This is a genomic window from Desulfurococcus sp. (genome assembly GCA_026626905.1).
Taxonomy (GTDB): Archaea; Thermoproteota; Thermoprotei_A; order Sulfolobales; family Desulfurococcaceae; genus Desulfurococcus.
In genome coordinates this window covers 1-57,671 of the sequence record JAPNUX010000005.1, presented here as the reverse complement: position 1 = coordinate 57,671, position 57,671 = coordinate 1, and the positions used below count along the sequence as shown (strand labels likewise).

At 47.3% G+C, this 57,671-nt stretch carries 62 protein-coding genes and 4 tRNA genes; 42 read left to right on the top strand and 24 right to left on the bottom strand.

Features of this window, described 5'->3' with window-relative positions:
• Nucleotides 1-13 precede the first annotated feature (13 nt).
• Together bgaS and OWQ48_04920 are read left to right on the top strand one after the other, a co-directional pair.
• The gene (bgaS, locus tag OWQ48_04925; protein MCY0868551.1) at nucleotides 14-1,573 is read left to right on the top strand and encodes a beta-galactosidase BgaS; all 1,560 of its coding nucleotides are present in this window, start codon (nucleotides 14-16) and stop codon (nucleotides 1,571-1,573) included.
• A 117-nt stretch (nucleotides 1,574-1,690) separates the two neighbouring features.
• Entirely contained in the window at nucleotides 1,691-1,900 is a 210-nt protein-coding gene (locus OWQ48_04920) for a hypothetical protein (protein MCY0868550.1), read from the top strand.
• Here the strand turns inward: OWQ48_04920 and OWQ48_04915 are convergent.
• From OWQ48_04915 to OWQ48_04900, 4 genes are read right to left on the bottom strand one after another with little or no spacing between them, the layout of a single operon-like run.
• A complete protein-coding gene (locus tag OWQ48_04915; protein MCY0868549.1) occupies nucleotides 1,897-2,667 on the bottom strand; it encodes a HesA/MoeB/ThiF family protein in 771 nt (256 codons plus the stop codon). The genes OWQ48_04920 and OWQ48_04915 overlap by 4 nt on opposite strands.
• Nucleotide 2,668: 1 nt before the next feature.
• The gene (locus tag OWQ48_04910) at nucleotides 2,669-2,869 is read right to left on the bottom strand and encodes a hypothetical protein (GenBank protein ID MCY0868548.1); all 201 of its coding nucleotides are present in this window, start codon (nucleotides 2,867-2,869) and stop codon (nucleotides 2,669-2,671) included.
• Nucleotides 2,856-3,692, bottom strand: coding sequence for a 50S ribosome-binding GTPase (locus OWQ48_04905; GenBank protein MCY0868547.1), 837 nt, complete (start codon nucleotides 3,690-3,692; stop codon nucleotides 2,856-2,858). Before OWQ48_04905 ends, OWQ48_04910 begins: the two co-directional genes overlap by 14 nt.
• Nucleotides 3,685-4,266 (bottom strand): adenylate kinase family protein, encoded by a 582-nt coding sequence (locus OWQ48_04900; GenBank protein ID MCY0868546.1) that lies wholly within the window; start codon nucleotides 4,264-4,266, stop codon nucleotides 3,685-3,687. Before OWQ48_04900 ends, OWQ48_04905 begins: the two co-directional genes overlap by 8 nt.
• Nucleotides 4,267-4,447: 181 nt before the next feature.
• Between OWQ48_04900 and OWQ48_04895 the strand changes: the two genes are divergently transcribed.
• Complete coding sequence (locus OWQ48_04895) at nucleotides 4,448-6,145, top strand: radical SAM protein (GenBank protein ID MCY0868545.1); 1,698 nt, start codon at nucleotides 4,448-4,450, stop codon at nucleotides 6,143-6,145.
• A 20-nt stretch (nucleotides 6,146-6,165) separates the two neighbouring features.
• Here the strand turns inward: OWQ48_04895 and OWQ48_04890 are convergent, their stop codons facing one another.
• Nucleotides 6,166-6,774, bottom strand: a complete 609-nt coding sequence (locus OWQ48_04890; GenBank protein ID MCY0868544.1) for an alanine:cation symporter family protein — start codon at nucleotides 6,772-6,774, stop codon at nucleotides 6,166-6,168.
• Complete coding sequence (locus tag OWQ48_04885; GenBank protein MCY0868543.1) at nucleotides 6,728-7,567, bottom strand: alanine:cation symporter family protein; 840 nt, start codon at nucleotides 7,565-7,567, stop codon at nucleotides 6,728-6,730. The genes OWQ48_04890 and OWQ48_04885 overlap by 47 nt, the downstream gene beginning before the upstream one ends.
• 81 nt (nucleotides 7,568-7,648) lie before the next feature.
• Between OWQ48_04885 and OWQ48_04880 the strand changes: the two genes are divergently transcribed.
• Both OWQ48_04880 and OWQ48_04875 read left to right on the top strand, forming a co-directional pair.
• Nucleotides 7,649-7,858, top strand: a complete 210-nt coding sequence (locus OWQ48_04880) for a hypothetical protein (protein ID MCY0868542.1) — start codon at nucleotides 7,649-7,651, stop codon at nucleotides 7,856-7,858.
• A gap of 12 nt (nucleotides 7,859-7,870) precedes the next feature.
• Complete coding sequence (locus OWQ48_04875; GenBank protein MCY0868541.1) at nucleotides 7,871-9,238, top strand: aspartate aminotransferase family protein; 1,368 nt, start codon at nucleotides 7,871-7,873, stop codon at nucleotides 9,236-9,238.
• Here OWQ48_04875 and OWQ48_04870 read toward each other — a convergent pair.
• Nucleotides 9,236-9,308 (bottom strand) — tRNA-Gln (locus OWQ48_04870). The two genes, OWQ48_04875 and OWQ48_04870, sit on opposite strands and share 3 nt — an antisense overlap.
• 99 nt (nucleotides 9,309-9,407) lie before the next feature.
• On the opposite strand from OWQ48_04870, the gene OWQ48_04865 reads away from it, so the two are divergent.
• Nucleotides 9,408-9,481, top strand: a tRNA-Lys gene (locus OWQ48_04865).
• Between the two features lie 33 nt (nucleotides 9,482-9,514).
• On the opposite strand, the gene OWQ48_04860 is transcribed toward OWQ48_04865, so the two are convergent.
• From OWQ48_04860 to OWQ48_04850, 3 genes are all read right to left on the bottom strand, one after another.
• On the bottom strand, nucleotides 9,515-11,428 hold the full coding sequence (locus OWQ48_04860; protein MCY0868540.1) for a phosphoenolpyruvate carboxykinase (GTP): 1,914 nt from the start codon (nucleotides 11,426-11,428) through the stop codon (nucleotides 9,515-9,517).
• 123 nt (nucleotides 11,429-11,551) lie between these two features.
• Entirely contained in the window at nucleotides 11,552-12,148 is a 597-nt protein-coding gene (locus OWQ48_04855) for a DUF99 family protein (protein ID MCY0868539.1), read from the bottom strand.
• 5 nt (nucleotides 12,149-12,153) lie between these two features.
• Nucleotides 12,154-13,341, bottom strand: a complete 1,188-nt coding sequence (locus OWQ48_04850; GenBank protein ID MCY0868538.1) for an orc1/cdc6 family replication initiation protein — start codon at nucleotides 13,339-13,341, stop codon at nucleotides 12,154-12,156.
• A gap of 185 nt (nucleotides 13,342-13,526) precedes the next feature.
• Here OWQ48_04850 and OWQ48_04845 point away from each other — a divergent pair.
• The 11 genes from OWQ48_04845 to rpsJ all read left to right on the top strand — a co-directional run bounded on the left by OWQ48_04845 (nucleotide 13,527) and on the right by rpsJ (nucleotide 25,092).
• Nucleotides 13,527-13,600: transfer RNA gene (locus OWQ48_04845), tRNA-Ala, on the top strand.
• Nucleotides 13,601-13,730: 130 nt separating this feature from the next.
• Entirely contained in the window at nucleotides 13,731-13,994 is a 264-nt protein-coding gene (locus OWQ48_04840; GenBank protein MCY0868537.1) for a DNA-directed RNA polymerase subunit H, read from the top strand.
• A 3-nt stretch (nucleotides 13,995-13,997) separates the two neighbouring features.
• Nucleotides 13,998-17,501: a DNA-directed RNA polymerase subunit B gene (locus OWQ48_04835; protein MCY0868536.1), complete on the top strand. Its 3,504-nt coding sequence runs from the start codon at nucleotides 13,998-14,000 to the stop codon at nucleotides 17,499-17,501.
• Complete coding sequence (locus tag OWQ48_04830; GenBank protein ID MCY0868535.1) at nucleotides 17,494-20,148, top strand: DNA-directed RNA polymerase subunit A'; 2,655 nt, start codon at nucleotides 17,494-17,496, stop codon at nucleotides 20,146-20,148. Before OWQ48_04835 ends, OWQ48_04830 begins: the two co-directional genes overlap by 8 nt.
• Before the next feature lies 1 nt (nucleotide 20,149).
• Entirely contained in the window at nucleotides 20,150-21,370 is a 1,221-nt protein-coding gene (gene rpoA2, locus OWQ48_04825) for a DNA-directed RNA polymerase subunit A'' (GenBank protein ID MCY0868534.1), read from the top strand.
• Nucleotides 21,367-21,690 carry a 50S ribosomal protein L30e gene (locus OWQ48_04820; GenBank protein ID MCY0868533.1) on the top strand — a complete coding sequence of 108 codons (324 nt, stop codon included), beginning with the start codon at nucleotides 21,367-21,369 and terminating at the stop codon, nucleotides 21,688-21,690. The genes rpoA2 and OWQ48_04820 overlap by 4 nt, the downstream gene beginning before the upstream one ends.
• A complete protein-coding gene (locus tag OWQ48_04815; protein ID MCY0868532.1) occupies nucleotides 21,687-22,133 on the top strand; it encodes a NusA-like transcription termination signal-binding factor in 447 nt (148 codons plus the stop codon). Before OWQ48_04820 ends, OWQ48_04815 begins: the two co-directional genes overlap by 4 nt.
• A gap of 15 nt (nucleotides 22,134-22,148) precedes the next feature.
• On the top strand, nucleotides 22,149-22,595 hold the full coding sequence (locus OWQ48_04810) for a 30S ribosomal protein S12 (protein ID MCY0868531.1): 447 nt from the start codon (nucleotides 22,149-22,151) through the stop codon (nucleotides 22,593-22,595).
• Nucleotides 22,596-22,609: 14 nt separating this feature from the next.
• Nucleotides 22,610-23,200, top strand: coding sequence for a 30S ribosomal protein S7 (locus OWQ48_04805; GenBank protein MCY0868530.1), 591 nt, complete (start codon nucleotides 22,610-22,612; stop codon nucleotides 23,198-23,200).
• Between the two features lie 184 nt (nucleotides 23,201-23,384).
• Nucleotides 23,385-24,704, top strand: coding sequence for a translation elongation factor EF-1 subunit alpha (tuf, locus tag OWQ48_04800; GenBank protein ID MCY0868529.1), 1,320 nt, complete (start codon nucleotides 23,385-23,387; stop codon nucleotides 24,702-24,704).
• Between the two features lie 76 nt (nucleotides 24,705-24,780).
• Nucleotides 24,781-25,092 carry a 30S ribosomal protein S10 gene (rpsJ, locus tag OWQ48_04795; protein MCY0868528.1) on the top strand — a complete coding sequence of 104 codons (312 nt, stop codon included), beginning with the start codon at nucleotides 24,781-24,783 and terminating at the stop codon, nucleotides 25,090-25,092.
• Between the two features lie 153 nt (nucleotides 25,093-25,245).
• On the opposite strand, the gene OWQ48_04790 is transcribed toward rpsJ, so the two are convergent.
• Nucleotides 25,246-25,329, bottom strand: a tRNA-Ser gene (locus tag OWQ48_04790).
• Nucleotides 25,330-25,490: 161 nt separating this feature from the next.
• Between OWQ48_04790 and OWQ48_04785 the strand changes: the two genes are divergently transcribed.
• The 14 genes from OWQ48_04785 (at nucleotide 25,491) to rpl7ae (ending at nucleotide 34,705) form a co-directional block, all read left to right on the top strand.
• The gene (locus tag OWQ48_04785; protein MCY0868527.1) at nucleotides 25,491-25,967 is read left to right on the top strand and encodes a 30S ribosomal protein S13; all 477 of its coding nucleotides are present in this window, start codon (nucleotides 25,491-25,493) and stop codon (nucleotides 25,965-25,967) included.
• Between the two features lie 11 nt (nucleotides 25,968-25,978).
• Nucleotides 25,979-26,485 (top strand): 30S ribosomal protein S4, encoded by a 507-nt coding sequence (locus tag OWQ48_04780; protein ID MCY0868526.1) that lies wholly within the window; start codon nucleotides 25,979-25,981, stop codon nucleotides 26,483-26,485.
• A gap of 7 nt (nucleotides 26,486-26,492) precedes the next feature.
• A complete protein-coding gene (locus OWQ48_04775) occupies nucleotides 26,493-26,894 on the top strand; it encodes a 30S ribosomal protein S11 (protein MCY0868525.1) in 402 nt (133 codons plus the stop codon).
• A 21-nt stretch (nucleotides 26,895-26,915) separates the two neighbouring features.
• The gene (locus tag OWQ48_04770; GenBank protein MCY0868524.1) at nucleotides 26,916-27,758 is read left to right on the top strand and encodes a DNA-directed RNA polymerase subunit D; all 843 of its coding nucleotides are present in this window, start codon (nucleotides 26,916-26,918) and stop codon (nucleotides 27,756-27,758) included.
• A complete protein-coding gene (locus OWQ48_04765; protein ID MCY0868523.1) occupies nucleotides 27,755-28,123 on the top strand; it encodes a 50S ribosomal protein L18e in 369 nt (122 codons plus the stop codon). Before OWQ48_04770 ends, OWQ48_04765 begins: the two co-directional genes overlap by 4 nt.
• Nucleotides 28,124-28,129: 6 nt before the next feature.
• Nucleotides 28,130-28,582: a 50S ribosomal protein L13 gene (locus OWQ48_04760; protein MCY0868522.1), complete on the top strand. Its 453-nt coding sequence runs from the start codon at nucleotides 28,130-28,132 to the stop codon at nucleotides 28,580-28,582.
• Entirely contained in the window at nucleotides 28,579-29,001 is a 423-nt protein-coding gene (locus tag OWQ48_04755) for a 30S ribosomal protein S9 (protein ID MCY0868521.1), read from the top strand. The genes OWQ48_04760 and OWQ48_04755 overlap by 4 nt, the downstream gene beginning before the upstream one ends.
• Nucleotides 29,002-29,012: 11 nt before the next feature.
• Nucleotides 29,013-29,213: a DNA-directed RNA polymerase subunit N gene (locus tag OWQ48_04750; GenBank protein ID MCY0868520.1), complete on the top strand. Its 201-nt coding sequence runs from the start codon at nucleotides 29,013-29,015 to the stop codon at nucleotides 29,211-29,213.
• An 11-nt stretch (nucleotides 29,214-29,224) separates the two neighbouring features.
• The gene (gene rpsB / locus OWQ48_04745; GenBank protein ID MCY0868519.1) at nucleotides 29,225-29,884 is read left to right on the top strand and encodes a 30S ribosomal protein S2; all 660 of its coding nucleotides are present in this window, start codon (nucleotides 29,225-29,227) and stop codon (nucleotides 29,882-29,884) included.
• A 125-nt stretch (nucleotides 29,885-30,009) separates the two neighbouring features.
• The gene (gene amrB / locus OWQ48_04740; GenBank protein MCY0868518.1) at nucleotides 30,010-30,864 is read left to right on the top strand and encodes an AmmeMemoRadiSam system protein B; all 855 of its coding nucleotides are present in this window, start codon (nucleotides 30,010-30,012) and stop codon (nucleotides 30,862-30,864) included.
• Nucleotides 30,865-30,877: 13 nt separating this feature from the next.
• Nucleotides 30,878-31,996, top strand: a complete 1,119-nt coding sequence (gene fni, locus OWQ48_04735; GenBank protein ID MCY0868517.1) for a type 2 isopentenyl-diphosphate Delta-isomerase — start codon at nucleotides 30,878-30,880, stop codon at nucleotides 31,994-31,996.
• The gene (locus OWQ48_04730) at nucleotides 31,993-32,493 is read left to right on the top strand and encodes a DUF2118 domain-containing protein (protein MCY0868516.1); all 501 of its coding nucleotides are present in this window, start codon (nucleotides 31,993-31,995) and stop codon (nucleotides 32,491-32,493) included. The genes fni and OWQ48_04730 overlap by 4 nt, the downstream gene beginning before the upstream one ends.
• Entirely contained in the window at nucleotides 32,441-34,210 is a 1,770-nt protein-coding gene (locus OWQ48_04725) for a glutamate--tRNA ligase (protein ID MCY0868515.1), read from the top strand. Before OWQ48_04730 ends, OWQ48_04725 begins: the two co-directional genes overlap by 53 nt.
• A gap of 111 nt (nucleotides 34,211-34,321) precedes the next feature.
• Entirely contained in the window at nucleotides 34,322-34,705 is a 384-nt protein-coding gene (gene rpl7ae / locus OWQ48_04720) for a 50S ribosomal protein L7Ae (protein ID MCY0868514.1), read from the top strand.
• 21 nt (nucleotides 34,706-34,726) lie between these two features.
• Here rpl7ae and OWQ48_04715 read toward each other — a convergent pair whose 3' ends face one another.
• On the bottom strand, nucleotides 34,727-34,999 hold the full coding sequence (locus tag OWQ48_04715; protein MCY0868513.1) for a 30S ribosomal protein S28e: 273 nt from the start codon (nucleotides 34,997-34,999) through the stop codon (nucleotides 34,727-34,729).
• A 104-nt stretch (nucleotides 35,000-35,103) separates the two neighbouring features.
• On the opposite strand from OWQ48_04715, the gene OWQ48_04710 reads away from it, so the two are divergent.
• The gene (locus tag OWQ48_04710) at nucleotides 35,104-35,289 is read left to right on the top strand and encodes a 50S ribosomal protein L24e (protein MCY0868512.1); all 186 of its coding nucleotides are present in this window, start codon (nucleotides 35,104-35,106) and stop codon (nucleotides 35,287-35,289) included.
• Nucleotides 35,290-35,293: 4 nt separating this feature from the next.
• Here the strand turns inward: OWQ48_04710 and infB are convergent, their stop codons facing one another.
• Nucleotides 35,294-37,102, bottom strand: a complete 1,809-nt coding sequence (infB, locus tag OWQ48_04705) for a translation initiation factor IF-2 (GenBank protein MCY0868511.1) — start codon at nucleotides 37,100-37,102, stop codon at nucleotides 35,294-35,296.
• A gap of 223 nt (nucleotides 37,103-37,325) precedes the next feature.
• Between infB and OWQ48_04700 the strand changes: the two genes are divergently transcribed.
• The 4 genes from OWQ48_04700 (at nucleotide 37,326) to OWQ48_04685 (ending at nucleotide 41,281) form a co-directional block, all read left to right on the top strand.
• Entirely contained in the window at nucleotides 37,326-37,976 is a 651-nt protein-coding gene (locus OWQ48_04700) for a 30S ribosomal protein S6e (GenBank protein ID MCY0868510.1), read from the top strand.
• Nucleotides 37,977-38,072: 96 nt separating this feature from the next.
• Entirely contained in the window at nucleotides 38,073-39,326 is a 1,254-nt protein-coding gene (locus OWQ48_04695; GenBank protein ID MCY0868509.1) for a translation initiation factor IF-2 subunit gamma, read from the top strand.
• On the top strand, nucleotides 39,313-39,735 hold the full coding sequence (locus tag OWQ48_04690; GenBank protein ID MCY0868508.1) for a 30S processome protein Utp24: 423 nt from the start codon (nucleotides 39,313-39,315) through the stop codon (nucleotides 39,733-39,735). The genes OWQ48_04695 and OWQ48_04690 overlap by 14 nt, the downstream gene beginning before the upstream one ends.
• 157 nt (nucleotides 39,736-39,892) lie before the next feature.
• Complete coding sequence (locus OWQ48_04685) at nucleotides 39,893-41,281, top strand: alpha-glucosidase/alpha-galactosidase (protein MCY0868507.1); 1,389 nt, start codon at nucleotides 39,893-39,895, stop codon at nucleotides 41,279-41,281.
• A 15-nt stretch (nucleotides 41,282-41,296) separates the two neighbouring features.
• Here OWQ48_04685 and glmS read toward each other — a convergent pair whose 3' ends face one another.
• The gene (gene glmS, locus OWQ48_04680) at nucleotides 41,297-43,129 is read right to left on the bottom strand and encodes a glutamine--fructose-6-phosphate transaminase (isomerizing) (GenBank protein MCY0868506.1); all 1,833 of its coding nucleotides are present in this window, start codon (nucleotides 43,127-43,129) and stop codon (nucleotides 41,297-41,299) included.
• Between the two features lie 58 nt (nucleotides 43,130-43,187).
• Here glmS and pyrH point away from each other — a divergent pair, with 58 nt between their 5' ends.
• Nucleotides 43,188-43,862: a UMP kinase gene (gene pyrH, locus OWQ48_04675; protein MCY0868505.1), complete on the top strand. Its 675-nt coding sequence runs from the start codon at nucleotides 43,188-43,190 to the stop codon at nucleotides 43,860-43,862.
• A gap of 35 nt (nucleotides 43,863-43,897) precedes the next feature.
• Here pyrH and OWQ48_04670 read toward each other — a convergent pair whose 3' ends face one another.
• The 10 genes from OWQ48_04670 to OWQ48_04625 are packed head-to-tail and all read right to left on the bottom strand — an operon-like array spanning nucleotide 43,898 to nucleotide 51,165.
• Nucleotides 43,898-44,053: a hypothetical protein gene (locus tag OWQ48_04670; protein MCY0868504.1), complete on the bottom strand. Its 156-nt coding sequence runs from the start codon at nucleotides 44,051-44,053 to the stop codon at nucleotides 43,898-43,900.
• 3 nt (nucleotides 44,054-44,056) lie between these two features.
• A complete protein-coding gene (locus OWQ48_04665) occupies nucleotides 44,057-44,845 on the bottom strand; it encodes an SDR family oxidoreductase (GenBank protein ID MCY0868503.1) in 789 nt (262 codons plus the stop codon).
• A gap of 55 nt (nucleotides 44,846-44,900) precedes the next feature.
• Entirely contained in the window at nucleotides 44,901-45,620 is a 720-nt protein-coding gene (locus tag OWQ48_04660; GenBank protein MCY0868502.1) for an RNA methyltransferase, read from the bottom strand.
• Nucleotides 45,601-46,125: a methyltransferase gene (locus tag OWQ48_04655; protein ID MCY0868501.1), complete on the bottom strand. Its 525-nt coding sequence runs from the start codon at nucleotides 46,123-46,125 to the stop codon at nucleotides 45,601-45,603. Before OWQ48_04655 ends, OWQ48_04660 begins: the two co-directional genes overlap by 20 nt.
• A gap of 47 nt (nucleotides 46,126-46,172) precedes the next feature.
• Entirely contained in the window at nucleotides 46,173-47,015 is an 843-nt protein-coding gene (gene rsmA / locus OWQ48_04650; protein MCY0868500.1) for a 16S rRNA (adenine(1518)-N(6)/adenine(1519)-N(6))-dimethyltransferase RsmA, read from the bottom strand.
• On the bottom strand, nucleotides 46,999-47,637 hold the full coding sequence (locus tag OWQ48_04645) for a DUF655 domain-containing protein (protein MCY0868499.1): 639 nt from the start codon (nucleotides 47,635-47,637) through the stop codon (nucleotides 46,999-47,001). Before OWQ48_04645 ends, rsmA begins: the two co-directional genes overlap by 17 nt.
• A gap of 29 nt (nucleotides 47,638-47,666) precedes the next feature.
• Complete coding sequence (locus OWQ48_04640; GenBank protein MCY0868498.1) at nucleotides 47,667-48,035, bottom strand: RNA polymerase Rpb4; 369 nt, start codon at nucleotides 48,033-48,035, stop codon at nucleotides 47,667-47,669.
• A gap of 54 nt (nucleotides 48,036-48,089) precedes the next feature.
• Nucleotides 48,090-48,422, bottom strand: coding sequence for a 50S ribosomal protein L21e (locus OWQ48_04635; protein ID MCY0868497.1), 333 nt, complete (start codon nucleotides 48,420-48,422; stop codon nucleotides 48,090-48,092).
• A 50-nt stretch (nucleotides 48,423-48,472) separates the two neighbouring features.
• Entirely contained in the window at nucleotides 48,473-49,804 is a 1,332-nt protein-coding gene (locus tag OWQ48_04630) for a tRNA pseudouridine(54/55) synthase Pus10 (protein ID MCY0868496.1), read from the bottom strand.
• A 20-nt stretch (nucleotides 49,805-49,824) separates the two neighbouring features.
• Complete coding sequence (locus tag OWQ48_04625) at nucleotides 49,825-51,165, bottom strand: signal recognition particle protein Srp54 (protein ID MCY0868495.1); 1,341 nt, start codon at nucleotides 51,163-51,165, stop codon at nucleotides 49,825-49,827.
• A 181-nt stretch (nucleotides 51,166-51,346) separates the two neighbouring features.
• On the opposite strand from OWQ48_04625, the gene OWQ48_04620 reads away from it, so the two are divergent.
• The 5 genes from OWQ48_04620 to OWQ48_04600 form a co-directional block, all read left to right on the top strand.
• Nucleotides 51,347-52,732: a BMP family ABC transporter substrate-binding protein gene (locus OWQ48_04620; protein MCY0868494.1), complete on the top strand. Its 1,386-nt coding sequence runs from the start codon at nucleotides 51,347-51,349 to the stop codon at nucleotides 52,730-52,732.
• A 15-nt stretch (nucleotides 52,733-52,747) separates the two neighbouring features.
• The gene (locus OWQ48_04615) at nucleotides 52,748-54,319 is read left to right on the top strand and encodes an ATP-binding cassette domain-containing protein (GenBank protein ID MCY0868493.1); all 1,572 of its coding nucleotides are present in this window, start codon (nucleotides 52,748-52,750) and stop codon (nucleotides 54,317-54,319) included.
• 2 nt (nucleotides 54,320-54,321) lie between these two features.
• The gene (locus OWQ48_04610; protein ID MCY0868492.1) at nucleotides 54,322-55,443 is read left to right on the top strand and encodes an ABC transporter permease; all 1,122 of its coding nucleotides are present in this window, start codon (nucleotides 54,322-54,324) and stop codon (nucleotides 55,441-55,443) included.
• A gap of 5 nt (nucleotides 55,444-55,448) precedes the next feature.
• The gene (locus tag OWQ48_04605) at nucleotides 55,449-56,378 is read left to right on the top strand and encodes an ABC transporter permease (protein ID MCY0868491.1); all 930 of its coding nucleotides are present in this window, start codon (nucleotides 55,449-55,451) and stop codon (nucleotides 56,376-56,378) included.
• 166 nt (nucleotides 56,379-56,544) lie between these two features.
• On the top strand, nucleotides 56,545-57,671 hold a 1,127-nt coding region (locus tag OWQ48_04600), incomplete at its 3' end, for a hypothetical protein (protein MCY0868490.1).

Sequence of the window (57,671 nt, the reverse complement as noted above, 5' to 3'; positions counted from 1 at the left end):
GGGGTGAATACTATTGGGTAAGCCAGCCTCATCAGTGAGTATAGAGTTTCCTGAAGGATTCAAGTGGGGTGTATCACAGTCAGGCTTCCAGTTCGAGATGGGTGACCTCCGCCGAAGATTCGTGGATACTAATACCGACTGGTGGCACTGGGTGAGAGACCCGTATAACATAAGTAGCAGGCTTGTAAGCGGTGATTTACCTGAGGATGGAGTCGATTATTTCGAGTTGTATAGGAGTGACCACGAGATAGCTCGAGGCCTCGGCTTAAACGCTTACAGGATTGGAGTAGAATGGAGTAGAATTTTCCCTCATCCCACATGGACTATCGAAGCCGGCGTGGAATACGATAGCCACGGCCTTGTAAAGAATGTTAAGATTACAGAAGATACTCTGAGAGAGCTTGATGAAATAGCTAATCATGACGCCTTAGAACTCTACCGTGACATCATATTAGACCTTAGAAGACAAGGGTTCAAAGTCGTAGTTAATCTTCTCCACTTTACTCTCCCATTCTGGCTTCACAACCCCCTTAAGGCCAGGGCGTCGAGACTAGAGAAGGGCCCGCTGGGATATCTGGATCCACGTTTCCCCGTGGAGTTCGCAAAGTATGCTGCCTACATAGCATGGAAGCTAGGAGACATCGTAGACATGTGGTCAACTATAACTGAGCCATTAGTCCCCATCGAGCTCGGATATTTATGGATTAATGCTGGATGGCCTCCAGGCGTGGAGGCCCCCCACGTGATCCCTAAGGCGGTATCAAATCTAATCATAGCTCATGCACTAGCATACGAGATGGTGAAGAAGTTTGATGGTGTGAGAGCTGACCCTGACTCCAGTGAGGCAGCTCAAGTAGGCGTAATCTACAATATTATCCCAGCCTATGCTCTCGATGAGGAGAGTAAACTAGCAGCAGAACACTACTCGTACCTTCACAACGAGGTCTTCCTCAATGCTATCACCACGGGGAAGCTAGATTTAAATCTTGATCAGAGCTCAATAGTAAAGCCTCCATTGTTAGGCGGGAAGTTAGATTGGATAGGAGTAAACTACTATACAAGAAATGTAGTAAAACGTGTTGAACCCATGTATGGAAATAAGCTCATGGACTTCGCTAGTATACCCGGGTACGGGTATTCTTGTACTCCTAACGGTGTCTCAAAAGCTGGGAGATGGTGTAGTGACTTCGGCTGGGAGTTCTACCCTGAGGGATTAGAGGATGCAGTACGGTTAGCTGAAAGATATTCTCCAAGCGTATACATAACGGAGAACGGGGTTGCAGACTCACGTGACGTATACCGTCCAGCAGTAATCGTAAACCACTTGTACGTTCTACATAAACTGATAGAGGAGGGAGTGGGTGTTAAAGGCTACTTCCACTGGGCTTTAGTTGACAACTACGAGTGGGCCCAGGGCTTTAAGCAGAGATTCGGCTTGTACGAGGTTAACTTGAAGACTAAGGAGCGGATTCCCAGGGAGTCTTCTATAATATATAAATCCATAGCTGAATCAAACAGTATACCCAGAGAGCACTTGAAACATCTAATAGAGCTCAAGCTGGAGAAAGCTTAATTAGAGTAGAGCACATACCACTTAATCACTGAATACACGGTAATTTTCTCCTTAAACCTTCATGAGCTAGCTTTTCGCCGTATTGAAGCTTAATTGTATTGTTAAAGGTGATTTGTGATGGTTAAGGTTAAGCTAATACCTAAGGGTGTTGAATTAGATATTAATGGAGGAGAGTTGACTCTAAAGGAGATTATAGAGGTTCTTAGAAGCGAGCTAACAGGTAGCGACATCATGGTTATCGTGAATGATAGAGTAGCTGATTCATGGGATCTACGTGTTAAGAGTAGCGATAGAGTGGTTGTCGTCGAGGAGTTTCTAGGAGGCTAGGGTTTCACGATACCTCTGAATGGTTCACCACAGTACTTTAATACCTCTGCTTTAACGTTCTCATCTACTTTTAACTCGATTACCTCTAGCGAGGGGTTTCTCGCATTGAATAAGAGCATTTTGTTGGCTAGCGGCCTACCGTAGCCGAGCACAAGCTTGAAGACCTCGTTTACTTCAAGGAGCCCTAGGATGCCGGGTACCTGGGGTAGGACTACAACTCCCCCTCTCCCCTCGTCTCTCACCCCTCTGAACAAGTAGCGCAGGCATGGTGTCTCCCCGGGTATTACCACTGTGAGCTGACCGTAGTATTCTCCGACACCTGCGTGAACTAATGGCTTACCGTGCATCCATGCAGCCTCGTCTAGCAGGAAGCGGGTGTTCCAGTTGTCTAAGGCGTCAACAATCAAGTCTACTCTCGGTACTAGCCTGCTAAGCAGCTCTCTAGTTATGGTTTCGTGAACCGGCTCTAAGGCTACCCCAGGGTTCAGCTTAGCGAGCTTCTCGTAGGCTGCTTGTACTTTCGGTTTACCGATATCGCTTGAATCATAGAGTATTTGTCTTTGGAGGTTACTTAACTCTACTACACCGTCATCGATGAATACTATTCTCCCGACTCCAGCTGCAGTAAGATAGTAGAGTACTGTGGAGGCCAGCCCGCCGGCTCCTGCCACAAGCACGCTGGTATTCTTGAGCTTCAATTGTCCATCTACTCCTATAATGGGTAGCTGCCTGCTGTATCTCTCCAGTTCATCCTGGCTGAGGCTCAACTCAGCCACCTGATTTAACAGGGTATACTAGAACTTCTTCTCCATCTCCTACTACATCATCCTCGGTTAATGGAATACCACTCCTTAGAACGATGTGCTCTGATATAGAGAACCCTAGTTTCTCGAGTAGCTCTGAAACCCTCACGCTGGATGCATCTACGTGGATAGGGTGTTCTCTACCCGCTACTCTAACTACTATCAACGTGCTCCCCTGCCCCCCTATTAATCCATGAGGGCCTTATATAGAAGGGTATTACTCCATCATGGTAGCCTCTTATAACAGCTCTAGCAGCCTCCTCAATTAAAGGCTCTTTTGTAGTCTTGTAGACCCAGCCGCGCTTTAATGCTATCTCCTCGAGTATTCTAAGGGGCTCTCTAGATTTAACACCATAAGCTTTCTCGAAGGCATCGGGATGATACTTTAAGATCCTCTCGACTAGCATAACTGCCGGGGGGACTGGATCCTCCAGCTTCTCGGGCGGGTAGCCTCTGATCACTGCTTCAAGCATCCCGCCTTCAACGGGGATTACGCCAGGGGAGTCTAGTATCATTATATTCTTGTCGATCCTGTAGAGCTGGAAGTGCCTTGTATACCCTGGGCTTCCCGGGTAGGGGCTTGTGGGGGCTGAATGCCTTCCTTTTAATCCATTGATGATCGAGGACTTACCGACCTTAGGGAATCCTGCTACAGCGACTACTGTGGGTAGTGAGGGAGCAACTCTACGTATAGTCCTCCTGAGGACTAGTGTACCCATATGTCTTGCTGCAGCCATGTAGACTGTAGTGTACCCTCTCTCCTCAAAGTACTCCTTCCACTCTTCTGCAACGCTCCTAGGAACTAGGTCGGCTTTATTGAGTACTAGTATTAACTTCTTCCCGAGCTTGTAGACCATGGATTCAAGCCTCTTGCTGAAAGTGCTCAATGGGTCTCTTACATCAAGCACCATTAACACGACGTCTACTCTAGAGATCATTCTTTCAAGCTGCCTCCAGGACGCCAGCGTGAAACCTCCCCGGCTACTCATAGTCCTTGAACCTCGAGACTACTTCCACTGGGAGTAGGAGCAGCCAGTCTACTCTTACCCCGGGTTTAACTGCTTCCACGCCACTCATAATCCTTGATATCATTTCAGCAGCTTCTCTCGGCGTGGTATTCGAGGTGTCTACTTCAAATACTTTTTCTTCTCCGAAGGCTTCCACAGCATTATAGGAGACTACGCCTAGTATCTCAGCCATGATGTTCTCGTTAATCTTTCTCCTACTCCAATTCTTTGCTTCAAGCCTTTTCTCGAGTATCAGCGGGTGTGTTCTAAGCACAAACACGTATCTAACGATCTCCGGCTTGAGGATCTCAGGGTAGAGCGTCGACACTATGAGATCACTTTCCGACTTCGAGGCAAGCTCCACTATACTCTGGGATAAAGCATCCTCGTCTACCACATAGCTATTCCTCTCGTAGTCGAAGTCTACTATAAATCCTTTTTCAAGTGCAAAGCTACCTAAGTCTACTACTGGAAGCCCTGTTATCAGTGAGAGCTCTCTAGAAACACTAGTCTTACCTGTACCTGGTGTGCCAGCTATAACTATGAGCATGCCCATTTAGAGTACCCTCCGGTTACCTGGTAGCCTTACACCTGCTATTAATGCACCTGCTTAACCCTAAGGCTTCCTGTAGAGGATACCTTCTCGCTCATGCTAAGGGTAGCTTCAACTAGCTTTGATGCAAGGTGGTACCACAAGGTTTTTAACCATAGTAGCCTATAACACGTTTATAGATTTAATGGTGAGCTCACGTATGGCTCAGTTAAGCTTAGCTAAGAAGCCTGGTGAGATGGCTTATATTCTACCGAAGCTTAAGAGCGGTGAGGAGGTTTTATCTCTTACAACCAGTGTTTGCCCTTACTGCTACCGTGTTCTCCCAGCTATCATAGTTGAGAGGGAGGGTAAAGTCTACATTAGAAGAGTCTGCCCAGAGCACGGTGAGGTAGAAGAAGTATACTATGGTGATGTAGCCTTCTATAAGAGGGTGACGAAGTACAGTGAGGATGGAAGAGGCTCTAGACACATCTACACGCAGGTGAAAACCTACTGCCCATTCAACTGTGGTTTATGCCCTATGCACAAGCAGCACAGCGCTTTAGTAAACCTTGTTGTAACAAACCGCTGTAACCTCTCATGCTGGTACTGCTTCTTCTACTCTGAGGCAGCTGGATACGTCTACGAGCCGACTCTAGAGCAGATTAAAGCCATGGTTAACACCATTAAGAAGCAGGGGGTTACTGTAGCTGTCCAGTTAACTGGAGGCGAGCCAACGCTTAGAGAAGACCTTGTTGATATTGTAAGGCTTCTAAGAGAAGAAGGTGTTAGACACATACAGTTGAATACGAATGGCTTGAAATTCGCTGAGTTATACCTTGAGGATCCGGCTAAAGCCGTCGAGTACGCCAGGCAGTTAAGAGTAAACGGGGTTAACACAGTCTACTTAAGCTTCGACGGTGTATCCCCTGTCACAAACTGGAAGAACCACTGGGAGATACCTTATATTTTCGAGGTATTCAGGAAAGCCGGCATGACTAGTGTTGTCCTAGTTCCAACAGTTATTCGAGGTGTTAACACCCACGAGCTCGGAGCTATAGTGAGGTTTGCAGCCAAGCATATAGACATAGTTAGATCCGTGAACTTCCAGCCGGTTAGTCTAACAGGATACATGAAGAAGCATGAGAGAGAAAAATACAGGGTTACAATACCGGATGTAGTCAAGCTGTTAGAAGAGCAGACGAATGGAGAGGTACCACGGGACGCCTGGTTCCCAATAAACGTTAGTGCTATATTCTCAAGGTTCGTGGAGGGATTCAGCGGTGAATTCAAGTTCGAGATGAGTAATCACCCTATATGCGGTGTTGGAACATACATCTATGTTGAGAAGAGTAGTAGCGGGGTTAAGCTGATACCTGTGACAAGCTTCCTTGATGTAGAAGGCCTCCTCGAGTACCTGAGGGAGAAGTGGGAGGACTTGGTCTCAGGCTCCAGCAGGTATCTTGTAGGCTTGAAGCTACTGTACTCTATCAGGAAGTTCATTGATACAAGCAGGCAGCCTGAAGGCCTCGACTTATACAAGCTGCTATTTAATGTTATTGTTAAGAGGAGCTATGATGCCCTCAGCGAGCTCCACTACAAGCTACTCTTCCTCGGGCAAATGCACTTCATGGACTTATACAACTACGATATACAGAGAGTTCAGAGATGCAACATACACTACTCAACACCCGACGGCAGGCTCATACCTTTCTGCGCCTTCAACATATTCGATGACATCTACCGGGATAAGATAATGAAGGAGTACGGTGTACCCCTAGAGGAGTACTCAGCTAAATACAATCTTCCAAAGGGTGTTGTCACAAGGAAGTACATTAGGGATAGAAGAAAGCTTGAGTCAAGCGAGATATACAAGCAAGCATACGAGGGAATTAAACCATAGGGGTTAAAAGAGCTGGAACCTCATATTTTCCCGCTTCTCAAGAACTCCTTGATCAACCCTACACCTACAGGGGCGAAGTAGGCTACAGCTATAAGGTTCGGGATAGCCATAAATCCATTAGCCATGTCAGCAAAATTCCAGAATACCTCTAGCATTTCTCCAGCAATAGCAGCAGGAACTATTGGTATAACCCACATGACCCTCCACACCCATCTCACAGGCTTCTCAGGCAACCGGAGAGTTTTACTCCAGAAGTAAACCCAGTTGACTTCACCATTCCACCCCCATGTTATTAGCGTAGTGTAAGCGAATAATGCTAGTGCTACGCCAAGCGGTATGGGAGCCCAATCACCATAAACTCTACGGAATGCTTCAGTAACTAGAGCAGCACCAGTTAAATCTGTTCTCTCAATATATGCTCGTGTGGCAATATCCACTAAGCCAGTCATGCTGCATATGACTATTGTATCCATAAAGACCTCGAACATCCCGTAGAGCCCTGCTCTACCGGGGTGGTCCACAGCCATGTACGCGTAGGCGTTGGGGGCGCTGCCTAACCCGACTTCATTTGAAAACAGTCCTCTAGCAAAAACCGCACCTAATAGCCGAGTAAACCACCCAGCCTGCAAGGCCTACGGCAGCTGCTTGTGGTGTGAAAGCGTAGGTAAATATCTCTCTAATTGTTAGTGGGAGATTTTCAGCGTATATCACCAGTGCGATAATACTTACAGCAATATACCAGGTAACCATGAAGGGAACCAGGTAGTTTGATACCTCTGCGATTCTTTTCAAGCCTCCTCGGACGACTAGAGCTGTGAATACTAGCATCAAGATGCCTGCTAGCAGTCTAGCCACCTCGGGAGAGCCCTTATACATTCCAGCAATATACTCGGCGGCGTGAGCTACCGAGTTAGCTTGAACCATGTTTCCAATACCGAATGCAGCAATAAACGTGAATATAGAAAATATTACCGCTAGAGCTGGACCCACCACCGGGATGAGCCTGATGTAGTATGGGGTTCCACCTTCTACCCGTCCCTCAGGGGTGACTCTCTTCGTGTAATTTGCAAGTGTTGCCTCGATAGCTTTAGTCATCATTCCGAGAATAGCGCAGACCCACATCCAGAAGAGTGCTCCAGCACCACCTAAATGTATAGCTGTCGAAACTCCTGCTATATTACCCACGCCAACAGTTGCACCCATCACAGCCCACCAGACGGCGAAGGGCCGTATCTCGCCTTTAGCTCCAGTGCCCTTATACACCATATTTTTGAGGGCTTTTCTAAAATACCTGATCTGGGCAAACCCGCTGAGAACGCTTACTGCTAGCCCTGTTCCAGCAAGAATTATTACTGCAGGTAGCCCCCATACTAGCGCATTAATGTAGTTTATTGTATTTATGATTGTATCTATGATGCTCATATGTGTACCCCCAAAGATTATAATAGTATAGAGAAAATATTTTTCAAATTTTCTTCCATAGTATATTATGGTGTACTAGTTATGAGTGGAGAGAACATCCCACGAACTTCAATTGTATCAATAGTGGTATGGCTACTGTCGATAGGAATACTCATGGGAATCCTCTTACTGCTGGGATTCTCGAGTGGAGTGGAGGAGGTGTTAAGGGATTGGCCTGCGCACATAGCTATAGTAGTAATAGTAGTGGTTCTAGAGGTAGCAGCATTCATTTTCGGAAAGCTCTCAGAGTAGGTGAAGCAAGCTTTGAGCGATCCCGGTAGTACCGCGGGGAGTGCTACACAGCACGTGCTAGACAAGTACTGGAGGTATGTTTCAAGAGGCTTCTTCTTCAAGTACTTCCCCATGGTGGTTGCTAAAGCTAGGAATGCCAGGGTATGGGATTTAGAGGGAAGAGAGTACATTGATTTTCTTTCGAGTGCTGCAGTTTTCAATGTAGGACACAACAACGAGGAGGTTTTGCAGGCTGTTAAATCCCAGCTCGATAAGTTTACACACTATGTTCTCTACCTATATCACGAGCCTGTGGTAGAACTGGCAGAACTCCTCGTTAAGATAACTCCGGGCTCCTTCAGTAAGAAAGTAGTCTTTGAGTTAAGCGGCGGGGGAGCTTGTGATACAGCATTAAAGTCCGCCCTCATATACACACGTAGGCCTCTAATAGTATCATTCAACTACTCGTATCATGGAACTACTGCTCTAGATATAGCTGTAGGAGGCTCATTTCCCCGGGAGATCCGCGAGTTAATGCAGTTCAAGAACGTGTACTTCGCTGAATACCCTGATACCTACAGGTGTATAGGCGGCGTGAGGGATCCAGAGGAGTGCGGCGCCCTCTACTTATCGAGGCTTAAAGAACTCGTTGAAAACCTTGGGGGGTCAAGAATAGCTGCAATAATATTTGAGCCTATACAGGGTGATGGAGGAGTCCTAGTTCCACCAGCTAACTTCATTAGAGGATTAAAGGAGATAGCAGAAAAGCATGGCATCGTGTTAATAGCTGATGAAATACAGAGCGGGATGGGTAGGACTGGAAGATTATTCGCCATTGAACACTACTCTATAGAACCCGATGTAATAGTACTAGGGAAGGCTCTCGGCGGGGGAATGCCTATTTCAGCTGTAGTCGGGAGAAGCGAGATACTTGACTCAGCCCCACCGCAAACCTACGCTTCATCTTTAGCAGCGCATGCATGCTCAGCTGCAGCAGCTATAGCAGTCATCAAGTATATCACTAGAAACAACCTCCATGAGAGAGCACGTAGGCTAGGCGAGCATGCATTAAGAAGGCTCAGCGAGCTGAAAGAGAAGTACGAGCAGGTGGGAGATGTCAGAGGTTTAGGGTTAATGATAGGAGTCGATATAGTAGCAGATAAAGCGAGCAGGAAGCCCGACCGCAAAACAGCACTAAAGATCATCTGGAGAGCATGGGAGAAAGGGCTCATAGTAATGACCTACGGGAAGTATGGTAATGTTCTAAGAATAGCCCCACCGCTAACTATACCGGAGGAGGATCTAGATAAAGGGATAGATATACTCGAAGAGGCCATCAGGGATGTCAGAGACGGCAGAGTCCCGGATGAAGTAGTCGATAGGATGATCGCATGGGAGTAGCCGGGCGGGGATTCGAACCCCGGTCACGGGGGCCAGAGCCCCGCATCCTTGGCCGCTAGACGACCCGGCTATCACAGACATACCTTATCCCCGGAAACGGCTTTTTAAGCTTCCCTCCTTTAGGATATTTTTAAACTCCTGTAAGGCTAATCCATTTGGAGCTAAGCCTGGGCCCGTAGCTCAGCCAGGTAGAGCGGCGGGCTTTTAACCCGTAGGACCCGGGTTCAAATCCCGGCGGGCCCGCTTAAACACCACTCGGTTCTGTGATTCCGAGTGTTAGCGTTTATCCAGCCTTGATGGGGGGATCGTGGAGCCATACTTCTCTAATGCTTCCTTCAGCCTCCGCTTATGCTGCACTAGGGTATCGTGGAATAATCGTGGTGTTTCGGGTATACCAGCGTATATCTTATATATTCTCTCAGCCTTCTCGAGGTGCTTTGCGACTCTTATTGAGAAGAGCTTCTCGTAGAGCTCGAGGGGGAACTCCTTGCCTAGCTCGCTTTTGAATAATCGCTCTAAGTCATCATATAGTGGTATGAATCCTGTGGGGGCTTCTAGAGCTTCAACCTCATTGTTCACTCTGAGCTCCATCCACTTCAACCATACTCTCTTGTCAACCTTCTCTGTAAGATACCTGCCTTTCTCATCTCTCAGGAAGTAGTTGACACTATATATCCTAGGATGCTTCTCTAAGCTGTCCCCGAACCTGAAGTGTAGCTCGATGAAGTCGCCTGGGGATATTGATAGGAAGTCTAGTATCGCGAAGGGGTTGAACTCCATTAAACCTGTTTCGCCGAGAACTGCAGTAGTTCTCTCGGATTCTAGTGAGGCACCCTTTGTAACCACGCCGTGAACCCAGTTGAAGGCCTCCTCTACGGGAACCCATGTATCTGGGTCCCTGCCACCGAAGATCATTCCGCTCACTGGCACCCCGCTTGGATCATCTATCCTTGGATCCACTTTGCTGAGATAGAATATACTAGTGGTGAACCTAGCGTTGGGATGAGACGGCTTAACAGGCCTCCCGTTTTCATCGAGTTTTCCAGGCCACCATTCACCAGCATAGTTTAACCCCCGCTTGGGTTCTTCAGGCTTACCATTCCACCATACGTCTCCATCTACTGTGAGGAGTACATTAGAGAATATGACCTCGGTTTCCCTTGATGTAAGCACCTCGTAGATCTCTGGGTCGTCTACTGGGTTAACACCATCTATAATCCCGAACATCCCTACCTCCGGATTTAATGCTATAGCCTCCCCGTTAACGTTTCTAATGAGTGCTAGGTCATCACCTACAAGAGTATCCATTATGAGTGCTGTTGAAGTCTTCCCGCATCCAGCAGGGAATGCTCCAGTGAAATAAGTGATTCTATCACCCGGCCCCTTCATGCCGGCTATAAACATGTGCTCGCAGAGCCATCCCTCCTTGAACCCCTTGTATACGCAGAGCCTTAACGCCAGCTTCTTCAAGCCTACAGTATTCCCAGCGTACTGAGTGTTCACACTGTAAGTAATGGAGTCCTGGAGGTCTATGTATATCCTCCTCTTTGAAATATTCTTACTCCACCCGTGTTCATCTAGCTCTCCAGTGCTGTGAAGGAACCTCATGTACTCTATGGAGTCCCCCTTCTCCACGAAGACATCGTAGCACACCCTGTACAGTATGTTCTCGCTGTGAGCAACATACGCGGAGTCTGTTACTTGAACACCGTATAGAGTGTAGGGTGAGCCCTTAGGGCCGAAGCAGTAGAAGCCCACGTACATTTCCTTACCGCGCATTATACCGCGGTAGATATCTGCGAGCTCTCTTAGCCCTTCATCCCGATTCTTAGTATTGATCATTGAGATAGCTTTACCTTCTGCTACAAGTATTCTAGTATTCTCTCTATCCCTCGCTAGGTCTCGGATCCCATCGAAGTGGACAGTGTGCATGGGGTTGCGTTTACTCGGTATTTCCTCGCCTTTTTCAACAGCTCTCCGCCTAATGTACTCTATATCCTCGGGTGAACCAGTGTTAACGAATATAGAGCTAGGCTCTAGAAGCTCAGCTACATCTGCCAGCCATTCCAGCAGCCTTTTATCTCTTATCTTAGAGAGTCTCTCGAGGTTCTTCTCGTCGGTGTATCTAGCTAGCCGCTGGAGTATATTACTCGTGGCTTGGCCACCGGGTAGCGTGGCATGAGAGTTCAACTCGAGTCAACCCTCCTGTTGTACTCTGTGGTTAAATCCATTAAACTCCTATGATAGATCCAGCCATTATAATATCCAACTAAACCCTTTTTCAAGCATGGCTGGAATCTTGGCTTGAAGCAGCTAGCATCTAATTAATCCTTGATGCATGAGTCTTGTCAGGGATGAGGCTACTCTACCAGCTATTCTCAGAGGCTCTGGTTCAGGACTGTAGATGCTAGTCCTCCTTAGGATCCTAATAGCTTCCTCCAAGCTTACTCCTACCGGGGCGATCTCTATGGGCCTCCAGGGAGTATCCACTACGGTGAGGCTTTTAGTGTATGATTCTATAACCTTGAATCTCTCCCTCCAGTCATTGAAGTGCTTTACTAGGGCTCTTCTAATTCTCTCAAGGTTTAATGGGTATAGTTGAATAGCTATAACAGGCTTACCTGTCTCCACATTAAGGCTGAAGGGGTCTACGACATCAAAGCCAGCGTAGGTTACTCCGTCTAGGAACACCACGCTACCCTGGAGTTGTCTTGACGCATTGAGTACAGCTTTATAAGCTTGTCCTCCATCCACTGGGATTCTAGCGAGTGTTATTCTTACTACTCTAAAGGAGCTGGTGGCCTCAACGCCAGCTATATATGTATCGCCCCTACTACTCTTGAATTCCGCCGGGAAGAAGCCGTCGTCGAATGCCTCGTAGACGCCTGGCGCGCTATCCTCGAGAATCATTGCCTTCAGGCTACCTCTAAGTCTTTAAGTGTCTCCTTGATTATCTTTCTGACGTCATCTTTAATCCTGATGACTTTCACGACTCCATGTCTCCCCCGGCTGATAGTTTCTGTTAAAACAAGCCCCATCATGTCTAGCTGAGCTATTATCTCGCTTATCCTGCGTGGTGACAGCGGCTCATACTTGAGGTTCTTCATTGCTTTAACGTACTCTGAGTAGACTTCACTTGACGTCACGATGCGGTTGGCTTCAACGAGCTCGAGGATCTTCTTCAACACGATCTTCTGGTGGAATGGTAGTGTTACAACACTCTGGTATATTCTGCCTTCCTCGATCTCTAGTGTAGCTTTTTTAACATGCTCGATTGTTACTCTCTCAGCGCCTTCTCTCTCAGCTATCTCGCCTGAGACTCTAAGGAGGTCTAGTGCTCTTCTTGCATCGCCATGCTCTCTCGCCGCTAGGGCTGCACAGTAGGAGATAACGCCGTCATCCATTACACCTGGATTGAAGGCTAGTTCAGCCCTCTGCTTCAGTATAGTGAATAACTGCTCGGCGTTGTAGGGTGGGAAAACCATCTCGACTTCACCCATGCTTGATCTAACTCTCGGGTCAAGGTTTTCAACGAAGTTTATGTCGTTAGTTATACCTACAAGGATTATCTTCGCTCTCTTCAACTCCTCGTTAGCTCTCACCAACTTGTAGATTAAATCGTCTCCTTCACGCTTAACGTAGTAGTCGACTTCATCCAGAACTATGATGTGTAGGCCGCCCCAGCTTTCAAGAGCATTAATATACCTTCTGTAGACTTCGCTTGTAGCAAGACCTGTGTGGGGTACTCTTAAACCTAGGCTCTGAGCTATACTCGCCATAACCCTGTAGGTTGTATCAAGCTTCCTGGTGTTCACGTAAGCGTAATCCAGCCTCGTGTCCAGTGAGCTGGCCTTCTCCTTCATCCGGCTGACCACGTACTTGGCTACAACGGTTTTACCAGTACCAGTTAACCCGTATATGAGCACGTTGCTCGGTCTAGCTCCTCGCAGAGAGACTAGGAGGTGCTCGGCAAGCCTTCTAATCTCGCTCTCTCTATGTGGTAGGGTATCAGGTATGTAGTCGGGGTGGAGCACCTCCCTGCTCTTAAATATTTTCGAGGATAACCCTCGCTCCTTGATAAGCCTGTCAATTATATCCTCCAAACTCGGCACCCCAAGACGCTTTAAACCCGTGAAGCAGAGAAGCCTCGGCTACCTTCTGGATGAATCACCCTTGAAGCTTAAATACTTCAGAACCATCTGAATCCTCAACAGCCCCCAGCCATCCTACCTGAATACACCTGTAGAAAATCTTTAAAACCTGTAGAGATATCCACTTGAATAGTGGTGGGCCGGTAGCTCAGCCTGGAAGAGCGCTCGGTTGGCATCCGAGAGGACCCGGGTTCAAGTCCCGGCCGGTCCACTCCCCCTTCTCCTATCAGGCTGCCGGTAGTACATGCTTAGAGTGGAATCCCAGCTACATTATTATTTAAAATCGTGTCGACCAATGAGTTTCACTTATGAATAAACCATGGCTACTAGGTGCTGTTTTCATGAGTGAAAGTGAAGTAGACATACTAGAGCATGAACTAGTACCTAAACACGAGGTTCTACCACCCGAGGAAGCCTACAGGATTTTAAAGAAGCTGGGGGTGGAGCCCTGGCAGCTACCCTGGATATCTGTGAATGACCCTGCAGCTAGAGCTGTTGGAGCTAAACCAGGAGATATAATAAGGATTATAAGGAAGAGTCCGACTGCAGGAGTCTTTGTTGCTTACAGGTATGTAGTAGTAGATACATCCGAGCAGGGTGGCTGAGTATTGAAGCGGGAGAGCCAGGTGGTTCTAGACTCAGAGGATCTATGGGTTGTCATGGAGAAGTACTTCGAGGAGATGGGGTTAGTTAGACAGCACTTGGATAGCTATGAGAGGTTCGTGAGAGAGTACCTGCCATCAATCATCGAGGAATTCAAGGAGGTTAAGGTAGGCGGGAAGATCAGTTTAACCATCGAGAAGTACCGTATCGGTGAACCTAGATGGATGAGTATTGAGGGGATTGAAGAGTACAAGACTCCACTGGAGTGCCGTTTAAGGAATCTCACCTATGCTGCTCCAATATATGTTACAGTCCGCGTAGAGGATGAAAGTGGCTACGTGAAGACACAGGAGCTTAAACTCATGGATCTCCCCGTTATGTTGAAGTCTAGTATAGACCCGTTGAGTAAGCTAACTCCCCAGCAGTTAATTGAAATCGGGGAGGATCCAAGGGATCCTGGCGGATACTTCATTATAAATGGTAGCGAGAAGGTTATTGTAGCCCAGGAGGACTTAGCCAGCAACAACATTATTGTAGACGTGATGCCCGAGGAGAGTGCTGCAACACATGTAGCTAAGGTTACAAGCATGGCTAGAGGGAGGAGAAGCCAGCTAGTGATCGAGAGAAGAAAGGATGGAATATTCTACGCTAGCTTCCAGGGGCATAAGTTCCCGGCTTTAGCCTTAATGCTTGCTCTAGGTCTTACAAGTGAAGCTGAGATACTATACGCTACAAGCCTCAACCCTGAGATACACAACTATCTTCTCCCCTCTATAATGCAGATCCAGGAGATACTGCCTAAGCTCGAGATACCTGAAGGAGCCAGCGAAGAAGAGGTTGCAAAGCTGAGAGAAGAATACAAGAGGAGGGTTGTCGAGGAGGCATTAGACTTCATAGCATCTAGATTCATTGTTGGAAGGCCTAGGGAGGAGAGAATCCAGAGGATACTAAGGATACTTGATGAAAGACTACTACCCCATATAGGCACAGAGCCTTCACCAGAGGTTAGGCTTAAGAAGGCGGTATTCATAGGCCAGATGATCTCAAGGATTATTGAGGTATACTTGGGCTACAGGGAGCCTGATGATAAAGACCACTACAGGAATAAGAGGCTTAAGCTGGCAGGCGACATGCTTGCTCTACTCTTAAGGGTATCACTAATGAGCTTCATGAGGGAGTTGAGGGAGGGCCTCGAGAAGCAGCTCGCTAAAACAGGTAAAATAGACCTTAAGATGGTTTTCAAGTCAAGCGTGGTGACGAATAGAGTACTCCACGCTATGGCTACAGGAAACTGGCCGGGCGGGAGGACAGGTATAAGCCAGCTCTTAGATAGAACTAACATGCTTAGCACTCTAAGCCATCTTAGAAGAGTTGTATCCCCTCTAGCTAGAGGCCAGCCTCACTTTGAAGCTAGAGAGCTCCATGGAACCCAGTGGGGTAGAATGTGCCCGTTTGAAACACCCGAGGGAGCTAACATAGGGTTAGTTAAAAACCTCGCGTTGATGGCTAATGTAAGCGTCGGCATCGAGGATAGAGAGGTAGAGGCGCTACTCTACAGGATGGGTGTAAAGCCTGTTGTAACCACGAGTATCGGTGGAAAAACATATAATGGTATAATAGACGCTATACGCGAGAATGTAGCATCGGCTAGTGAGATCAGCGAGAAGCTCTCCGGCTGGAGTAAGGTGTTCTTGAATGGAAGATTAATAGGCTACTGCAGGGATGGAAAGAAACTGGTTAGATCACTCAGGGAGCTCAGGAGGAAAGGTGAGTTAAGTTCTGAAGTCAACGTTGCCTACATCAGCACGGAGCATGTTAACGAAGTAGTAGTGAACACTGATGCAGGCAGGATACGTAGGCCTCTAATAGTTGTCGAGAACGGTGAGCCTAAGCTTAAGAGAGAACATATACAGCTTCTCAGGGAGGGTAAGCTGAAGTTCAGCGATTTAGTTAACCAGGGTATAGTAGAATACCTTGACCCGGATGAAGAAGAGAATGCTTACATAGCATTGAAGCCTGGTGACTTGAATAAGGATCACACGCATCTAGAGATATGGGTTCCAGCGATACTCGGGATTACTGCATCCATCATACCTTACCCGGAGCATAACCAGAGCCCGAGGAACATGTATGAGTCTGCAATGGCTAAGCAGAGCCTGGGTCTCTACGCAGCGAACTTCCAGAGGAGAATGGATACTCGAGGCCATCTTCTCCATTACCCGCAGAAACCTCTTGTTCAGACACGCGTGATGAATACCATAGGGTATAATGAGAGGCCTGCAGGACAGAACATGATTGTAGCAATCCTAGCTTACACGGGCTACAACATGGAGGATGCACTAGTACTCAATAAGAGCAGCGTGGATAGAGGGCTAGCTAGATCCACTTTCTTCAGGCTGTACTCTACTGTAGAGTACAAGTATCCGGGTGGAGTACAAGACGAGATAACAATACCGCCGACGAGTGTGAGAGGCTATAGAGGGCAGAAGGCTTATGAGAAGCTGGAGGAGGATGGAATAGTAGCACCTGAAACCCCTGTAGCAGGAGGCGACGTGCTGATAGGTAAGGTGAGCCCGCCGAGATTCCTCACAGTACAGGAGTACGAGGTTGGCGGCGGGTTAACTAGGCAGGATACTAGCGTTGTAATGAGGCATGAGGAGAAGGGTGTAGTGGATTCAGTCATGGTGACCATGGATTGGGAGGGTAACAGGCTTATAAAAGTAAGAGTAAGAGACCTCAGGATTCCTGAGCTAGGCGATAAATTCGCTTCAAGGCACGGGCAGAAAGGTGTAGTAGGGTTACTACTACCCCAGTACGATATGCCGTTCACGGAAGAAGGCGTGGTACCAGACCTTATAATAAACCCGCATGCATTCCCCAGTAGAATGACTGTCGGGCAGCTGATAGAGAGTATTGCAGGTAAAGCTGCCGCCCTTGAGGGAAGGCTTGTTGATGCAACACCCTTCCATAAGACGCCTCTAGAAGACCTCCAGCTAACTATAAGGAGGTACGGGTATCCTCATACAGGCGAGGAGACAATGTATGATGGGAGGACGGGCGAGATCCTCGATAACCCAGTCTTCATAGGGGTAGTATACTATCAGAAGCTACACCATATGGTTAGCGATAAGATGCATGCGAGAGCTAGAGGTCCAGTCCAGATACTAACCCGGCAGCCAACAGAGGGCCGTGCGAGAGCCGGCGGCTTGAGATGGGGGGAGATGGAGGTTGACTGCCTGGTCGGGCATGGGGCGGCAATGCTCTTAAAGGAGTCTATGACTGATAGAAGCGATACTACAACAATATACGTCTGCGAGCTCTGCGGCTCGATAGGCTGGTACGATAGGAATAAAGGGAGGTATGTATGCCCTATTCATAAGGAGAAGGGTGTTATGAAGCCTATTGAGGTATCCTACGCCTTCAAGCTACTCCTCCAAGAATTAATGAGCCTGGGTATAAGGCCCAGGCTACTCATCGAGGAGATCGTAGGGGGTGGTAGACGTGAGTAGAGTTGTAACTAACAGGATATCTAGAGTGAAGTTTGGAGTACTATCCCCCGACGAGATACGGAGAATGAGTGTAACCCAGATAATCTCGTCTGAAGTATACGATAACGACGGCTCACCAATAGATGGAGGCGTGATGGATAAAAGACTCGGCGCTATAGAGCCAGGTGAAGTATGCCCTATATGCGGTAACACAAGGGATTCATGTCCAGGTCACTTCGGTCACATAGAGCTCGCTAAACCCGTTATTCATGCAGGGTTCTCGAAGCACATACTAATGTACTTGAAGGCTACATGTAGAAACTGCGGGCGGCTGAAGATACCTGAGGAGGAGAGAAGCGAGTATCTCCGCCTGCTAAGGGATCTCGAGGAGCTTGGAGCACCATACCTGATTAGAAGATTCCATGAGTACGTGAGGAGGAAGGCGAGTGCTGTAGAGACGTGCCCTCACTGCGGCGTCAAGCAATATAAAATAAAGTTTGAGAAGCCCCACTCATTCTACGAGGAAACCGAGAGAGGGCTTGAGAAGCTAACACCCAGTGAGATCCGGGGTAGACTGGAGAAAATACCCGACGAGGATGTAAGATTACTCGGCGGTGACCCGGCTGAAGCGAGACCTGAATGGATGGTTCTCACAGTTCTACCAGTACCCCCGAGAAGCGTGAGGCCATCAGTGCTCCTTGAAACCGGTATAAGAAGCGAGGATGATTTAACGCACAAGCTGGTAGACATCGTGAGAATTAATAATAGGCTTAGAGAGCACGTTGAGAGTGGTGCTCCAAGCGCTATAATAGAGGAGGACTGGGAGCTCCTCCAGTACCATGTAACCACATACTTCGATAACGAGGCACCCGGGATCCCTGTCTCCAAGCACCGCAGCGGTAAAGTATTAAAGGGTATTGCTCAGAGGTTAAAGGGTAAGGAAGGCAGGTTTAGGAATAATCTTAGAGGTAAGAGAGTTGACTTCTCAGCTAGAACTGTGATAAGCCCTGACCCAAGCCTCAGTATAGATGAAGTCGGTGTCCCCGAGGAGATAGCTAAGATACTCACCGTGCCTGAGAGAGTCACGCCATGGAACATTGAGGAAATGCGCAGGCTGATACTTAACGGTCCAAGCAAGTGGCCTGGAGCCAACTACATTGTGAGACCTGATGGCAGGAAGATAAGCTTGAAGTTTGTTGATAGGAAGGCTGCAGCCGAGTCACTAGAGCCCGGCTTCATTGTTGAAAGACACTTGATGGATGGAGATATAGTGCTATTCAACAGGCAGCCTTCACTCCACAGGATATCCGTTATGGCTCACGTAGTGAGAGTCCTACCCTACAAGACCCTCAGGTTGAACCCGCTGGTCTGCCCGCCCTACAACGCTGACTTCGATGGAGATGAAATGAACCTCCACGTGCCTCAGAGCGAGGAGGCTAGGGCTGAGGCGAGACTGCTAATGCTTGTGGAGAAGCACATTCTCACGCCGCGCTACGGTGGACCCATAATAGGCGGACTCCAGGACTACATTAGCGGAGCCTACGTGCTTACAAGTAAGACAACTATTCTAAGCAGAGATGACGTCATAGACCTCCTTGCAGTAGCCGGCTACGAGGGCGAGCTGCCGGAGCCAGCTATCCTCAAGCCACGCGAGCTCTGGACGGGTAAGCAGCTGATATCATTATTTCTTCCCAGAGACTTCAACTATAAGAGGGTCTCTAAGATTGGAAGCGCGGCAGCATTTAGGTGTCTTGATGAAGACTGCCCTCACGACAGTCTAGTGATAGTTAGGAACGGGGTTCTACTAGAAGGGGTCCTCGATAAATCAAGTATTGGGAGAGAGGAGCCGGAGAGCCTTATCCACTGGCTTATAAAGGAGTATGGAGAAGACTACGGGAGAATGTTCATGGATAGAGTCTACAAGATGTTCGTGAGAATGGCGGAGAAACACGGGCTTACAATGAGTGTAGCTCATCTCACTCTACCAGAGGATGCAAAGAAGAAGCTAGAGGAGATAATACGCGAGAAGAAGAAGGATGTAGACAAGCTGATAGCCAAGTATAGAAGAGGCGAGCTGCAGGCTAGGCCGGGTAAGACCCTCGAGGAGACGCTTGAAGATGAAATCATCGATACACTTTCAAAGAAGTTGCTGGAAGGAGTTGCTGAGCTGATAACACACTACTTCACCATGGTTAACCCGGTTGTAGTAATGGCTAGAACAGGAGCGAGAGGCAACCTCGTCAACTTAACTCAGATGTCAGGTCTCCTAGGACAGCAGACAGTGCGGGGTAAGCGTTTATCTAGAGGGTACTTGAAGAGAGCATTATCCCACTTTAGGCCAGAGGATCTAGGGCCTGAGGCTAGAGGCTTCATTGAAAGCGGCTTTGTTAAAGGGTTGAGCCCCATTGAAATGTTCTTCCATGCAGCAGCTGGGAGAGAAGGCTTAATAGATACAGCGGTTAGAACAAGCCAGTCCGGCTACATGCAGAGAAGACTGATAAATGCTCTCCAGGACTTAAGAGTCGAGTATGATGGAAGCGTCCGCATGCCGACCGGGGAGGTAGTACAGTTACTCTACGGTGAAGACGGGGTTGACCCGATGAAAAGCGATCACAGCAAGTCAGTTAACGTTGATAGAGTTCTAGAGAAGATACTAGGGGTGTACTAGAATGTCAGGGTTAACCCGCGAGGAGATAAAAGCACTACTCGAAGAGAAGCTGAAGGGGCGCGTCAGCTCGCAGGTATACGAGGAGACTCTCGAGAAACTACTCAGGTTATCCGAGAAGATAGCTATCACGAGAGAGAGTGTTGAGAAGATTATAGAGCATATTATTGAGAGGTATACTGCATCCATGATAGAGCCGGGGGAGGCAGTAGGTACTATAGCAGCCCAGAGTCTGGGTGAACCTTCAACCCAGATGACACTGCGTGTCTTCCACTATGCTGGAGTACGCGAGTTCAATGTGACACTAGGGCTTCCCAGGCTAATAGAGATAGTTGACGCTAGGAAGAAGCCGGAGACCCCTATAACCGAGATATACTTGACTGAAGAGTACAAGAGAAGCGAGGAGAAGGCTAGAGAGATAGCGAGGATCATAGAGGCAACATTCCTTGAGAACGTCACCAGCGAGCTTGACATAGACCTATACGAGGGAGTAGCTATCATCCGATTAGACCCCGAGATGCTGAGAGATAAAGGGTTAACTACAAGCGATGTCATCGAGAAGCTCAGCGCACTCAACGTAGGCGAGGTGCGCGAAGGAGACGAGCCCTTCGAGATAGAGATTGCTCTCAGAGAGGAGTACTTAGACTACAGTAAGCTGGAGAAGCTGAGAAGCCAGCTTCTCAGCACGCAGTTGAAGGGTGTGAAAGGTATAAGAAAAGTAATAATTCAGAGAAGAGGCGATGAATACGTTATAGTAGCAGAGGGAAGCAATCTCGCAGACCTCATGAAGGTGAAAGGAGTGGACTGGAGGAGAATATACACTAATGACATACACGAGATCGAGAAGGTGCTTGGAATAGAAGCAGCACGCCAAGCGATTATAAGAGAAATCAAGGATACCCTTGACAACCAGGGTCTCGACGTGGATATAAGGCATGTAATGCTTCTAGCCGACATGATGACGTGGACAGGGCACGTCAAGCAGATTGGTAGAATGGGGATTGCAGGCGAGAAGCCTAGTGTTCTCGCTAAAGCTACATTCGAGATGACTGTTCAAAAGCTAATAGAGGCTGCAGCCTCCGGGGAGGAGGATAGACTGCAGGGTGTAGCCGAAAACATTATAATAGGGCAAACTATTCCACTAGGTACTGGTGTAGTTCAAGTCTACATGACTCCAAGCCTGCTTAGAGAAAAGTCAGGTGGGAGTAAGGGTGCTGAAACATGAGTGGGCAGACAGACCTGCTTAGAGCTATCAGGATGGCCGCTGAAACAGGCCACATAGAGTACGGGGCGAGAAAAGTCAGAAAGCTAGTACTCCACGGTAAGGCAAAAGCGGTTATAATAGCATTGAACGCTCCAGCCGAGTTGAAGAGGGATATAGAGTACTATGCTAAGCTAAGCGGCATTCCTGTAATAGTATTCCCGGGAACTAGTGTAGAGCTAGGTACATTTCTAGGACGACCCCATAGTATTACTTCAATAGCTGTCATCGAGCCTGGAGGCTCCAACATCCTCGATATAGCTAGGGAGGTGTCGGGTAAGTGAGTAGTGAGAAACCCCAGATCAAGATAACTCCAGAAGAGTTCCGCTACATGGCTTTACTCAACGAGTTAACCGGGGCTGTTGTAAAAGACTGCATTATCGACGAGGAGAACAATCGAGTGATATTCCTGGTGAATCCAGAGGATGTCGGGAAAGCCATAGGCCCTAGAGGATTCTTCGCTCAAAGATTACGTAGACTCCTAAACAAGAACATTGAGGTAGTAGGATATGGTAGCAGCATCGAGGAGCAAGTCAGGTATGCTCTAGCACCAGCTAGAGTTAAAGAGGTGAAGCTAGCAACCAGGCCTGATGGAAGCAGAGTACTATATGTGGCGGTAGAGCCGTCAGATAAAGGCATAGCAATAGGGAGGAATGGGAAGAACGTGCAGAGAGCTAGACTTATTTTAAAAAGGCACTTTAACATAGACTCAGTGGTTATTGCTTAAGCTGGAGGGAGCCTTATGCCGGGGAAGAAAGCTCCAGCCGGGCTATACGCGGCTAGAAAATTGAAAGAGAAGAGGTTGAAGTACCGCTGGAGCCAGAGGAGCTTCAAGCAGAGGATGCTCAGGAAAATAGGTAAGCTCAAGGATCCACTAGAAGGAGCCCCTATGGCTAGAGGCATAGTCCTCGAGAAAGTCGGCATTGAGTCACGTAAACCCAACTCAGCTGTAAGAAAATGTGTTAGAGTACAGCTAGTTAAAAACGGGAAGGTTGTCACAGCATTTGTCCCGCTAGATGGTGGAATAAACTACATTGATGAACACGATGAAGTAATAATAGAAGGTATTGGAGGGCCACTAGGTGGATCCCTTGGAGACATCCCAGGCGTAAGATACAAGGTTATAAGCGTTAATGGAGTATCACTTAAAGCCCTATGGCTCGGCAAGAAGCAGAAGCCTGTTAGGTAGAGAGGGGTAGCTGTATGAGTAGCGTAGAGGAGCTTACAATCAACGAGATAAAATTGTTCAATAAGTGGAGCTATGATTTCATTGAGGTTAGAGATCCAAGCCTGAAGAAGTATCTATGCTTAAGTCCAGTCTACCTCCCGCACACTGGTGGTAGACACGCGCATAGACGATTCGGGAAGGCCATGGTACCCATAGTTGAGAGACTAATAAACAAGGTTATGAGGCCTGGTAGAAACATGGGTAAAAAACACCTCGCCTACAACATTGTGAAGAAGGCTTTCGATTTAATCTACTTGAAGACGGGTGAAAACCCGATTCAAATCTTAGTGAGAGCTATAGAGAATAGTGCTCCTAGAGAGGAGACAACGAGAATAATGTATGGTGGAATAACGTATCATGTCTCAGTTGACGTATCACCATTGAGGAGGATAGACCTCGCTCTTAGGCATCTAACCGAGGGTGCTAGAATGAAGGCTTTCCGTAACCCTATATCCATAGAGGAGGCTCTAGCTGAAGAAATAATCCTAGCTGCACTAAATGACCCGAAGAGCTATGCTATACAGAAGAAGGAAGAAATTGAGAGGATAGCTTTAAGCAGCAGGTAGCCTCCTCAACCACTAGCTCCACAGAGTTTCTCAAGCTTTCAGCCCCTGAGAAAACATCCTCTGTGATTTTCTGTCTTGCTAGGGAAGCAGCTTTTGAGCAGAATACGAAACATTTTATAAGCACCTGAGACTTATATACTACTCTACGTGTTAATGTATAGAAGAATGTGAAAGGGTGGTTTAGATGAGTGCACCGCAGAAACCGCACCTAAACTTGATCATAATAGGGCACGTCGACCACGGTAAGAGCACAATGACAGGCCAGATACTCTACCGTCTAGGGTACTTCGATGAGAAAACAATGAAGATGATCGAAGAGGAGGCTAAGAAGACGGGTAAGGAGAGCTTCAAGTTCGCGTGGCTACTTGATAGAATGAAAGAGGAGCGTGAGCGCGGAGTAACAATAGCACTATCATACATGAAATTCGAGAGCAAGAAGTACTTCTTCACTATCATAGATGCACCAGGGCACAGGGACTTCGTGAAGAACATGATTACTGGTGCCAGCCAGGCTGATGCTGCAATACTAGTGGTAAGCGCTAGGAAAGGTGAGTTCGAGGCTGGCATGAGCGCTGAAGGCCAGACAAGAGAGCACGCTATTCTAGCTAGAACCATGGGTATAAACCAGTTGATTGTAGCTATAAATAAGATGGATGCAACAGAACCTCCTTACAGCGAGAAGAGGTACAATGAGATCAAGGAAGTTATGAGTAAATTCCTGAAGGGGTTAGGCTACGATACATCAAAGATACCCTTTATACCGATATCAGCTTGGACTGGCGAGAACCTCATAGAGAGATCACTGAACATGCCGTGGTATAACGGCCCCACGCTTGTAGAAGCCTTAGACTCCCTGCAGCCGCCAGCTTCAAAGCCGGTGGATAAGCCTCTCAGAGTACCCATACAAGACGTCTACAGTATATCTGGTGTCGGCGTGGTACCAGTTGGAAGAGTTGAAACAGGAGTATTAAAGGTCGGCGATAAAGTAGTCTTCATGCCGCCAAACGTTGTCGGCGAGGTTAGAAGCATTGAGACCCACCACGTTAAAATAGAGAAGGCTGAGCCAGGCGACAATATAGGCTTCAACGTAAAGGGTGTTGAGAAGAAGGATATCAAGCGTGGAGATGTTGCAGGACACCCAACGAACCCGCCGACTGTAGCTGACGAGTTCACTGCTAGAATAATGATAGTATGGCATCCAACAGCCATAGCAGTCGGCTACACGCCAGTTATACACGTTCACACTGCAAGCGTAGCCTGCAAGATAGTGGAGATAACCTCGAAGCTAGATCCTAGAACAGGCAAGGAGCTCGAGAAGAACCCGCAGTTCTTGAAGCAGGGTGATATAGCAGTAGTGAAGTTCAAGCCTATAAAGCCGCTAGTAGTCGAGAAGTTCGCTGACTTCCCGGCGTTAGGCAGATTCGCTATGAGAGATATGGGTAAAACAGTCGGAGTCGGGCAAGTACTAGAAGTAAAGCCTGCCCAGGTAGCCGCCAAGAAGTAGCTAAGGCTTTTTTAATGCTATAAGCATTCCTGCTTCTAGAGTGCTTAACTATACAGCAGCTAGAGGGACTCCCGCCATGTCCACTGTAAGAATGGTTAAAATCAAGATTTGGAGCACGAATGTAAAAGTACTAGACGACTTTGTCGGTAAGATTGTTGATATAGCGAAGAAAACTGGTGTCAGAGTGAAAGGCCCTACACCACTACCCACCAAGAAGCTTAGAGTTCGAACATTAAAGCTACCCCACGGGGAGGGTAAGAAGAAGTACGAGAAGTGGGAGATGAGGATACATAAGAGACTACTATACATAGCTGAAGATGAAAGAGTAATGAAGCAGCTAATAAGAGTTAGAATACCACCTGAAGTATGGATGGAGATAGAGATCTAAGCGGTCAATTCTCTACTCTACTATTTTCAACATAATACTCCTAGAAGATTTACTTCAACGTAAACTCCTCCAGAAGACTCCACTAAGACTACTCTATTCTACTATGCACTCAGCTCTTAGAGAGCAGAGTTTAACGTAGTAGGAGACAGGTAGCGCCGGGGGCGGGATTTGAACCCGCGCGGGCGTGAGCCCACTGGCTCTCAAGGCCAGCCCCTTAGGCCGCTCGGGCACCCCGGCACCCTTACTCTAGTGGAGTAGAATCCAGGATTAAATTCTTTCCTTTCTATGCCTGCTGATATAGTTTAGTTGGACTCTAGAGCCTGAAAATAAGCTTTAAAAGGCTTATACTAGCTAACTATGATGATAGCCGTGTATGCTTACGAGAATGGTGGGAGGCTTTGAGTAGTGAAGGCTTCAAGCAGATCGTTAGAATACTAGGGACAGATGTAGATGGAACCCTACCGTTAGTCTACGGTCTCTCAGAAGTTAAAGGATTAGGCTATACTTTCAGCTTAGCTATATGCAGGGTACTAGGCTTAAACCCTGAGCAGCGGGTAGGCTATCTCACTGATGAGCAGGTAAAAAGCATTGAGGAGGCTGTACGGAATCCAGGCAGGCATGGTATTCCTCCATGGCTCTACAACAGGCGGAAGGACTACACTACTGGTGAAGACATGCACTTAACTGGTGCTGACTTAATCTACTATGTGAAGGAGGATATTGAGAGAGAAAAGAGGATTAAGAGCTGGCGTGGTATAAGGCATGCACTAGGATTAAAGGTTAGAGGGCAGAGAACAAGGACAACGGGTAGGACAGGTGTGACAGTAGGTGTAAGGAAGAAGTCGGGTCAGGCTCAAAGCCAGAGTGGTAAGTAGGGTGGTATGAGATGGGTGACCCACGTAAGTCCAGGAGAACATATGAGGGGCCCCGGCACCCCTGGCGCCGCGATGTGCTAGCCTACGAGATGAAGCTGCTGGGTGCTTACGGATTAAGAAATAAGAGGGAGCTTTGGAAGGCTGCTTCAATAGTAAGGTACTTTAGGCATAGAGCTAGGTCGCTACTAGCTGCTCCCCCAGAAGTAAGAGAAAGAGAGGAGAAAGCACTTGTGGAGAGATTAGTAAAACTAGGGCTTCTTAGAGAAGGTGCAAAACTAGATGACGTGTTAAACTTAAAGGTTGAAGACCTACTAGAGAGACGCCTGCAGACAATTGTCTACAGGAAGGGGCTGGCTAGAACCATACACGAGGCTAGACAGCTAATAACCCATGGTCACATAGCTGTCGCTGGTAGAAGAATACGCTCTCCGGGAATGCTGATCCCAGTTGACTTAGAGCCTTTAATCGACTACTACCAGTTCAGCCCGCTGAAAAAGAAGGTTAGCGTAGAGGGGTGACTAGTGGATGGCGTTCTCTGCTCGAGAGTTGAAGTGGGGTGTAGCACACATCTATAGTAGCTCGAATAATACAATAGTGCATATAACCGACATCACGGGGGCTGAAACAGTAAGTAGATGGAGTGGCGGGATGGTTGTCAGAGCTGACAGGGAGAAGCCGAGTCCTTATGCAGCAATGATGGCTGCATCCAGAAGTGCTAGTGAAGCCATGGATAAAGGTATTACAGCACTCCACATAAAAGTAAGAGCTCCAGGAGGCCACGGCTCTAAGACTCCTGGACCAGGTGCTCAAGCAGCTATAAGAGCGCTGGCTAGAGCTGGATTCATAATCGGTAGGATAGAGGATGTAACCCCGATACCCCACGATACCACTAGGAGGCCTGGAGGAAGGAGAGGTAGAAGACTGTAGGAATTTAAGGGTGTTAGCAGCTTGGATGTAGTTGTCCTAGAGAAGAGCCCCTACCACATTAAGCTCTACCTTAAAGGTATTCCACTCCACATAGTGAACTCCATAAGGAGAACAGTAATCGCAGAGGTACCAACCATAGCTATCGACTACGTTGCTATAACTGAGAACTCAAGCGTCTTCTACGATGAGTACATAGCTCACAGGCTTGGCTTAATACCATTAAAGAGCGACGAAGCTTTAAGCAAGTATAAGCCTCCGGAGGAGTGCGCTGAGGCCGGTGAGAAAGGAGTTTTCTCGCAGGACTGCTTTGCAATACTAAGGCTTGAAGCTGAAGGACCTGAAGATGGTGTTCTAACAGTTTACAGCGAGATGCTTGAAAGCAATGATCCTGATGTAAAACCCGTCTACAGCGGGATTCCCATTGTAAAGCTTGCGCGAAACCAGCGTATCAGGCTAGAAGCCTATGCAAGGCTGGGTAGAGGTAAGGAGCACGCGAAGTGGAGTCCTGTATCAGTAGCCGCGCACAAGTACGTCCCGGTAGTATCAGTGAGCCCTGAGAAGTGCAGGGGGCCCGAGTGCTCGCTATGCATTAATGTATGCCCTAAGGGCATCTTCGAGGTAGCAGAAGGCTCAGTGAAGGTTAGAGAAGACAGGCTCCTCGAGTGCACTCTCTGCAGGCTATGTGAGAATGCATGCCCTGCTAACGCGGTAAGAGTCTCATGGAGGGAAAACGAGTTCATCTTAAACCTAGAGTTAACAGGCGCCTTAAACGCTAGGAATCTTTTATTAGAGGCTGTTGACATCTTAAGCAGAAAACTTGATGATTTCATGAAAGAACTTGCAGGAAATGGTGTAGTAGCATGACGTTCATCGGGGGCTCTAAAACCAACGTGGTTTTAAGGAAGACTATAGAAGAGCTCATTAAAGCCTCAAATAAGAATAATGCTCCAATATGGAGGGCGGTCGCAGAAGAACTCTCTAAGCCTAGACGTAGAAGAAGAGCTGTAAACATCAGTAGGTTGAACAGGTATACCAGCCCCGGTGATGTAGTGGTTGTTCCAGGGAAAGTGCTGGGAGCCGGCGTCCTCGATCACCCTATCACGGTGGCAGCTTCTAGCTTCTCGAAGACAGCTATAGAGAAGATCTTAAAGAGCGGTGGTAGAGTCCTGCACATACTAGACTTGGTATCAGAGAACCCTAAGGGGAGTGGAGTCAAGATCATAGGGTGAGTAGAGTTGAGTGAGGGGAAAGTACTCTACGTGGATGCCTCTAACCAGATTCTCGGAAGGCTAGCTACAATAATAGCTAAGAAGCTGCTTGAAGGCTACAAGGTTATCGTTGTTAATGCTGAGAAAGCTGTTTTAAGCGGCGATAAGATAAGAGTTGTCGAAGGCTACAAGCTTCTCCTGAGAGTTAGAACCCACTACAATCCAGAAAAGAGTGGTGTGAGAAGGCCAAGGAACCCTGTCAACATATTTAAGAGGACGGTTAGAGGAATGCTCCCCATGGATAAAGCCACGGGTAGAAGAGCATACAGAAATCTTAAAGTATACGTGGGTACCCCGAGCAGCTTAAAAAGCACTGAATTCATACAGTTCCCCGAGGCTTCAGCATCAAGACTAAAAGGTAGATTCATCTACCTGGAGGAAGTTGCCAGAGTAATGGGCTGGACGGGTGCTAGGAGATGAGCCAGTCAACGAGCACGGGAGTAAAGGTGGTTTTATCAACAGGTAAAAGAAAGACTAGTATAGCTAGAGCTGTAATAAAACCAGGGATTGGCAGAGTCTGGATCAACGGGGTACCATTAGAGTTAATTCCCATTGAGATGGCTAGAGTTAAAATAATGGAGCCGCTCCTCCTAGCCGGCGACCTAGCTAAGACAATCGATATCAAGGTGACCGTTGAAGGAGGAGGCTACATGAGTCAAGCAGAGGCTGCAAGAATAGCTATAGCTAGAGGTCTAGTAGAGTACTTCGGGCACGAGGAGCTTAAAAGAATACTTAAAGAGTATGATCGACACATGCTAAGCGGGGATCCCCGTCAAACGGAACCTAAAAAGTGGGGTAGGTATAGTGCTAGAAGAAGATGGCAGAAGAGCTATAGGTAGGTGGTTGAAAAGTGCTCTTCCCTGTTAGATGCTTCACTTGTGGCAGGCCCATAGGGCATTTATGGGAGGAATACTTAAAGAGAGTTGAGAAAGGCGAGGATCCAGGCAAGGTTCTAGATGATTTAGGTGTTAAGAGGTATTGCTGTAGAAGGATGTTTTTATCCCATGTAGATGTATCCAAGGAGGTATTATACTTCCCTAAGATATCTTAAGGGTGAGTAGCATGGGTGATCCAAGCTGGACGGATGAGGAGAAGGAGGCACCGATCTCTAAGCCTGAAAGCGGTGTTGTAGAGCTCCTAGTACCAATAGAGAAATACCTTTCGGCCGGTGTCCACATAGGTACGCATGTGTGCACTAAATTCATGGAGCCATTCGTTTACAGGGTTCGATCAGATGGACTATACATTCTCGACGTGAGGAAGATAGATGAAAGATTGAGGATAGCTGGTAGATTCCTAGCTAGATACCAGCCGGAGAAGATAGCAGCTGTCTCTGTTAGACAATACGGGAGGAAGCCGGTGTCAAAGATGTGCCAGTATGTTGGCTGCAAGCCATTTATCGGCAGGTTCATACCAGGCACCTTCACTAACCCGAGCCTGAAGAACTACTTTGAGCCCGATGTAGTGGTGATCACTGATACAAGATCCGATCTACAAGCTCTCAAGGAGGCAGCTGATGTAGGGATACCAGTAGTAGCCTTCGCTGACACGGACAACAGGGTTGAATACGTTGACTTAATAATACCTGGGAATAACAAGGGGAGAAAGAGTCTCGCACTACTATACTGGATACTCACAAGGCAGATACTACGCGAGAGAGGTGTTCTCCCACCTAACGCTGACCTTCCAGAGCAGCCCTCGGATTTCGAGGCCACAGCATAAGCATACTCCCACTGTTTTGGAATCTACTCTCAGAGAGAAAAATGCTTTAAGCTCAGGGTTATCCTGGCTTAACCTTTAACTATATTATTAGCTTTCAATATCCTAGTTTAACATGAGGGATTAGTTTGAAGCGGAGAATAGCTGTTGTAGCAGGCTATTTCTACCCAGAGGACCCCGGGGAGCTTAGAGAGATGATAGAGTGGTCTTTTAAGCATCCTGTGGGCCCTGGAAGTCTCCCCTTAAAAACTGTTGAGACCCCGTTACACGGTATCCTAGGATATGTTGTCCCCCACGCAGGCTATGTGTATAGCGGGCCTGTAGCAGCTCACGCATTCCATGATATGGCTCTCAACGGGAAACCTGACGTCGTGGTGATACTGGGTACTAATCACACAGGACTTGGGAAGCCTGTCTCAGTATACCCTGAGGGTGTCTGGGAGACCCCGCTGGGGGCTCTAACAGTGGATGGAGAGTTATCGAAGAAGATCGTTGAGTACAGTGATGTAGCAGACTTCGATGAGTATGCTCACCTAGAAGAACACTCGGTTGAAGTTCAACTACCCTTCCTCGCATACCTGTATGGTTCAGCTGTAAGAATAGTCCCTATAGTGATAGGTGTACACACACCCGACGTTGCTTTTGATCTAGCTAGGGCTATACGGAGAGCAGTTGAGTCGCTCGGGAAGAATACTATTATACTAGCTAGCAGCGATTTCAACCACTATGAGCCCCACGAGGAAACCGTGAGGAAGGATTTAATGGCTATAGATGAAATTCTAAGGCTAGACATCCACGGATTCTACAATGTAATGATGCGGGAAGGCATCAGTATCTGCGGGCCTGGTGGCATAATGACTCTAATGGAGTACACGAGAATGCTTGGAGGCAGGGTAAGCCTCTTAAAGCACGCTACAAGCGGGGATACATCCGGTGATAAAACCCATGTTGTTGGATACGCTAGCATAAAATTCTACTTGTAGGAGGCAGGCTGAATTGGATGAAGTACAGGCTAGAAAACTCCAGCATCTAGAACTAGCTTTAGACCCGCGTGTAGACTACAAGGATTATTGCAGGAGCATTTACAGCGAGATAAAACTAATACACAAGGCTCTCCCAGGGTTAAGCTTCAGTGATGTGAGCCTAGAGGTTGAATTCCTCGGGTACAAGCTCTCAGCACCCTTAATGATAACAGGGATGACAGGCGGCCACCCCTCTCTTACAAAAGTGAATAAGATGCTCGCTGAGCTCGCTGAATCAAAGCGTATTGCGATAGGTGTAGGCAGCCAGAGAGCAATGGTTACCAGTGGATTCAATAGTGATGTTGTAGCCAGCTATAGAGTCGTCAGGGATACAGCTAGAAGTGTCCCAGTTATCGGTAACATTGGGTTGAATACACTAAACGATATTGAACTCGACGTCGTTGTAAAACTAGTGGAAGTATTGGATGCAGACGCTCTAGCCATACACTTGAATCCAGCCCAAGAGGTAGTACAGCCGGAAGGTGATACACGACTGAGAGCAGAGCTAGTCGATAAAGTTAAAGAGCTAGTCTCAGTACTCGGCAAACCGATTGTAATCAAGGAGGTAGGCAGCGGGCTCTCCATGGAGGTCGTTGAACTGTTCCACAGAGCGGGAGTTAGAATATTCGATGTAGCCGGGGCATGCGGCACTAACTGGGCTCTCATTGAAGCATATAGAAACCCGCCTGGAACACCACGATACGAAAGCGGCTTAAAGCTCTCGGAATGGGGAATCCCCACTCCTCTCTCAGTGATCGAGGCGCGGCATGCAGCCAGGGACTCAATTATCATTGCTAGCGGTGGAGTCTGGGATGGATTCAAGGCTGCAGTCAACATAGCTTTAGGTGCTGACATGGCTGGAGTAGCTAAGCCTATTCTAGGAAAACTCTTAAAAGAGGGGGTTACTGCAGCTGAAGTATACCTTGACTCCTACATCTACGAATTGAAGACTGCTATGTACCTCACTGGTGCCAGGACCACTAGGGATTTGAGAAGCGTGCCAGTGGTGCTGGGCTCCAATATTGTAGGCGTCATGCTTCAGAGAGGTATAGATCTATACAAGTACTTAAGCCATGAGAGGAAAGGGCATTGAGCGACTACATCTTCCCCGAGCTCTTCGTAAAGAACGTGGAGTCTAAGAGAATTATATGCCGTAGGGGAGACGAGTTCACAATGACTAGTCAACCCTCAGACTCATGTAGTGAGATCTACGGTAGCATACCCTACGAGGATGTACTCAGGTACATAGACCTGGAGAATCCTGCTCTAAAAGCAAGCATCATACTAGTTGATAGGAGAGAGCTACCGAAAGCACTTCTCTTCGAGGAGGGCACCCCCCTCTGCCTTCAAGAGGTGACTGGGAGGAGGCTTTATTACATCGGCGGCTTAAAGCATGTTAGGAGAGGAGAACTAGTAGTGTACACTGTAACCGGGAAGCACGAGGTGAGGAGTACACGCTCTGTGTGCGAGGGGTTTTTACTAGCTGTTATAGATTTGACATGGGAGAAGCCTGAGAAAATAGTACTGGTGGTGTCAGTTGAGCAGCCAAGAGAAATCTCTATTAGAGAAAGTGAAAGAAGCAGCTTTTAAACACGCCTTAGTCAACGCAGTCAAGCATGAGGGTAAAGCAGACCTTAAAGCCGTGGTCTCAAAAATAGCTGGTGAAATACCTGAGATACGTAGCAGGTTGCGAGAGTTCATTAAGGTTATCGAGGAAGTCATAGTAGAAGTGAACAAGCTCAGCCTGGAGGAGCAGATTAAGCTAGTGAGAGCGAACTGGCCTGAGCTCCTGGAAGAAAAGAAGAGCCCTGTAGAGAAGGAGCTACCCCCTCTACCTAACGCTGAAGTTGGAAGAGTCGTAACAAGGTTCGCGCCTAACCCCGACTTCACAATACACCTCGGTAATGCGAGACCGGCCCTACTAAGCTACTGGTATGCAGAAATGTATAATGGTAGAATGATACTCAGATTCGAGGATACAGACCCAAGGGTAAAAGCACCCTACCCTGAAGCCTACACGAGGATAAAAGAAGCCTTGAAGTGGCTGGGCGTGAAGTGGAGCGAGGAGTACGTGCAGAGTCTCCGCATGGAGATATTCTACGATATTGCTCGTAAATTAATAGCGAGAGGTGGAGCCTACATTGATGAATGCAGCGATAAACAGTTTAAATCCTATAGGAACGCTGGGAGAGCCTGCCCCCACAGGGATACACCTGTTGAAGACAACCTCGAGAAATTCGATAGAATGCTGGAGGGACGCTACGGGGAGGGTGAGGCTGTCCTAAGAGTTAAAACCGACCTCCAGCACCCCGACCCCAGTGTCAGAGACTGGGTGGCCTTCCGTATAATAGACACCTCGAGGACTCCTCACCCAGTGACAGGGGATAAATACATTGTATGGCCAACATATAATTTTGCTGCAGGAGTAGACGACTACCTCATGGGGGTCACGCACATACTAAGAGCGAAGGAGCACCTAACCAATACCGTCAAACAGAAGTATCTTTATACCCACATGGGCTGGAAGTACCCTGAGACAATACACTTCGGACGACTATCTCTCGAGGGATTAATACTGAGTAAATCCAAGATGAGGAAGCTCGTAGAAGAGCAGGGCATCCAACCCTACGACGATCCAAGATTCGGAACCATAGAGGGTTTACGTAGAAGAGGGATTCTACGTGAAACCATATGGAGGATAGTTAAAGATGTCGGTGTTAAGCCTATTGATGCTAGAGTAAGCCTCGTAAACCTCTACGCTATCAACAGGATCCTAGTAGATGCATCCGCGAACAGGTATATGGCAGTTGAGGACCCCGTGCCCGTGGTATTAAAAGGGATAAAGGAGCCTCTGAGAGCCCAGATACCAGTGCACCCATCGAGAAGAGAATTCTACGAGTACCTAATAGAAGATGGAGCAATAATATACATCTCGCCTAGAGATGTAAGCTTAATAGAGCAGAGCAGCCACAAGCTCTTCAGAGCTATGGGTCTAGCTAACTTTACTCTAGGAGACCCTGTGAGTATAGGAGGAAAACCCGGCTTCACAGCCTACCTCTACAGTATCCCTCAAGAGGATGCAAGGAAATCTAACGCGCCGATAATCCAGTGGGTTAATAGCGCTGAAAGCATCGAGCTTCTCCTGCTAATACCGGAGGGGATGGAGTTAAAGAAAACAAGGTATCTAGCTGAAAAACGCATTCTGAGCGAGAAGCCTGACTCTATTGTCCAGCTTTATAGAGTTGGATTCGCCAGGATTGAAGCGGTAGAAGACACCAGGATTATAGCAGTCTTTGCTCACGAATAATTAAAGGTAGCATGGAGAAGCTTAAGATTTTCATTTATAAACCCCTATGAAGGTTTAAGCTTAAACGTTAACACAGGTGAGTAGACGACCCTAAGGGAGGAGGATGAAGCAATGCCCAAACCATTCTACGTAAAATTCGAGGTTCCACCCGAGCTAGCTGAGAAAGTATACCAGGCAATAACTAAGGTTAGAGAGAGCGGAGGTAAAGTTAAGAAGGGGACTAACAAGACAACAAAGGCTGTTGAGAGAGGACAGGCGAAACTAGTCGTAATAGCTGAAGACGTAGATCCACCGGAGATCGTGGCACATCTCCCGTTACTATGTGAGGAGAAGAAGATACCCTACGTGTACGTGCCTAGCAAGCAGAAGCTAGGTCAGGCAGCAGGCATTGAAGTTGCAGCAGCATCAGTAGCTATAATTGATGTTGGCGGAGCTAAGGATCTAGTAGACGAGATCATTAAGAGTGTTCAACAATTAAAGTCTCAGAGTAGTTAGAGGAAACAGTTTTTTTACACTCTATCTCCTGCTAGTGAGTTTTCTAGCCTCTCTCTCTGTCTCCCTTAGTATAACTATGTCGCCGATTCTCACAGGCCCCTTGACATTCCTAGTGATCACTCTACCCTTATCCCTGCCCTCTAAGACTCTAACTCGAACCTGTGTTATCTCACCTGTCACACCTGTTCTGCCAAGTATCTGGATGACCTCGGCCGGGAACCCTATCTCTTCTACAACATTCACTTTCGGCGATTCTAAAACCACTCTGCTAGGTTCCTGAGTCTCATTACTCATACAGCACCACCCTACCCGAGTGTCAATGTATTCTTGAGCTTTATAAGCGTGACGTGAGATTTAAAGATACCACGCTGGCTAGCTTAGAGTGGAGGTGCTTAAGGATGGTGAGAGCTGTTAAATGTGCTTTCTGTGGTGGTGAGATAGAGCCTGGAACAGGATTAATGTACGTTAAGAACGATGGAACAATACTGTGGTTCTGTAGCAGCAAGTGCTTAAAGAACTATAGGTTGAAGAGGGATCCAAGGAAGTATAAGTGGACCTTGAAGTACGGTCAGCAAGCAAGGTAGTTTTTCACTTGAATACTAGACCATAGAGTGGATTAGATTTCCTCTTGATGTTAACTATTTCACTTAACACTTGTTTCTCATCACTGCTTAACTCATTATTGTATACTGTGAGCCATAGCCTTGCATGCTCCTCTGGGATATCAGTGTAGAGGATGTCTCCTTCATCGATTTGCCGGCCGACCATTACCCGCCCCTTTATGCTTACAGCTACCTGCTGGCCTGTTAAGGCCTCCTTCAACACGTTATCGCGGTCTCTTATCTGCATTATAGCTCCAATACTGCGTCCATCACTAGTCATTAAAGGATAGCCGGGCCTTACTCTTCCCCCTATAACCTCTATTCCAACTATCGCGGGGTCGCTTCTCCTGAATACTGCACCCGGGATTATTCTCACTTTCCCAGGTCTAACAAGCGAGTCCAGCGCTCTCTGCTTGCTCTGCTCTCTGATATCTCTGAGCCATCTAGTATACTCCTCGATTAACTGGTAGATTACATTGTTCTTGAATACTGGAATCTCTTCTCTTGCTATGAGTTCCTCGGCTTCTGGGAGCACTTTAACGTTGAAGGCTAGTATTACGCCATACTCAGGCTTAGACTTCTTGACTACTAGGGCTTCGAGTACATCGTTCCTTGTCACATTCCCTACATCAGCTAGCTTGACAGGAATCCCCATTCTTCTTGAAGCTTCCACTAGGGCTTCGAGTGTTCCGAGAGCATCCGCTTTAATTACTATGCCATCACTCTCAACCTTGAATCTCAGCTGTGAGATCTCCTCGAGGATCATTCTCCCGTACTCCTCGGCTTTATCCTCTGATGGTATAACGTAGAATGGTGAGCCGGCTATAGCATCTTCTAGTCCTGGTGCTGCTACTTTAACTCCTGTTGCAGCAGTAACCATGTCGACCTGGATGAATCTTCCTTCATGCATTCTCATATCCTGAAGCGGCCTCGGCATTAGCAGGCTCCTAACTCTCGAGTATATGGGTTTATCTCTCCCGGCTACTACGAAAAGATCATTTCTCCTTAAGATGCCATCATATACTATTACATCTATCGTGGTTCCTAGTCCAACCTCCTCTTTAACTTCTAATATAACGCCTTTTGCTGGCTCATTGCTTGCAATCAACTTCTTCTTCATGAATTGCTGCGAGAGACCGGCAATTAAGGCTAGTAGCTCTGGTAGCCCCTCCCCGGTCTTAGCTGATAAAGGTACTATTGCAACAGTCCTCCTGAAATCTCTTACTCTATCAAACCTCTCAGCTTCAAAGCCGTGCTCGTATAGCTTACCAGCTATAGCGTAGATTCTATCCTCGAGGATACTTAGAGTTCTGTTATCCTGTAGTTTCAAGCTCTCAAGGATTGGTGCATCCGGGTGGGGCTTCCAGCCGCTGATCCTATCGATCTTGTTAGCTGCCACGACGAATGGAACCTTCTTCTCTCTCAGGATGTTTAATGCTTCAACAGTCTGTGGTTGAAACCCTTCTATTATATCGATGACTAGGACTGCCATGTCAGCTACACTCCCACCTCTACGTCTAAGGTTGCTGAAGAGCTCGTGGCCTGGAGTATCAATGAAGAGTAGCCCAGGTATCTCTATCGTTAGCCTCGGGAAGTACTTCTTTAATGGCTCGGAGATCTTGACTAGCACGCTAGCTGGGACTATGCTAGCCCCTACATGCTGTGTTATCTCGCCTGGCTCTTTTCTCGCGACAGCAGTACCTCTAATCTTATCGAGGAGTGTTGTCTTCCCGTGGTCAACGTGCCCCATGACTACTATAATAGGCTGCCTAATCCATGTTCTTCTATCACTCAACTCGTAAACACCTCATGTTAACCAATAACTCTAACTAACTTATATTCAGAACCGCGCTCTAGCTAGCATTCTACTACTACAGCCTTCCTCGAGACTCCAGCAGGCTATTTCACGTTAAGTCTTCATACATGCGCTCACTGTACAGTGAACTTTTTAAAGCTCTCAAGGTATCATCGAAACGGAGTTGATTAAAGCAGACATGTAGAGCTACTCGGTGTCCAGCATGCCTGACTTCAAGGTGGTAGTAAGCGACCCTGAAGCCCCGAAAAATGAGAGAGTCATTAGAGTTAAGATTGAAGGAGACAGTGAAGTAGAGTTCACTGATAGAATGAAAGAGGGGTTCGAGCTACCAGTCATAAAGACTAATAGTAAGACTGCTAGTGAAATAGACGCTGTACACGGCGTTGCAACTCTGAGAATAAGACGGCCTGACACAGGGGATAAAGTCAAGATCACTGGTAGAATAGTAGTAGATGACAGTGTACCAGACTACGTTGTAAAAGTCAACAGTGAGCTACTAATAGATAAGACAGGGCAAGGCGAGATCGAAGGAGAGGTTTTTCGGGCTAGAGCATGGCAGGTGAGAGTGAGCGGCGAAAAAGCTACTCCATTCGTAGGGTTAAAGATAGGGGATTACGTGGATGGCTCCATAATAGGCTTGAAGGGTGTTAAACTCGTTGTGACCGGGGGGAGTGATTCAAGCGGTATACCCATGAGGCCTGATGTCCCAGGCCCCGTTAAGAAGAGGATTATACTGTCGACCCCGCCAGGCTTTCATCCAAGGGAGGAAGGAGAGAGTAGAAGGAAGATTATTAGAGGCAATACTATAGCACCTGATACTGTTCAAATAAATGTTAAGATATCATATAAGTAGCTAGTGCATCCAGCAAGAGCTAGCCTTGGGTATTAAAGTTAAAGCTAATTAAGAGTGAAATCCATGTTAACTTTTTCATAAGGTGAGTGGTATACTATGCCATGGGAACTAAAGCCTCCGGAAGCTAACATAGGTGTAATAGGGCACGTTGACCACGGGAAGACAACACTTGTGCAAGCCCTTACAGGTGTATGGACAGCTAAGCACAGCATGGAGATAGAGCGCGGGATGACCATTAAGCTTGGATACGCTGACGGTAACATCGCGTACTGCGATGGACTACCTGCACCAGACGCCTATACGACTGAAGCCAGCTGCCCTGACGGCAGTGAATCCAGGCTTCTCAGGAGAGTCAGCTACGTGGATGCCCCGGGCCACGAGCTCTACATGACTACTATGCTTAGTGGAGCAATGATAATTGATGGAGCCATACTAGTAGTAGCTGCCAACGAGCCCTGCCCTCAACCCCAGACAGTAGAACATTTAATGGCGTTGAATATACTAGGGGTTAGAAACGTTATTGTAGTTCAAAACAAGATAGATGTTGTGGATAGAAAGAGGGCTTTAGAAAACTACCAGGAGATTAAGAAGCTTGTTACTGGAACAGTTGCAGAGAATGCTCCAATAATACCTGTCAGCGCTCTCCATAAAGTCAACATAGATGCTCTCCTCCAAGCAATACAGGAGGTTATTCCCACCCCTGAGAGAGATTACAGTAAGCCTCCCTTGATGTATGTTGTAAGAAGTTTTGATGTAAACAAGCCTGGAACACCCTATGATAAAATAGAGGGAGGCGTGCTAGGAGGCTCTCTCCTTCAAGGCGTGTTTAGAGTAGGCGATGAAGTATCCGTGCTACCCGGGGTTAAAGTAGCCAGCGGGGGATCTAAAACTCAAGCTAGATACGAGCCTATTATAACAGTAATAGAAGAGATACGCTACGGGGATCTCAGAGTTGATGAAGCGAGACCCGGTGGTCTTGTAGCACTACAGTCAAAACTAGATCCATCCCTTACAAAGAATGATCAGCTGGTTGGCTCAGTGGTGACTAAACCAGACAACAATATACCTATCGCGAGGACTCTAGAAGTAAACTACCACTTATTTGAGAGAATTGTGGGTGCAAAAGAGTTCACCAAGCTACCTCCACTCCAGGCTGGAGAGAAAGTAGCAGTCGCTGTTGGAGCAGCAAACCGTATTGCCGTGGTTAAATCAGTGAGAAAGGATACACTCACCCTTGAGCTATCAGAACCAGTAGCTACATGGCCCGGCTCCAAGATAGCGTTAAGCAGGAGAGTTCTAGCTAGGTGGAGGCTAGCTGGCTGGGGGATTATTGAGAGTGTCTCAGAGTAGAGCTGTAAAGATACTACTAGACTCGAATATGCTTATCTTAATGGCTAGCGGCATCCCCATCCTCGATCAAATTGAAGAGAAGCTTCTCACTAGGCCAGCTTACATAGTTATCACACCAGTACTCAACGAGCTAGCAAAGCTGGCATCCACTGGTAAACCGAGTATTGCCAGGAAGGCTAAGCTTGCTCTAGATATAGCAAGCAGGTACTGCGAGATACACGAGTACGAGTTGAAGCCTGGTGAAAGCGTAGATGATGCCCTATTAAGATACGCCCTGGAGAACAATGCTATTGTTGCTACAAGCGATAGAGAGTTAAGAAGGAAGCTAAGAGAACATGGGGTACCCGAGATCTACCTGCGCGAGGAATCCATGAGAATAGATATTGAAGGAGCTTTCTCCTTCTACTAGTAGAGTCGAAGTACTTTCACTGCCACATCATCGAGGATAAGCTTGAAGTGTATTAGGCGAAATTTCCCACTAAAACTCTTAGCGAGAAAAACAGTAATTAAACCTAAGAAGTATTTAAACCTAAGGGGATCAATATATTAGAGCCGGTGGATGACTAATGCCGGATACCAGTAAAGGGTTAAAGATAGCCTTCATTGGTGCCGGCTCAGCTGTATGGAGTACTAGAACCCTGATAGATTTAATGTTAAAGAAGAACCTCCATGGAAGCAAAGTCTACTTGATGGATATAAATAGAGAGCGCCTTGAACTAGTATACGGGTTTGCCAAGCGGTATGCTGAGGAACTTAAAGTCGACATGGAGTTCCATGCTACAACAGATAGGATTGAAGCGATAAAGGAAGCCGACTTCATTATTAACTCAGCAATGGCCGGCGGCCACATGTACTATGAGCAAATGCGTGAGGCAACAGAGAAGAAAGGATACTATAGAGGAATCAACAGTGTTGAATGGAACATGGTGAGCGATTACCACACGATATGGGGGTACTACCAGTTCAAGCTCTACGTAAGCATCCTAAGGGATATAGAGGAGTATGCTCCGGATGCATGGTTTATAAATGTCGCTAACCCTGTCTTCGAGCTCTCAACTCTAGCACATAGAATCTCCAAGGTTAAGCATATAGGCTTATGTCACGGCCACCATGGATTCTGGAGGGTCGTTAAAGGAATAGGATTAGATCCATCCAAGGTAGATGAGTGGGAGGCAGTTGGATTCAACCATGTTATCTGGCTGACGAAATTCAAGTATGATGGAGGCGATGGATACCAGTACATCGATAAGTGGATTCAAGAGGAGGCTGAAAAGTACTGGAGTAGATGGCGCTGGGAAAACCTCAACCCCTTTGATATTGATCTATCACCTGCAGCAGTAGACATGTATAAAACTTACGGTTTATTCCCGATCGGTGATACTGTCCGCGGCGGCACATGGAAGTATCACTGGAATCTTGACACAAAGAGAAAGTGGTATGGCTATACAGGAGGCCCGGACTCCGAGGTTGGCTGGGCTCTCTATGTTGCATTCCTCAATCATGGGTTGAAATCTATCTACGATGCAGTCAGTAATCCACATACAAGACTCACAGAGGTATTCCCACCTAAGCCTAGTGGCGAAGAACTCGTGGATATAATAGAGTCTATTGCCACGGATACACCTAGGAGATTCCAGCTGAACATTCCTAATAATGGTGTTCTCTCAGGCATACCCGATAACGTAGTCGTTGAAGTCCCAGCGATAGTTGATGGTAAAGGCTACCATAGAGTAAGCGTCACCCAGCCGAATAGTAAGATCCTCTACTACGTGCTCTATCCGAGAATGATGCGGATGGAGTGGGCTCTTGAAGCCTTCCTTAAAGGAGGAAGGGAGAAACTACTGGAATGGTTAATGTACGATGTGAGAACTAAGAGCGAGAAGCAGGCTGAAGAAGCAATTGATGCAATGTTAAGCGTGCCAGGTAACGAAGAGATGGCTAGGCACTACAGCTAGCATTCACAGTAGAGTCTACTCAACTGTAACTGTTTTAGCTAGATTCCTAGGCTTATCGGGATCATAGCCTCTCAATACAGCGGTATGGTAGGCTAGGAGTTGAAGTGGAGGTGTATGTGTTAGAGGCGTGAGCACCCAGTGTGCTGCAGGTACCTCGATGGCTACATCTAGTCTCTCCACGAGACTTGAACCCTCTGGTATCACGCCGATAACTACTCCTCCTCTAGCCTTTATCTCCTCGATATTACCTAGTACTAGTTTCTCCAGCTCTCGGTCATCCGGGACAATGAACACCACAGGGAAGAATGGCTCTACGAGCGCGATGGGCCCGTGCTTAGACTCTCCAGCAGGATACGCTTCAGCGTGGATGTAGGCTACCTCTTTTATCTTGAGCGCGCCTTCCCTAGCTACAGGTAGCCCTACCCCTCTACTCAGGTAGTACATGCTCTTCGAGCTGGATAGTCTCCCCGCTAGCTCCTCGGCAGCCTTGCTTTTAATAGACTTCTCCACTAGACTTGGAGAGGATTCTAGAGCTTTCAGCAGCTCGGATACCTCACTGGATGTAAGTCTACCTGTCTCACCCGCCAGCTTCACAGCTAGCCATGCTAGAATTAGAGTTTCCGCTAGAAACGTTTTTGTTGCAGCAACCCCTATCTCAGGCCCAGCCCTCATGTATAAGGCTGCATCACTCTCCCTCGCTATAGCTGAATCCACGATGTTAGTTATGCTGATAACCCTCACTCCCTGCCTCTTAAAAGCCCGTATAGCCTTCAAAGTATCCATGGTTTCACCGCTCTGGCTGACAGCTACTAGTACATCCCCGGGCCTGGATGCCTCGGCAAGCATATTATACTCGCTTGCAATGAATGGTACTGTAAGTTTCCCAGCTAGCTTCAAGGAGACTATAGCAAAGTACTCTGAGGCGTGGTAGCTTGTACCAGCTCCGACAACGAATACTCTGTCAGCATTGCTTAATAACTCCACTACCTTATCAACCACAGGGTCTCCGATCAACCCGTGGATAGTATTCTTTAGTGCAACCGGCTGCTCGTGTATCTCCTTGAGCATGAAGTACGGGTATCCTTCTTTCTCAGCGTCTGTTAAACTCCACTCAACGAATCTAAGGTATCTTAGAGGATCGACCACGCCTCCTGTTGAGAGATCCTCTAGGTATACCGTGGAGGGTGTTGCATACCCGATCCACCCATCTCTCACTACTATAATACTCCTTGTATGGTCGAGTAGTGCTGGTATATCACTTGCTAGCACAGTATACCCGTCACTCAACCCGATTACCAGGGGGCTATCCTTCCTGGCGAAGAATATTTTATGTGGCTCCAGCCACGTGATCGCTAGGATGGCATACGCGCCTTTAAGCTCTGTGATAGCTTTCTTAAATGCTTTGTATACATCATGGTGCTCCTCATAGTATTCCTCAATTAAATGAGCTATAACCTCAGTGTCAGTATCACTCTTAAATACATGTCCTTTCTCCGATAGCTTCTTCTTCAACTCCAAGTAGTTTTCTATAACTCCATTGTGAACTACCGCGAATAACCCCTTGCAGTCGGTATGCGGGTGAGCGTTTACATCGCTTGGAGCTCCATGAGTAGCCCATCTAGTATGCCCTATACCGGTCACACCCTCTAGCCTTGTAAAGGAGAACCGGGCTTCGAGGTCTCTAAGCCTTCCCTTACCTTTTAGAACTCTCAGCTCTTTACCCTCAATTACAGCTATACCAGCTGAATCATAACCCCTATACTCAAGTCTCAGGAGACCCCTGTAAATAGCCTCCCCGATCCTCAAGCGATCCCTTGAGTTAAGGCATAAGCCTATTATACCACACAAGGCTTAACCCTTAATGTGACTAGTAAGAAGGAGAGAAATTAATGCCTGGTGGTGCCTTGTGAAACCCCTAGTATTAAAGGTGACAGGCAGAGTCTTCTATAGCGAGCCCGAGCTTCTCGCTAAACTCATCCACGTAGTTAGAGGTCTCTCTGAAAACTACAGGATCGTAATTGTTGCAGGAGGTGGCGGTACTGCTAGAAGATATATTACTAGCGCTAAATCAATTGGAGTTTCATCAAACTACTGGCTTGACTTGATCGGGATATGGGCTTCAAGGCTTAACAGCCTTCTCCTTATTTCAGCTCTACAGCCATACTCGTATCCTAAGCCGGCTGCCAGCCTCGAGGAAGCATTAGAGGCATTAGCATCCAGTAGAATAGTAGTCATGGGCGGCTTAATACCAGGTCAGTCGACAGCCTCAGTGGCGGTAGAGGTAGCAGAGGCTCTCAGCGTCAGCGAGCTATACTACCTCTCTGCAGCAGGCTACGTTTACGATAAAGATCCAGCTAGGTATCCGGATGCAAAACCGCTAAAGGAGATTAATGCATCCATGCTTAAGGAGATGCTTAGGCAGAAACAGCTGCCAGGCGAGTATGCTCTCATAGATGAAAAAGCCCTGGATCTCGCTGTAAGAAGCAATATCCTCATAAAACTCGTAGACTACCGTGAGCCAGAGAAGCTATTAGAAGCCATTAGAGGAGGAAACCCGGGTAGCATGATACATCCATGCTAACTACTTTGACGATCATTGATAGGTGAATGCTGCTATCACTCATTGAAGCTGAGGAGTAATCGAAAAGTACCTCCAGCTAGCTTTAAAGCCGTGGTCAGGGTAGCATGAGAGTATACGTGAAAGCTTCTAGCAGGCTTCGATAAGGGCTTAGACGTGCTTGAAGAATACCAGCTACTTCTCTTAGAGTTCACAGCTTAGAATACTGACCTCATTAACCCTCCGTCAACCGCTATTGATGCACCGTTAACGTACGACGCGTACTCGCTGACTAGGAAGGCTACTACTCTCCCATACTCTCTTGGAGTACCTATTCGTCCAAGCGGGATCTCCCTGCTGAAGCTTCTATAAGCTTCCTCAAATGATACACCTTCTCTCCTAGCTTTATCTTCGATCAACCTCCTAATTCTATCAGTCTCAATGTATCCTGGCATCACAGCGTTAACCCTGATCCCCTCCCGCCCGAGCTCCCTGGAGAGTGTTTTCAGCAACCCGTGTATGCTTATCCTTAGAATATTCGATAAAGCGAGGTTTTCTATGGGTTCCTTCACTGCTATGCTGGATGATAAAACTATGGATGGATTCCTAGATCTCCTGAGGTATGGGAGTGCGGCTTTAACAAGCCATATTGCATTGAAGACTAATAGCTTGGCGTTTTCCTCCCACTCCTCATCACTTACCTCAAGGAATGTGCCGGGTCTAGGAGGGCCGGTCACGTATACTAGAGAGTCTAATCCACCTAGATATTCTACTGCTCTTTCAACCAGGCTGTATGCTTCACTCCTTTTAGTAATATCAGCGGCTACACCATACACTCTACCCTCATACCTTGCTCTCAGCTCTTTAAGAGTCTTCTCAACACTTTCAGTGCTCCTTCCATTTATGACTACTAAGGCACCCTCCTCGAGTAGGACTTCAGCAGCGCCTCTACCAAGACCTCTAGTAGAAGCTGTCACCAGGATTCTTAAACCCTCAGTTAAACCCATACGACTCTCCCAGAGTTTTTATCAAGAGAGCCTGCTCTTAAAGACATCCAGGGTTCTAGATGCTACTGCTTGGTGCTAGCCGACGCTTAACCCTGTAAAGCCAGTATTTAAGCAGGCTGGCCTCCTTCTCAGTTAGCAGCGACTTACTTAGCATTCTCTTCCATAGTAGCCTGGATCTCTCAATCTTCTCTTCTGACGACATCACGAGTCTTGATACATCTGTTGCAAGCTCTACTAGCTCTGCCAGCATGCTTCTGCTGGCAGTTCTCGGCACATTAGTTGCCTGAAGCCGCCTCTGCCTCCAAAGCTCCCATAGTACTACAGCTACTGCCTGGCTCACGTTTAAGGTGGGATATGCTGGGTTCGCCGGGATCGTCACGAGGATGTCTGCTTTACTTAATTCTTCTCTCGTTAAGCCCGTGCTCTCTCTCCCGAAGAGTATTGCAACGCTCTTAGCCTTAGGGTACACGCTTCTAGCGAACTCCTCGAGACTCAGGGATTGCCTGAGCATATCTCTCTCGCTGAAGCCTTCATCACTTGTAGCAACCACTAGATCCACATTTCTTAAAGCATCCTCAAGTCTCGTGGTCACCACAGCTTTAGAGAGAAAATCCCTGGCTTTAGCAGCATATACTAATGCCTCCTGGACGCTTGCTACAGGGTTTACTAGGTATAATTCATCAACATTAAAGTTAACGCACGTCCTAGCTATAACACCTAGGTTTACAGAGCCCTCAATGCCTACTAAGACTACTCTAATCACTTTTCTTGACAACCCCTACAGCGTATATTACTTCGTAAAACAATCTCTTAGATATCTGAGCCACCTTATCAAATCTTCCATGAAGGTGCTTCTCGATGACTTCCGGGTTGGATAGTGATGAATATACGAGTATCAAGAGGCCGCCCCGCTTTAAAGCCCTGAAAGCAGCGTCAATAAAGTATAGCAGGGTTTCAAACCCGTATCTCCCGCCTTCAACTGTTTCATCCTCTACTCTCCCATTCAATCCTGGCAGGTAGGGTGGGTTAGCTAAGACTACATCGAAAGTACTCTTAAAGAATGCTGGATAGCTTGAAACTACAATGCTTCTCCCTAACATGCCATTCAATACTATATTGTTGAGTGTTGTCTGAAGTGCATCCTCCTGTATATCAATGAAGACAACCCTCCTGCAGTAGCCTTTAACTAAGGCGTAGAGTCCCAGCACGCCGCTACCACAGCCTAAATCCATGCAGAGCTCTCCACGAGGCTTCAGTGAATCCATGAAGTCTACTGCCAGCCATGTGTCATCGCTTGGCTTGTATACATCACCCAGGAATACAAGTTTTAATCCCTCGATATCAACCCAGCCTCCCCTACTATCCTCGCTAGCTCCAAGAACTCTCCCACCTCGACCTCGTACACTCTCTTCCCTGCTAGAAGACGCTGGATTCGAGGGTATAATTCATCCCCTTTCAAGCCTACTCTCTCTGCAAGCACTTTTAAAGCAATCCTCCTCCTTTGAGTGAACATCACTCGCGTGAGCTCTTCGAGAGCTTCAATATCCGTGTCGAATTGTTTAATCCTTGTTAAAACTAGTACAGCATGCTCAACCTCAGGCTTAGGGTAGAAGGAGGCTCTCCCGTAGACTCCGGCAACTTCTACTTTGAATAACGCTTTAACTAGAACGGTTATTCTACCATAGTTATCACTACCAGGATTGGCTGTAAGTCTCTCAGCTACATCTTTCTGAACTGTGAGCACTGCTCTCCTTACACTATTAGATCTAGCAATCAACACTAGGATCTCCGAGGTGATATGATAAGGGATGTTACCTACAACTTGCTCAGGGTAACCGCTATACCTGGTTGCATCAGCTTTAACTAGTATAGTGTTAGCAGCATCCACGTTCTCTCGGGCAGCCTCGAGGAGTCTTTCATCGATCTCTATGGAGACTAGTCTAGGGACAACCCTACTAAGCACTAATGTTAGAGTTCCAATACCACACCCTATCTCAAGGGTATCAGCGTATTCAACTAGTTTTTTAATAGTTTTTAAGAGGTAGGGATTTACCGTGAAGTTCTGGCTTAGCTTTCTTCTAGGCTTTAAGCCATGGCTTCTAAGGGTTCTCAGCGTCCAGGAGAGCAGGGCTTGACGGCTCATGTCTTCGGGTTTAAAATGACTCCCCATACAGTTTCTCCAGGTACCCCAGGTATAGGGCTCCAGGCTCCTTTGGCTTAATGAACAAGTAGTATTTCTCGCCGCCTTCAAGCTCCTTTATAATCCTGCCTATGAGTGCTTTAACCGGGTCGACGCGTGTTCTCTCTCTTATATCGCTGAAACTCTCAAACTTCTTCCTACTCCTCTCTTCTAGTATTTGATTCATTGTTTTCTTACCTATATCTGGAAGTAGCTCGAGAGCGTGTAGTCTTATATTAACTGGCTCAGCTATGTTGAAGAACTCTGTGAATACTCTTTCATTCTCGATGACCACTAGCCTGAGAGCTTCAGGTAGATTCGCTCTTGCAACACTGGTAAGCTCACTATACCCTACATGTATAACCCTCTTCACCTTGCTCGGCCCACCTAACTCTATTCTCTCGAGTATATCGATTCTGACAGCTGGAAGCGGGGTAGCCTCGAGAAGAGAGAAGTACTTGACTCCAACTCCTTGAACGAGTGGTTGATTCCTGTGCTCGTAGTGTATGTCTGATGGATTACCTAGCTCTAGGTAGTCGAGGACGTAGAGAGCTGGCTCGTACCTCTGTCTCCATGGGCCTTCGCGTCGAAAGCCTCTTCCACGATAAGCCAAAAAGATGCACCCCTACTGGACGCCTAGCTCTACTCTTGCCCGCTAGAACAGTACTCGTTAAGCTTAGAGAGAATTTCCTCTAGAATACTCTGCTCGGGCAGCGTCTTCTCGAACTCCATGAGGTATCTAAGTTCATCCAGTGTGGATGGACAGATATTCATTAATATAATAATAGTCTCCTCTCTTAACCCCTTTGAAGACAGGTAGCTTCTCAACTCCTCTGCTTTCTCCGGTGGAACCTTGTGGTTCTTAGCCAGGTATTCTAGTACTCTTGAAATAAGAAGTGAAAGCGTACCTGTTTCACTATGTATTCTCTCAGCTACTTTCTTAAGTATAGCGTAGGTCTCGCTGTTTGAAAGCATCTTATACTCTACAGCCCTTAGTGTTGTAGACGCCATGAGGTATACACCTAATACAAGGGATCTTAGCTTCAGATGTTATTAACGCTTACTCTACCCGGATTGCTGTGGGTATCCACTAGCTTTCTGAATACTCACTGGTCTAATGTGCTCCGGCCTCACGAATAGTATTTTCTCCTTGCCGCCTACCGCTACCTTCACAATGTAAGCTCTCCCTCTCCTACCAGCAATAACCCCGGTTTTACCGTGGTATCTTCTATGTGGCATACCCTTATGAATAGATGGGTTTATGACGATGTGTACTCTATCCCCCTCCTTGTACTCTACCATCAGTAGGCTTAACGGTGGCACACCTCCCTTCTCTCTAACACTCTTCCTTAGTAGCTTTCTTGTTCTATGCCTGTACCCCTTGGGAGCTTTAACCATGCTTAATCCCTCTTCTATTAGCCCTTCATATAGAAACCAGTGATACCAGCTTATAAATCATGCTGGTTTTCAACGTAGACGACGTCGAGTTCCAGGGGGTAGGCTTGGAAGCCGAGGATCTCGCTGAAGCATGGCTTAGTCCTCCCGTTATCGCAGTGGACGAGCTCCTTCACGTATAATCCTCCATCACAGTATACTAGCGCCTCGAAGATCCTTGGTGTTAACTGTAATACTTCAATACTGTATACACGTTTAATTCTCTCTTTATCCCTCTTTCTCCTTAATACTCGAGTTGGTGTTCTCTGCCTTACAGTTCTATTCTTAAAGAACTCTACAAGCTTCTCTAGTTCCCCTGTGGTTACAGGTTTCTCAGTTAGCACTGAAATCCTGTATATTTTCCTCCTCTCCCTGGCTCCTTCTTTAACTGCTTCTACATGCTTCCTCGAGGCTAAGCCTGCCACGGTAACCTTTATGAATTCTCCGTTAAGCACGTGGTTTAACAAGTCTAAATCTACGTTCCTAAACCCTGGCTCAACAATCTCCACGATCACGGGCCTCCCTGATCCAAGCATTCTCGCATCAACATCCTCGCGTCCAGCTGCGTGTACTTTAACGTCTACGGCATCGAATAAGCTGGCAATGCTATCCCGTACAAAGTCCTGAAGGCTCTCCGGGAACCTTCTAGCCCCGCTGCTAGTGGTCCATGGTACATGAGATATCCTCCGCCCCTTCTTCCAGTAAGTAGCTTTTAAGAAGATGGGGTTTACCTGTGCTGTCACCTTGTAGTTTAGGTCTCTATCTACGTGTACTATTACAACGACATCAGGCTTGGAGAAGTCGGGTTGAAGACCTGTTAGCTTCGAGATCTTCTTGCCTACTTCACGTTTTAATTCATTTTTAATGGATTCATTGAAGGATAAACCTGTGGCTGCCGAGACCTCGAGCTCTCTTAAGATTACTGCTTCATCAAGGCTAACTCCTACCAGGAAGGTGTTTGCGTGTAGTTTCTCGAGTAGTTGGGCAGCTTCTCTTGAAATACCATCAATGTAGCTCTCAGTGAGTTTATTCATGCATATAAAGCACCTGCGGGGCTCAAGACTCCTACCGCTCAGCTTCTCGTAGAGCCTTGAAACCGGGTCCCCTGAGTTTAAAGCGATCTCCTCAATGTACTCGAGGCCTATTTTTCCAGCAGTATACTCGCTGTGGAGCTTCATGGATAAAAGTGTTTTAATAGCTCTCCCACGCTCTTCATTCGAGAGTTCTAACCCTCTTCTAGCAAAGAGTCTCCCCAGGCATCTATCACAGAGAGGGTGCTTAGAGAGAACTTTCTCGGCGGTAGCTATAATGCCTGCTGGATCCTCAGGGCTGGAGCTCTGAGTCAACGTTAACCCCTGTTCTCAGCTTACTCTTCTGCTTCGATCTTGAGGTCCTCTAGCTTTAACCCTAGCTTCTTTAATACCTCCTTTCTGCGGAGCTGCTTGCTGAGCTTCTTCATCAGCTCGTACTGTCTGAGCAGCTCTCTTACATCCTCAACCTCCACGCCGGCTCCACGAGCTATCCTTTTAATCCTTGATCTATCGATTATATCCGGGTTGTCGAGCTCCTCGTACGTCATGGAGTTTATTACTGCAAGCCACTTGTTGATCTTTGATTCAAGCTCCTTAGGGTTTACATCCAGCGGCATTCTAACACCTAGGCCAGGTATCATCTGGAGTATTTTTGCTAGAGGCCCCATCTTCCTCAAGCTTACCAGCTGCTTGTAGACTAATCTCATGTTTACTTTTCCTTCCACGAGCTTCTTGACATCTTCTTCAGTGAAATCAGCTTGTAGTCTTCTAACTCTCTCAACAAGCCCTTCTACGTCGCCTAAGCCTAGTATCCTCGAGACGAATCTAGGTGGATTGAATACTTCGAGCTCGTCGATCTTCTCTCCTGTCCCAATGAACTTTATGAGAGCTCCAGTAGCTGCTACAGCTGAGAGAGCTCCGCCGCCTTTAGCTGTCCCATCAAGTTTTGTGACTATTATTGAGCCTATTGGAGTAGACTCGTGGAACTTCCTCGCGATATTATACGCCTGCTGTCCTACAGCTGCATCTAGCACTAGGATTATCTCGTCGGGTTTAACGCTCTCGCTTATAGCTTTCATCTCCTCGAGGAGGTCTTCATCTCTGTGGTGTCTTCCAGCAGTATCTATAATGATTAAATCATATCTCCTTTCCTTGAAGAATTCTACTCCTTTCACTGCTACAGCTACTGCATCACTACTGCCAGGCTCCCCGTAAACCGGAACTCCAATATGATCCCCGAGCTGCTTGAGCTGCGTGTAGGCTGCCGGTCTAAACGTATCTGCTGCTACAAGCCCGACACTATATCCCTCTAGCTTGTACAGGTAAGCGAGTTTCGCGGCTGTTGTTGTTTTACCGGAGCCTTGAAGTCCAACCAGCATTATAACCCACGGCTTCCTCGGGGGTTTAATTATGGGTTTTCTCTCGCCGCCGAGGAGCTTAGTGAGCTCCTCGTAGACGATTGTAATAAACCACTCTCTCCTGCTAACGCCTGGAGGTGGCTCTGATTTAAGAGCTCTCTCCTTTATTCTGCTGGAGAGCTCCATAGCTAATTTAAGATTAACGTCGGCTTTCACAAGCTCCTTCTGAAACTCTCTCATGAATTCCTCTACGCTTTTCTCGTAGTCGCCTCCCTTTAGAAACCTAGCTAAAGCATTCCTAATGCCATCAAACACCATGTGCAGGCACCTCTAAACATGTTTCACCCTTAACCCTTTAATATGAGGCTACAATACCGTGCAGCCTTTTCAACATAAGTAATGAAACATTAAGCCTTGACCCCACGCTGAGAGTTATGTGAAAGTAATGTATACACTCCATATACTCTCAGCTACTAATCCTATTGACTGTGATGAAGCCATGAGAACTACTTCCATAATAGCCTTGCTCGTAGTTGCATCACTTGTAGCTGGCTTAACAGGATTTACGCTGGGGCAGGTAGCAGCCCCAGTAGTGTATAAACCAGGCTACTCTCCCCCAGAGAAAGTGAGGGCTGCATGGATCTACATTGGGCCTGTAGGTGACGCTGGATGGTCGTACATGCATGATGTAGCTAGGAGGTACGTAGCCGCTCTCTTCAGTGACTGGCTTGAAACAACATATATTGAATCAGTACCAGAGGATCAACTCATCGCGAGAATAGATGAGCTAGTAGCTCAAGGCTACAACGTGATCTTCACGACGAGCTTCGAGTACATGGATAAAACCATAGAAGCTGCGAGAAAATACCCTAATGTAATGTTCTTCCACTGCTCTGGGTACAAGAGGGCTCCTAATGTTGGAACATACTTCGCGGATCTCTACCAGGTATACTATTTGAATGGGTTGATTGCTGGAGCTCTCACTAGAACAGGCAGGATAGGCTACATAGCGGCATTCCTCATACCCGAGGTGGTGAGACACATAAATGCCTTCGCGATAGGTGCTAGAGAAGTCGGTGAGCAGCTAGGTAAGAATATCACAGTACACGTCATAGAGATTGGAGCCTGGTACTCGCCGGATAAAGCCAGGCAGGCTGCTGAAACGCTGAGAACAGTGTTCAATGTAGATGTCCTCGCCTTCACGGAGGATTCAACAGCTATAGTAGAATACGCTGAAGCTAACAATATATATGTGTTCAGCCACTATGGGCCCATGCTTAAATACGGCCCTAACTACGTGGTGAGCGGCCAGCTTGTTAGATGGGAGGTAATATACGCTGACATACTACTCAAGGTTAAAGCAGGGATCTACAGGCCAGATAACCTTGATAAAGTAGACTACTGGTACCTCTTGAACACAGGGGCGGTAGAACTTGGAGCTGATGTAGCAGAGAATGGGAGCATTATAGCAGTAAACCCGAGGTACATTAATCTACTGAGGAGCATAGAAGTTAGAGATAAGCTAACTGGTGAGAAGCTAAGCGTCTACGATCTCGTATTGAAGAGATACTGGGAAATGAAGGGAGCCTACGCCACCCTCCCCTTCCAAGGGGTCTCGATAGCACACGTCTATGAGAATGTCACATCAATAAGCTTGAACTGGGGTGGCAGGATAGGGGTAAAACCATACCTTATCGCACCCGTCTTCGATCCATTCACAGGCCCGTTCGAAGCCTACTGTATATTCCCGCCTGACGCAGCTGTATCATCATACTGTAAGGGTAGAGCCGCCGGCACAGTGGTATCCTTCCCCTCAGGGTACAGGGCTAGTCATCAAGACCTATGGACTATGGACTACTTCCTACCCTGGGTGATCAAGCATTAAGCTGGGCGGGTAGCCGTGCAGCAGGTGGTTAGCAAGCGTAGTGGGGTAGGCGTAGAGAGTGCCAGCTTGAAGAACATGCTGCACGAGAAACCACTGGTTTCCGTGAGGAATATCTCGAAGGTCTTCCCAGGTGGTATTGTAGCCCTAAACAACATTAGCATGGATGTGTATAGAGGGGAAACACTAGTTATCCTAGGTGAGAATGGAGCGGGAAAATCGACGCTCGTGAAGATACTATACGGAGTCTACACTCCAAGTGAAGGAGAACTATACGTTGACTCAGAGAGAGTAGTATTCTATAAGCCTCTGGATGCTATTAGGAGAGGTATTGTAATGGTGTCCCAGGTACCTCAGCTAATAGATAGATTAACAGTGAGAGAGAATCTCGCGATCGCTTTAAGCGCTCTTAAAGCTAACAAGCTGTACAGCTCCTCGAGAATAGATAGCTTGGTTGAAGAGGTAAGTGGGAAGATAGGGTTGAAGGTGGATCTGGATGTAGAAGCATGGGAGCTCACTTACACTCAAAAGCAGGCTGTTGAAATGCTTAGAGCAATACTCCTGGATGCCAGGCTAGTATTAATTGATGAGGCTTTAACGTACATCCCCTTAAGAGAGAAGCGTGGATTCTACACTATGCTAGAAGCATTTAAGAGGAATGGTGGTTCAATCCTGGTTGTAACACATAAGATCAGTGAGGCTCTGGAAGTAGCGGATAGAATAGCAGTCTTGAAACGGGGTAGTCTTGCAGGCATTCTAAGTAGAGAGGAGGCGTCAGTTGAGAGAATACGCAAGTTAATGTTTAACGGAGGAAGCATAGAGGCAGCAGGCAGCGACTCCACTCCTAGTAGCGTGCAGAGTGAGCAGTGTATTAGTGTAGAGAATCTAACAGTAGTAGATAGGCATGGGAGAACAGTAGTTAGAAACGCCAGCTTAGCCGTCAGAAGAGGTGAAATTGCAGGCATAGCCGGTGTATCTGGTAGTGGGCAGAGAGAGCTTCTAAGAGCTATCGTCGGGTTAGAGCAGGCTGTAGAAGGGCGTGTAGTCATAGATAGGCTGGATGTAACGAATAAAGGTGTAGGCGTGGTCAGGAGGCTTGGCGTCGGCTATATCCCGGACTCCCCTCTACGGGATGGAGCTTCACTCGACAATACGATTCTCGAGAATATCGCTGTATTATTCCAGAAGGATAGCCTGAGGGTGAAGTGGGATCAAGCTAGAAGACTGGCTGCAAGGATTCTAGAGAAGTATAACGTCCTAGCTAGCAGCGTTGACGTCCCCTTGAAGACGCTTTCGGGAGGCAATATAATGAAAGTTATTATAGGACGTGAGCTAGAGTACAGTAGATGCGCGCTAATAGCGTATAATCCAACAAGAGCCTTAGATGAAGCTTCAGCTATACTAGTGCGAAGAGCAATCAAGGAGAAAGCCCGTAGCAGGGGGGTTGGAGTTCTACTAGCAAGCGAAGACCTGGATGAATTACTCCAGTTGAGCGATACGGTGTACGTAATGAATACCGGGGTGCTCTACGGCCCCTTCAACAAAGAGTCTATTGATAGAAACTTAATCGAGCACCTCATGGTGTCCTAGCTGTGAGGTTTACAGTAGTCAAGAGGAGGGAGCCAGTAAAGCATGGAGCCGTGTTAACAAGTATTCTCTCTCTGACACTAGGCACAGCTATACTAGCAGGCTTACTAAGCTCTCAGGGTGTTAGCCTCCTAGAGGCTGCCGGCACTATTCTAGTATCATTTACATCTCCTTCAATACTCGTCGACTTCATTGTTCTCTCAATGCTCGGGTATGCTCTGCTAATACCATTCAAGGGTTCGATCTGGAATATTGGAGCTGAAGGACAATTCTTTATTTCATCTCTACCTGTAATACTGTTAACTACGTGTATCGCACCGGAACCCGCTTCCCTGGTTCACGCAGCCTCCACTATAATTGCATCCATAGTTCTAGCAGCAGCTGCTGGAGCTCTCTGGGCTTCGATAGCCGGTTTCCTGAAGGCTGTCCTCGGTATTGATGAAGTACCCGCCACAATAGTCTTAAACTACATTGCATACTACATCATAGACGCGCTTGTCTCAGGCCCCTTAAAGGGGAGGCATGTCTACGGGTACCTGAGGACTGATGAAATTCCAACTGCATACAGGCTCTACTTGAATCTACCGTTATCGATGAGTGCAGGGAGCCCGGTTGCCAGCATACTAGCAGGCTTTATTTATCAATCCATATACTACCTGCCCTGGATGCTTGCGTTAGCTACCACGGCGGCTGCAACATGGTATCTGCTTAATAAGACCCAGATAGGGCTTAGAGCAAGGATACTAGGCTCGAGCCCAGAGTATCTTGAGAGCACGGGGTTAAGTGTTAAGTCAACAATAATTCTAACTATGGCTTTATCAGGAGCTATCATCGGCTTCACTTCAGCATTCTACGTGCTATCCTACTCGCTCAGGCTCAGCTATCCTATTGAAGCCCAGTCAGCTGGCTACGGCTACCTGGCAATACTAGTTGTCTGGCTTTCATCACTAGACTTCAAGTTGATACCGTTCTCAGCATACATCATGGCCTCGCTGAGGGTGGCGGGTGCGAGGCTTCAGATAAGTGGTTTAGGTGGACTAGAACAGTCGCTTCTGCTGACAGGCTTAATCCTCTCAATCTACACTTTAACGAGATTCCTACAGGAGTACCAGGTGTCATGGAGGTAGCATGAATGCTCGACTTTAATCCTGAACCCTTGCTCGCTGCATTTGCAACACTATACCTTGTCTCCTTAGGCCACAGCCTCATGGAGAGATCAGGTGTGCTGAACCTAGCTATTGACGGCGTTTTCTTTCTTTCAACTGGGATAGCTGTAAGCCTGGCTGTAAGCCTCTACAACTACCTCTCACCCCTGGGATTCGAGAGCGCTCTCCCAGCGCTAGCAGCTATACTGCTAACCGGGGTGCTTACATCACTTATAGGAGTCTTCATGGCATGGACTCTCACCGCACTACCCGTTAACCATGGTGCCCTAGGACTCTCACTACAGTTTGTAGGGTATGGTCTAGGCGTAATGATAGGTTATCCTACCCGCCAGTATACTGGAAGTATAGAACCCTATACCTTGCCCCACGGGTATACATCGCTACTAACTCCATTAATATTAGTTCTTACCTGGGGGCTTACAGCCCACGTGCTCCTCGAGAAGACTACGCTGGGAGCCTCCATTAAAGCCTGTGGTGAGAATCCTCATGCAGCATCATCCCTGGGAGTGGATGTCTTGAAGACAAGGATTATAGCTGGTGCTCTAGGATTCTATATTCTAGGAGTGGGTTCAGCACTCTACCCGCTGGCCTGGCAGAGATACTGGGATATACAGCTGTATAGGCTTGGATACGGTTGGCTCGCCTTCACAATAGCACTTGCAAGTGGCAGACGCCCCCTCCACTTAATCCCCTTATCACTATTTTTCGGGGGTCTCGTAGAGTACAGTATTAGATTGCAGGCTGTAGCAGGTATACCAGTAGATGTAGCTAAACTAATACCTTTCGCTGCAACCCTAGGGGTCATGGTGCTCTACGGGGCAACGAGACTACGACGCATTTACGCTCCACCATCTAGTCTAGGCAGGCTATTCTACAGGGAGGATAGATCGACTTAAAGCTTACGCTCTAAGTTCTTTTAAATTAGAAACCCTTTATTCTCGTCTTGTTAGAGGTTAATGCTGAAGGTTTTACTCGAGGATTCCTAAAGCCCCCACGGATATATAAATGCATCCAGCATTAAACTTAACTTGGTTAAGACAGTGTTGACGGCTGGGCAACGGTATGAATCCGTATACGTACCATGAAGTACGAAGGAGAATACTGGATCTAGCCGGATTAAGCGTTAAAAGAGTCCGCAGGATCTCAAGGTGGTTTTTAAGAAATCTAAACCAGGAGATTGATCTACCATTCTCTACGAGGACACTGCCAGGCAAGGTAATGATCTTCGAGGCAAATCTAGACCTCGAGGATGCCGGGGAATTAACGTGGCTACTTAAGGTATCTATAAGTGGTGAAGGCTTACTGAGAATCGACGGGAGTGTAGTCCACGGCGTCGAGGCTAACCGCGGTCTCGCTGTCGTTAAGAGCGGGAGACACTCTATTACCCTAGAAGCCTATGCTACTGGGTCGCAGGGAGGTAGCCCCTGGATATTTAGCTTCAATAATTCACTTCTCATCGGGGCTAACTGGAAAGGGCTCTCACTAGCTATAGGGATGATTGAAGCTCTCCGGCTGGCTGAGTCTATAGGAGACCCATTAAAAAACGACATACTTGCAGCTCTCTCCAAAGCCCTTCAGCACGTAGACGTAGTTCCATCAATACTGCAGGTCACAGGTGCCCAAGCAATATTCGAGGGCCTTGAAGTACTTGGTGCACGATGGGATCGAGAGTACACGTCGAACGTGTATGGTATCCCAGTGCTCATGGGAGTCTACAGAGACATCGAGGATCAAGAGGCTTCACGAGCAGATGAAGTCATAGATACAGCTTCAAAGGTTTTCGAGGAGGAGTTGAAGACTCTCCGTGAAAAGTACCCTAAGATAGGAGAAGTCATAGTATTCGGGCATGCTCACATTGATGCAGCATGGCTGTGGCCTTACAGTGAGACCTTAATGAAGCTTCGGAAGACCTTCGCTAACACGCTAATGATCCATGAGAACGGGTGGAATATACCCTTCCTCCAGAGCTCGGCTCAATACTATGCATGGATCGAGGAAATAGACAGGGATCTCTACTCGAGGATCCTCAGGGAGATTGAGAGAGGACTGTGGATCCCTGTCGGAGGAATGTGGGTTGAACCGGATACAAACCTGGTTTCTGGGGAGTCTCTTGCAAGACAACTATTATACGGTCAATTATACTTCAAAGAGAAGTTTTCAAGAATAGCGAGGATAGGATGGCTCCCCGA

Coding starts and splice junctions, on each gene's coding strand:
- OWQ48_04755 (MCY0868521.1), top strand. CDS start 28,579: ATGAGCCAGTCAACGAGCACGGGAGTAAAGGTGGTTTTATCAACAGGT.
- OWQ48_04820 (MCY0868533.1), top strand. CDS start 21,367: ATGAGTGGGCAGACAGACCTGCTTAGAGCTATCAGGATGGCCGCTGAA.
- OWQ48_04710 (MCY0868512.1), top strand. CDS start 35,104: ATGGTGAGAGCTGTTAAATGTGCTTTCTGTGGTGGTGAGATAGAGCCT.
- rpsJ (MCY0868528.1), top strand. CDS start 24,781: ATGTCCACTGTAAGAATGGTTAAAATCAAGATTTGGAGCACGAATGTA.
- OWQ48_04685 (MCY0868507.1), top strand. CDS start 39,893: ATGCCGGATACCAGTAAAGGGTTAAAGATAGCCTTCATTGGTGCCGGC.
- OWQ48_04695 (MCY0868509.1), top strand. CDS start 38,073: ATGCCATGGGAACTAAAGCCTCCGGAAGCTAACATAGGTGTAATAGGG.
- OWQ48_04900 (MCY0868546.1), bottom strand. CDS start 4,266: ATGGGCATGCTCATAGTTATAGCTGGCACACCAGGTACAGGTAAGACT.
- OWQ48_04895 (MCY0868545.1), top strand. CDS start 4,448: ATGGTGAGCTCACGTATGGCTCAGTTAAGCTTAGCTAAGAAGCCTGGT.
- rpsB (MCY0868519.1), top strand. CDS start 29,225: ATGGGTGATCCAAGCTGGACGGATGAGGAGAAGGAGGCACCGATCTCT.
- OWQ48_04880 (MCY0868542.1), top strand. CDS start 7,649: ATGAGTGGAGAGAACATCCCACGAACTTCAATTGTATCAATAGTGGTA.
- OWQ48_04665 (MCY0868503.1), bottom strand. CDS start 44,845: ATGGGTTTAACTGAGGGTTTAAGAATCCTGGTGACAGCTTCTACTAGA.
- OWQ48_04855 (MCY0868539.1), bottom strand. CDS start 12,148: ATGATTCTCGAGGATAGCGCGCCAGGCGTCTACGAGGCATTCGACGAC.
- OWQ48_04885 (MCY0868543.1), bottom strand. CDS start 7,567: ATGAGCATCATAGATACAATCATAAATACAATAAACTACATTAATGCG.
- OWQ48_04625 (MCY0868495.1), bottom strand. CDS start 51,165: ATGGTGTTTGATGGCATTAGGAATGCTTTAGCTAGGTTTCTAAAGGGA.
- rsmA (MCY0868500.1), bottom strand. CDS start 47,015: ATGGGGAGTCATTTTAAACCCGAAGACATGAGCCGTCAAGCCCTGCTC.
- OWQ48_04905 (MCY0868547.1), bottom strand. CDS start 3,692: ATGAGTAGCCGGGGAGGTTTCACGCTGGCGTCCTGGAGGCAGCTTGAA.
- OWQ48_04765 (MCY0868523.1), top strand. CDS start 27,755: ATGACGTTCATCGGGGGCTCTAAAACCAACGTGGTTTTAAGGAAGACT.
- OWQ48_04605 (MCY0868491.1), top strand. CDS start 55,449: ATGCTCGACTTTAATCCTGAACCCTTGCTCGCTGCATTTGCAACACTA.
- OWQ48_04715 (MCY0868513.1), bottom strand. CDS start 34,999: ATGAGTAATGAGACTCAGGAACCTAGCAGAGTGGTTTTAGAATCGCCG.
- OWQ48_04810 (MCY0868531.1), top strand. CDS start 22,149: ATGCCGGGGAAGAAAGCTCCAGCCGGGCTATACGCGGCTAGAAAATTG.
- OWQ48_04620 (MCY0868494.1), top strand. CDS start 51,347: ATGAGAACTACTTCCATAATAGCCTTGCTCGTAGTTGCATCACTTGTA.
- OWQ48_04700 (MCY0868510.1), top strand. CDS start 37,326: ATGCCTGACTTCAAGGTGGTAGTAAGCGACCCTGAAGCCCCGAAAAAT.
- rpoA2 (MCY0868534.1), top strand. CDS start 20,150: ATGTCAGGGTTAACCCGCGAGGAGATAAAAGCACTACTCGAAGAGAAG.
- OWQ48_04775 (MCY0868525.1), top strand. CDS start 26,493: ATGGCGTTCTCTGCTCGAGAGTTGAAGTGGGGTGTAGCACACATCTAT.
- OWQ48_04840 (MCY0868537.1), top strand. CDS start 13,731: ATGAGTGAAAGTGAAGTAGACATACTAGAGCATGAACTAGTACCTAAA.
- rpl7ae (MCY0868514.1), top strand. CDS start 34,322: ATGCCCAAACCATTCTACGTAAAATTCGAGGTTCCACCCGAGCTAGCT.
- tuf (MCY0868529.1), top strand. CDS start 23,385: ATGAGTGCACCGCAGAAACCGCACCTAAACTTGATCATAATAGGGCAC.
- OWQ48_04780 (MCY0868526.1), top strand. CDS start 25,979: ATGGGTGACCCACGTAAGTCCAGGAGAACATATGAGGGGCCCCGGCAC.
- OWQ48_04805 (MCY0868530.1), top strand. CDS start 22,610: ATGAGTAGCGTAGAGGAGCTTACAATCAACGAGATAAAATTGTTCAAT.
- OWQ48_04635 (MCY0868497.1), bottom strand. CDS start 48,422: ATGGTTAAAGCTCCCAAGGGGTACAGGCATAGAACAAGAAAGCTACTA.
- OWQ48_04920 (MCY0868550.1), top strand. CDS start 1,691: ATGGTTAAGGTTAAGCTAATACCTAAGGGTGTTGAATTAGATATTAAT.
- OWQ48_04640 (MCY0868498.1), bottom strand. CDS start 48,035: ATGGCGTCTACAACACTAAGGGCTGTAGAGTATAAGATGCTTTCAAAC.